Here is a 57,094-nt window from a genome sequence, read left to right as displayed (position 1 = left end):
CTGGATGATTGTCCTGAAGACCTTTACCTGATTGAAGGTGATGTAGACGCATTCGATGACAGTTCATTTAACGCTGAAGAACTTGATGGTGCTGTTTGCGTTCAGTTTAACGATCGCCAGATTCGTTATTCACGTCTGCCGGCAATCCCATTGTTTGGTCGGGCTGCACGTGAACAGCGTTTGGAACTATTACGTTCTGAACGTGAAGAAGTGGTGGAACAACACGCGAAAGCCGCTTTTGATTCGCAAAAGCTACAACGACTGTTCAGCAGCTTTAATGAGTTTGTGGCTAAGCACTTACAGGTCGCATTCGATGCAGATCCTGAGCAAGCAATTCAAGTCGCTCGCGAAAAGCGTAATCAGATTGCGCGTACTCTGGCTGAACTGGATAGCCAAGACCAGCAGCAGCGCAGCCAAGTTCAGTTAAGCAAGCAGGCAATTTCTGCGCTCGAGAAAATTGCGCCAAATATGCTGTTGATTGAAGACGATTCTTTAGCGGAACGAGCGGAAGAAATCACGCAAAAGATTGCTCAATTGAGCGAATCGAAAAGCTTTATTTCGGCTCATGGGAAAACCATCACAGAGCTTGAAAAAGTGGCAAATGCATTGGATGCAGATCCAGAGCAGTTTGATGCACTGGAAGAGCAATACCAGCAAGCAGATGCGCAACTACAACAACTGAAAGCGCAGATCTTTGCGTTGTCTGATTTGGTTGAACGCCGTCATCACTTCGCTTATTCCGATTCAGTAGACATGCTGAGTCAGAGTAGTGAACTGAGCGAACAGTTGAAAGCGAAACTGGTGCAAGCTGAAAGTGCGCGTAACCGTACTCGTGAAGAGCTGAAGCAATCTCAAGCTCAAATTAGCCAATACAATCAGGTGTTGGCGTCGCTAAAGAGTTCTCATCAGGCAAAACTTGAAACGGTTCAAGAGTTTAAGCAAGAGTTGCAAGAATTTGGCGTTCACGCGGATGAAGGTGCACTAGAGCGTGCAGAGCGTCGCCGTGATGAACTCTACGAACGCTTACATACGTCTCGAGCACGTAAGAGTGAATACGAACGTACTATCACTTCAACGGACCTTGAGATGAAAGCGCTAGTGAAGCGTCTGAAGAAAGTTGAAAAAGATTATCGCGACCTGCGCACGTTTGTTGTAAATGCAAAAGCGGGTTGGTGTTCAGTGCTGCGTTTAGCGCGTGAAAATGATGTTGAACGTCGTCTGCACAAACGTGAGCTTGCGTACTTGTCTGCGGATGAGCTGCGTTCAATGTCCGATAAATCGTTGGGTGCTCTGCGTCTTGCTGTAGCAAACAATGAAGACCTGCGTGATTCATTACGTCAGTCAGAAGATAACTCACGTCCAGAGCGTAAGGTATTGTTTTATATTGCAGTTTATCAGCATCTTCGCGAGCGTATTCGCCAAGACATTATCCGTACCGACGACCCAGTAGAAGCTATCGAAGAGATGGAAGTTGAGCTGGCGCGTTTAACAGAAGAGCTGACTCAACGTGAAAATCGTCTTGCGATAAGCTCTGAATCGGTGGCGAGCATTATTCGTAAAACCATTCAACGTGAACAGAACCGCATCCGTATGCTTAACCAAGGCTTGTCAAACATCGCCTTCGGTCAGGTGAAAGGTGTACGTCTAAACGTTAAAGTGCGTGAAAGCCATGAGATCTTGTTGACGGGTCTTTCCGATAATCACGAACAGCACAGAGATCTGTTTGAAAGCTCTCGCTATACCTTCTCAGAAGCAATGGCGAAGCTATTCCAGCGTGTGAACCCACATATCGATATGGGGCAGCGTTCAGCTCAGGTTCTGGGTGAAGAGATGCTGGATTACCGTAACTACTTAGAGCTGAGTGTTGAGGTAAGTCGTGGCTCAGACGGTTGGTTACAAGCGGAATCTGGCGCATTGTCTACTGGTGAGGCGATTGGTACTGGACAGTCAATTCTGTTGATGGTGGTCCAAAGCTGGGAAGAAGAGTCTCGTCGTTTACGCAGTAAAGACATCGTTCCATGTCGTCTGCTGTTCTTGGATGAGGCTGCGCGTCTTGACTCTAAGTCAATTGCAACGCTGTTCGAGCTGTGTGACCGTCTTGATATGCAGCTTCTGATTGCTGCGCCTGAAAACATCAGCCCAGAGAAGGGGACAACCTATAAACTGGTGCGTAAAGTGTTTAAAGACCATGAACATGTACACGTTGTTGGTTTGAGAGGCTTCGGACAAACGGAAAAACCGAAGTCGGAAGAACAGCTATTCGCTGAAGAGCTAAGCTGATAGTCCAAAATAACGAAACGCCTTCACATCTATGAAGGCGTTTTTGTATGTGCTAATTTTTGTTTCAAAGAGTTCTACACTTTGTTCTCAACTTGAAGGACGCCTCACAACAAGGTCTATTTCCACAAGGGCATCATAGGCAAGTCCTGTAACACCAACACAAGTGCGAGCGGGTAAGCGACCTTCGTCAAAATAGGTTTTGTATACCGAATTGAATGTGGCGTAGTCTTCTTTAAAGCGTGTGAGAAATACGCGACTCATAACAACGTCATGGAGGCTCAGTCCCAAACCTTTTAAAACAATACTCAAATTAGCCATAACATTGGCCGTTTGAGCTTCAATGCCTTCAGGCAAAACTCCAGGTGAATCGGGTTGGTCTGGCATTTGACCGGTGACGAAAACAAATCCATCGCATTCTGTTGCATGGCTAAATGGTGCAACTGGTGTTGGTCCACCTTCAATCATGTGAAAAGTAATATTGTTGTTCGACAAAGTGTTACTCCTAGTAAAGAAATTGCACATTGTGCAGAGCAATCGCCGTACCAGAATAAATCTCGGCAGACTTTCCTTGTTTATTGGGGTGAACGTTGGTAGCGCGGCATTTGCTATGCGTTCTGCACATCTTTGGAAACAACTCGCCCTGCTTTGGTGATTAAGCATATAAGGGACAGCAGATAAACTGCATTGGGTGGTTGATGAATTAGATGGCTCTTTCAGATCGTTTATCACCAATCCCAGCGTATCGAGCCATAGACAATAGTCGTTGTCGACATGCCAAATAAACTCGATTTTGGTCCGTCAAAGTGTTGAATGCTGGTGGTCAATTGCCAATTATCGGCAAGTGAGTATTGATTGCTATAAATCAGATAGATGGAATCATCCTGATAATAAATAACCGAAAGAGTACTTCGATTAAGTGGTGTTAGGTCAAATCCGGCTTCTGCGTATCCAGTATAGCGGGTAAAACTTAACGTTCGGGTGGTGAGCGGTTGAGTGAAATAGTTTAATGAGCTGTCGGGTGTTTGTGGGCTGGATGTATGCAACAGTCCGAGTTTTATTGTCCAGTTACGTTGGCTAGCAAAACTGTAATCCGTTTCGACACTTGATATCACAGTATCACTCAATGGCTTATCTTGAGCGTCATCCTCTGGATTGAAATAACTGCTTTCACCACGAATTCCAGCGCCACTGATGTCCCCGCTAAAACCGAAACCAACAAATCGATCGTATTCTGATTTACCTGCAATGAGCTGACCATCCCAACCCGAACGGTTGAAATAGTATCGCGTTGCGTAGCGTTGTTGGTCGGATTGTTGGGCAGGAGTGAATGCTACTTCAATGCTACTGGCAAAACCGAGTTGTCGGCGAATTAAAGCCCCATCAGTGCCCGGACGTTCAATGTAGTCGGTGTCATAGACAGAGTAGGTATTAAAAATATCGTTTGGATTCCATATGGTTGTCATGCCCCAGTTTATTCGAAAGCGCCCTCCTTGTAATAACCAGTTCGCGTCTTGCCAAGTCATGTAGGCTCGGTCAATCTGGCTGTTCGCAACGAGTTGCTCTTCTTCCAACCAGTTATGTGAGAGATCCATGTAACCAGAATCTCGACCAAACCATTGTGCGTAGCCTTGTGCTTTGACGGTTTCACCATAAGTAATACGGTTGCGTAAAGCAGAGTTAAACCACAAGTTTTCAGACGGACGATATTCGTAGTTAAACCTTTGCTGTATGGATTGTTCAAAGGCGTTTTCTGAATTTTCTATCCAGTAGTGGCTCATTCGATAATCGATGTAACCAGTTAAATCCCAGTTATTCTGTGGAGCTAATCCTGGCACTTGCGCATAACTGATGCTCGGCAAAAGTCCTGATAGCAATAAGCTGAACCACCATGTTTTTTTGTTAAACGATAGCTTTTTGCTAAATCGCTTGGCGATGTTCATAGCACTTCTGCACGCACTAAACATTAAGACTATCCGAGGTTAATCGTCCGTCTTCAAATACGATGACTCTTTTGGCGCGAGTGATCACGCGTGGGTCATGAGTCGAAAAAATAAAGGTGGTTCCTTCTTTTTCGTTCAGCTGTTGCATGATGTTGAGTAGCTCTGCTGTGCTGTCTGCATCCAGATTAGCTGTGGGTTCATCAGCCATGATAAATCGAGGACGAGACGCCAACGCACGAGCAACCGCCACTCTTTGTTGTTGACCACCTGATAATTTTGTTGGTCGCTTATGCATTTGCTTCTCCAACCCCACCTGTTTGAGAAGCTCTGTTGCTCTTTGTCGGCACTCGGCTTCTGATTTTCCTTGCAATTGCATAATGAATTCAACGTTTTCCAAGGCAGTAAGGACGGGGAGTAAACTGTAATCCTGAAAGATAAAACCAATATGGTCGCGGCGAAACGCAATTTGCTCTTTTTCTGATAAAGTGCAGATATCGCAGCCATCGATATTTACGACACCGGACGTTGGTTTATCGATTCCCCCAAGCATATTCAACAACGTGGTCTTTCCAGAGCCGGAAGGTCCCATAATGGCGATAAACTCTCCTTGTTCAATGCTCAGATCTAATTCGCGTACAGCGTGAACAGGAAAGTCAGATTTTTCATTGTAGATTTTGCATAGCTTACGAATCTCAATGCTCATTAATGTTTCTCCGCCATAGCTTGCGCTGGTTTCTTTTTCAATATTTGCCTTGCTGGATATAACGCGGCTACCAGAGCAGAAAAGGCTACCGTGATAAATATGGTCATGTATTCATAAGCGGAGACTCGGGGATAAAGTATGGTATCGACACCATAGGCGCCAAGCCCCTCAGCCATACTGCCCAAAGGCAATCCAGTTATTTGCAGACACTGAATTAAACCAAAGCAGCTAATCAAACCGAGCGTTGCGCCACAAACACCCATCCACAAGCTTTCGAGTAAAATTAGACCGAATACCTTGTGTTTTTGCATACCTACCGCCATCAACACTCTAAATTCCTGAGTGCGCTCAAATACGGACATCAGCATCACATTGATGATTCCAAAGCCCATCGCCAACATGAATATGCCGAGCATGATGGCGCTGCTAAATCCCATTGTTGCAAGCATGGAAGCAAGAAGAGGTTGTATTTGTGTCCAATCTCTAGCGACGCTCGATGGAGTTAGATACCCAGAAATATGCTGGCGAAAATCAACGACGGGTTGCCTGTCATCGGCGTTTTGTTTTCCCTTCATAAGTAATGCAATTTCGTGTACTCCACCGACGGAAGCGATTTTGCGTAAGTCATCTAAAGGAACGTAAACGTTCATGTCGTCGAAGTTTGTCGAGGGGGATTTAAATATGCCTTTTACACGAAAGGCAGCGCCAGTGACCTCGCCATTGCCATCTGTAAAAGTCAGTACTGCTTTTGAGCCTACGCGAAGTTTTAGTCTATGTGCGGTTTTCTGAGATATCAGTAATGGCTTTTTGTCCTGTGTTGAAAACCATTCACCTTGCTCAATGTGCGATGCCAAAGGTGTTTGAATTGCTTCACTATCTGCATCAACACCGTTTATTCGCACGCCTTTATTGCTGTGCGCTGAGCCTATCATGCCGTCCACAAGGAATCGGGCGGAAAAGGAGAGTACTTGCGGATCAGTAGATAAGCGTTGTATCAGTGACTCTGAGTCGTCGATGGTGGCATTAATGTCTGGATTATCCAGATAACGTTTGTTGTGAATTTGAACATGGCTGATTTGCCAAGAAATGGCGTTATTGACCATGTTATCGACCATGCCCGACATAAAGCCTAGCATGACGACGACTCCCATTAAGCCAAAAACTATCGCACCCAGCATGATTCCAGTTCGAAGCTTATTTCGCCAAAGGTTGCGCCAAGCGAGTTTAATCAGCATGTGCACCCCCTTTGAGGCTTGTTGCAAGATTTAATCGCGTAACCCTGATAATCGGATAAATCAGACTAAGTAGAAGCAAGAGCAACACAGCAATGATTTGATTGGTAATCATTGATAGGCGGATCTGTACTGGGAGAATAGGTTCGAATCCCGACTCCAACATCATTTGTGCGGCGTCACCTGTCATTTGGATTGGATTGAAATACAAGTAAGTCAGCAAAGGGAATGAGAGCAGAAGTCCTATAGTGATGCCTAAGAGTGCGATAAAAGCAGATTCAGCAACCACTAGGTGAATGAGCTTTGTCCGCAACATTCCTGTTGCCAGCATAACGGCGAACTCTCTTTGTCGCTCGAGCGTCATCATGGTGATAGTGGCGAATAAGCCAAAGCCAACCACGCCATATAAAATGTATAACATGAAGATGCCGCTTATCTTATCCATCATGATTTGCTGTGCCAGTTCAGGCGCTAATTGTTGCCATCTGCGAACATTCACTTCGTTTTTATAGCTTTGTTGCAACATTTGGGCAGTAGCTTCGACTTGGTTTAGATCATAGGTATGCAAAACCCAAGCAGTTACTTGCTCTCCGGTTGAATAGAGTTCTTGCGCCAATGAGAGGGGCATATATATCAATTGGCTATCGAGTTGAGGGAGGGGAAAACGGAGTATGCCCTTAACAGGATACAATCCTGCGGCTGTCTGACCGTGATAGCCCTGTCCATAAAGGATAATCTCATCGCCAACGGTTAAGTGAAAATAGTTTGCGAGCCTTTCACCCACTAATACTTGACGGTCTGTGTTAGTAAGGAAATTGCCTTTAATTAATTTGTTGCTGAGGTGGGAGTATTTATCTTCATCAGTTGGGATTGCACCAATGATCATTACGCCTTTGGAACGCTCGCCAGAGGCGGCAAGAGCAAAGGATTCTATACGAGGCAGGTGAAATGAGAGCGCTTTGTTGGTGATAACGGATTTAAGAAAGTCGTCATTCATCGGCAGCAGGTCGTTAATACTTTGGCTTTCTTGATAATCGGGATGTTGGAGTTGGATTAATCCGGTGTAAAAACGTGCAGCATTATCAATGCTAATCGCGTAACTGCCTTCTTGCATAGCGCGCATGGTAAGAGACAAAAATAGCGCAAGGGCAAGCGCCGCTGCGGTGACTAGGGTTCGCCGCTTTTGTCTCCAGATATTGCGCCATGCTAAAGTCACTAACATTGGTCAGTCCCTGAGCTGTTTCATTTGTTGTTGAGAAAAAAAGGATTCCTCAATATCAAAATCAAACTGTGCTTCATGAGTTATAAACTCGGTTTTATATCCCATTTTATTGGCAGGAATCATCTCGAGTCGTGTGGCTAATACACGTCCTCCCATAGGCTTAATGTCGAACGTCTGCATAGTGTTGACCAATTCACCGAACTCATCATAAAACTCGGCCTTACGCTGCAAATAAGTCTGTTTTGAAATCCATAATCTCACGTGACTCCAAACAACAGGCGCATCTGGCTTGGCTGATGCGTCTATGACATAGGTAAGTTCATTGTCGAAGGGCTCTTCTTTCACCAACTCATGAGAATAATCGACAACAATGGAAGACTGATTAATCAAATCATCGTTGGTAAAGTCAGAGCCCATCCAAGACTGGCTTAACATGGATGGGGCTATTTTGATGACACGCTCAATTGATGGAACCCAATTCCACATTTCTCGAAAGCGTTTAAGTGACACCGTGCCTTTGTCTTTTGCTGGAGCAGTAACCAGAACCAAAGAATAGTCTCGTCCCTTTGTCCAACTTTTCATACTCATACTGCGTGTCCAGTCAGGACGCACAATGTTCATCGTCGCCACACTGTAACTGGACTCGCCACGCATTTGTTTGTCTGACTTATCGACGATATCAGTGGCACTTTCAGCCTGAGCAAAGGGTAGGTAGCTTAAGCTAAGTAGTAAAACTAGGTAGTGGAATGCACGCATCAAATATCCTCAGATATCAATTAGTCACGTACAGTTAACCTTAGATGCTTATCGCAGATTTTTTTCCGTGTTGGGTCTCAAAACTGTATTGGGTTTCAAAGCGACAGCCCAAAAATAACAGAACGAATAGTAAGGCTAAAGTGACTGATGCCTTTCAGCTATTGGTGTCGATTCTATAGTGACAAAAAAGCCAGAGAATCAATCTCTGGCTTTTACGGATTAAATAGCAGCGTATCTCTTATTTGACGCCAAAGTGTCTTGCGGCGTAAGCAACGCGCTGTTCGGCTGATGGGTAAATCATCGGAGTGCCGAGGTTTTCGATATGTTGTAAACGTGGCAGTAGACCTGCGCCGTTTGCTATCTGTATTGCAAGACCCGGACGAGCATTGAGTTCCAGTACCATTGGTCCTTCTTCTTTATCGAGAACCATATCTGTACCCATGTAACCTAATCCTGTCATCTCCCAAGCGCTGGCTGCCAGCGTCAATAAGCGCTCCCAATGCGGAACCTCAAGAGTTTTGAGTTCTTTGCCTGTATCTGGATGAAGCGTCACAGGGCGGTTGAACTGTACCGCTCGTACAGCTTTACCCGTCGCTATATCAATGCCAACACCAACCGCACCTTGGTGCAGGTTGGCTTTACCATCGGACGCGGATGTAGATAGACGCATCATTGCCATTACTGGGTAGCCTTTAAATACGATGATGCGCACATCTGGCACACCTTCGTAACTGAAGCCATCAAAGCAGTCATCAAACTTAATCAGGTTTTCAACCACAGCCACGTCATTCTTACCACCCAAAGAGAACAAGCCCGCTAGTGCATTACTCACATGGCGTTCTACATCTTCCTTGTTGATGGTTGCGCCTGAAGGCTTGGTATACACACCATCTTTGTGAGAGGTGATAACCAAAATACCTTTGCCGCCACTTCCGCGAGCAGGCTTGATTACAAAGCCGGGCCAGTCTTTAACCATCTCGTGGATGTGTTTAACGTCACCTTGGTTACTGACGACACCAATCAGCTTTGGTACCGTTGCGCCTGCCTGTTGTGCAATCAGCTTGGTCTTTAACTTGTCATCTACCAATGGGTATTTTGAACGGTCATTATAGCGACCAATGTAAGCGTGATTACGCTTGTTCATTCCCATTATCCCTTTACGTTTTAGCTTAAAGGGCGATGTGTATTCGGAGAGATTTAAAAACATATCAGTCTCCGTCTACAAGAGGCTTAAATCGACGCAACTCAGTAATGCGGTAACCTGTGTATGTACCTAGTAGCAAGATAATACCTAGAACAATCAGTTGTAGACCGATGAAGTTAAAGGTCAGATGCTGTACATATGAGTTAGTCATTGCCAAGTAAATCAATACCGCTGTAAGAAGTGAGCCACCACCTTGCAGTAGAACCTCTTTCGCACCTTCTTCTTCCCAAAGAATGGACATACGTTCGATTGTCCAAGACAGGATAATCATCGGGAAGAATGTAATGGTTAAGCCTTCAGTTAAGCCAATCTTGAAAGCCACAACAGTGAAGATAGAAATAATCAGTATTACTGCGATGATGACCGCAGAGATCCTCGCTACCAACAGCAAGTTAAGTTTTGACAGGTAACTTCGGATAATCAGACCTGTGCCGACAATCAATAGAAAGCCAACGATACCCGTTGTCAATTGTGTCTGAACGAATGCAACAGCGATAAGTACAGGCATGAACGTGCCTGATGTCTTCAAACCAATAATGACGCGAAGGAACACAACAATCAGAGCGCCGATCGGAATCAACATAATGGTTTTAAACATGGCTTGCTCTTCTAATGGCAAGCTGTGAATTGACAGGTTTAATAGGCCGTCAGCTTCAACTTTGTTGTTGGTTGCCTGTTGTGGTGACACTTCTTGAGCAATCATGCTGAAGTGAACTTGGCTGTTACGACCACCAATGACATCAAGCAAAGATACGTTGGATTCATCCCAAACAAGCAAGTTTGGATGAGATGGCTGCGTGCCCGTTTCTGGGTTAAACAGCACCCATTTTTTACCATCCCACACTTGGTTCATGTGCTGAATAGTCTGGCGACGACGGCCATCTTCAAGATGAATTACGCCAACCACTTTGTTTGGGATCTGCGCGTAAGAAAGCAGTTTTTCCGCCGCTTCTACTTTGCTCATTTTATTGGTCAGTAGGGCAGCGTTCTGGCTTTCCGAGTCGTTAAGGTTTTTGATGAGTTCTCGTGCGAAAGAGATATCGTCAGCAGAGCGTTCAGTGGCACGATTAATCAAAGCGACAGCGGCAGTTTCTACAGGACCTTCAAAAGTTGGTTTTACCACTTCTTGCATCGGTGGAACCATAGTGACTTTAGCTTGTGGGTCTACTAAGAATTGCGTTTTGTAGTAAATCGTTTGAGGGCCTTGTGCTTGGCGAATGGACCATTCTGCGCGTCGACCGGACTGGTCACTGACATAGGAAACACCATAACCGGGAGAGGAGGCTGTTTCGCCTATAAGGGTGTATCCATTTTGAGTGTGGGGTGCGGCTAGGGAAACTTTAGCTTCATTTCCCAGCGCGTTAAATTCAATCCTAGCTTCAATATCCCAAATTTGTCGGGTTTCACCTGGTGTCCAGGGTACTCCATAGTTTTGATGACGGAGTACGCTTAGAGCAATCCCAGCCGCAATCAGCAAAAATACTGATAGATAAAACGGAACTCTTGACGTCATAAGTTACCTTTATTTTTGTTATTAATTTGTCTCTGTATGAATGTATTTGCGACTCACATCCACCACAGCTATGTCGCGAATAAATTCACGCCCAAGGAGAATAGGATGGCTCATTTGAGAACGGTCTGCCAGCGTAAATTCTGTTTTTTCATTGATACTACCAATTTTAACCCATAGCTGAACAACTGCACGTCTTTCAGTCTCTTCATTGGTTGATTGGCGGATGCGTACGTAACGAATAATTGGAGATTCTATCCAGTTAGAATCATCGGGTTTGTTGGCTCCATCCGATAAATGAAAACGAACCCACTGTTTACCGTTACGTTCAAATTCTGAAATATCAATCGCATTAAGTGATGAAGTCGCTGCGCCAGTATCGACACGAGCATCAAAGATTTGGTCTAACGCTTTGATCTCTACGTGTTCTATCTCACCCAGTACCAGCTTATGTTGGGATTGTGGTTTAGAAACAAGAGGTTTTTTTGAAGAAGGCTTTTTGACGACTTTTGGCTCAGGCTTTTCTGCTGCGATAGTTTTTAGCTCTTTAACATCATCAGCTAGGGTCAAAACCTTGCTTTCTAGGCTATCGATATAATCACTTTGGTTACTCAGTTGAAGCTGTAAATTGCTTATTTCGTTAGTGATTTGAGAATTTGACTGCTGAATCGCGGTAAGAGTGGCTTGGTGATATTCATCCCCATTCATTAGGGTGCAACCAGAAAGCATGCTTAGAGCTACGATTGGTACTATGTGCTTAAACATTTACGGCCTTATATATTTGTTTTTTCAGTGATAATTGTTGAAACAAGGATGACTATTTCATCCGTGAGATAGAATAGCGGTGAAAGTAAAGAAGAGAGTTAAAACTGTGTCAAAAAATCCTTTATTTGCTTTGGCTGCAGAGGATTTTTGAGCTTTTGAGCAACTTAGAGAGGCAAGGCTGCCACCCTAAGTTGTTTCAGCAAATTGGTTGCAATGATTATGGATTCTTCGCAACCAGAATTGCACGTCTTGGCGCAGGGTAACCTTCGACCGTTTTGGTCGGATCATTTGGGTCGATGTAATCTGGTAGAGAGTTGTGCGTCATCCATTCGGTGCTACGTTGTTCACCCAGTGATGTGACGTTTTCATCAACGATTCTTACATCTACAAAGCCCACTTTTTCTAACCATGCTTTTAATGCTAAAGCCGATGGGAAGAAGTAGACATTGCGCATTTGCGCGTAGCGGTCAAATGGAACTAATACTGCGTTTTCATCGCCTTCGATGACTAAAGTCTCTAACACCAGTTCACCACCAGACACCAACTGGTTTTTTAGTTGGATTAGATGATCGATTGGCGAACGACGATGATAGAGAACGCCCATGCTAAACACAGTATCAAAGGCTTTTAATTCAGGAAGTTGCTCAATACCTAGTGGTAATAGGTGAACTTTTTGGTTGTCGCCCATCAACTTACGCACGGCTTCGAACTGAACAAGGAACAGTTCTGAAGGATCAATGCCTATCACTTGATAAGCCCCTTCACCGAGCATGCGCCACATGTGGTAGCCATTACCACAACCGACATCTAATACTGAACGGTTCTTGAGTGGAGAAATGTGCGGAAGCAAGCGATCCCATTTCCAGTCTGAACGCCATTCTGTATCAATGTGGATACCGTGTAGGTGGTACGGACCCTTACGCCAAGGGTGAAACGTCTTTAAAAGGTTCTCTAGTTTCTTTTGTTCGCCGGTAGAAAGCGGTTCGTTATTGCTCACAGTTACCGACTCTTTTAAGTCGATATTATCCGGCTGTGAGCTAGAGATTTTGTTCAGAGCGCGCAACCAGCGATCTAAATCACCGTGAGGTTGTTGTTGCCAGTCAGTAAGTTGTTGAGGCAAAACATTGAGCCAAGGTTGTAGGCGAGTGTCTTGCGCAAGCAATTGATAGACATTAGCAAAATTCAACATGGAGAATCCTAATCAAAAACAAAGACCCTAATACAAAATGAGTGACTGAAACGAAGGGCGACGCTTCAGCCTCCAAAATCTTATTTGATAGCGAACATTGAGCCAAAGTTAAAGCACTGGAACCAAACTTCGAAACTAGAGAAACCGAGTTTAGCGAAACGCTCTTTGTGCAGTTCAATTGAATCAGGACGCATAACGTTTTCAATCGCACTGCGTTTTTGGCTGATTTCCAGTTCGCTGTAGCCATTTGCACGTTTGAAATCATGGTGCAGATCGATCAGCAACTCATGGGCGCTTTCGTTATTGAATACGAACTTTTCTGAGACAATCAAAATGCCGCCCGGACGCAAACCTTTATAGATTTTTTCTAGCAGAGCATAGCGATCTTCCGGCGAAAGAAATTGCAGAGTGAAGTTCAAAACCACCATAGATGCATTAGTGATCTCGATATCACGAATATCCGCTTCAATGACTTCTACGGGAGTGTCAGAGCGGTAAGCATTCACATGTAGCTTACAACGTTCAATCATGGCGTGTGAGTTGTCTACCGCGATGATATTGCAGCCTTCCTGCTGAATGTGTCGGCGCATAGAAAGCGTCGCAGCACCAAGGGAACAACCTAAGTCGTACACTTGAGTGTTTGGTTTTACAAATCGTTCAGCCAGCATACCAATGGCAGAAATAATGTTGCTGTATCCCGGAACCGAGCGTTGAATCATGTCTGGAAAGACTTCAACCACACGCTCATCGAACGTGAAATCGCCAATCTTATCGATTGGGGCAGAAAAGATAGTGTCTTTTGGGTTCATTGTTGACCTCACGACGATGCAATGCCTACTTAAACAGTAGATGGTTCAAGAAAAGGCGCGTATTTTATGAAAAAATGTGCCGTCTGTCATTAAATGCAGCTTATGTATTTCTTTCTAAAACGCCGAAATACTTTTTACTAAAACATAGTTAGTTGATTTGTATCGTTTTGAGCAGGGAATGGAGCCAAATCTGGCAAAGTGACCACACTTTGTAAGCGTTGATAGATTGCCAACGCTAATTCAGGCGCATAATTGTTGTCTGGCGTGTGGATCATAACGTATGGCTGTTTACCCTCATCTATCCATGCGGGCAATTTTTGAATCCAAGGTTCGAAGAAGGGCATATTGGCATCTAAATCAGGATGACCGATGAAGCGAATCATAGGTTTGTTTCCCGTTGAGATAGCATGGACAGGGACTCTAGGTTTTTTCTGCTGCGCATCAATGATTGCTTCAGAAGTGCGTTCAGCCGAGAAGAGGGGGCGACTATCCATAATAATGCGGTCGATGTTTTCTTCGTTTAGCCATTGATTCAATGCAAGCTCAGCATCTCCTTTAGCAAAAAAACTTGGGTGTCTTACTTCAACACCTAGTGGAAATTGTTGTGGGAAATAGCGTCGAAACTTTTTCAATTGTTCTAGATGAGTTGGACCGAATGCCGCGGGTAGTTGAATGGTCCACATACCCACTTTGCTATGTAACGGTTCCATCAGGCTCATAAAGGCTTTCAGTTCGTCCTGACAACCATTCAACATGTTCTGGTGAGTAATGGATTTCGGCAGTTTAAACGTAAATCGGAATGACTCTGGTGTTGCTGCTTTCCAATTGTTGACTGTTGCAGGTGACGGAGAGGCGTAAAAGGTGGTGTTACCTTCTACCGTATGAAATACCTGAGCGTATTTTTCGAGTCGCTGAGATGCTTGAGTGCCACTTCCGTAGAAATGCTGCTGCCAGAAAGGGTGAGACCACATCGTCAGTCCGAGTCGAAGAGGGTATTCCATTGCATCCATAGCCAGTGTTGTTTGCTCTTTTTTGTTGTTTATCGTCACGAGAGTTTTGAAGAATACGATCATTTAGCGCTATAATCAGCGCCAATTTTTTATCTTGCAGACACTATTTTCGCTAAAACGGCGCTTTATTGTACTAAATGTCAGCAACGATAGATAAAACACAACAAATTGTATTCTGGAAGGTCGATTTTATACGTCTTTCAGCGTATAAATGGAACTTTTCCGCGGCAGAGTCATTTTTAAAGAAACGTCGTTCTTAAGAACCGCTTTCAAAGTCTAGACTGTGTCGCATAGAATTTGATGACTTATATAGAGATTGGGAATTTCATTATGCGTAGCCATTATTGTGGTCACCTGAACAAGTCCCTTGCAGGACAAACTGTGGAACTGTGCGGTTGGGTTAACCGTCGTCGTGATTTAGGCGGTCTTATCTTCATTGATATGCGAGATCGTGAAGGTATCGTTCAGGTAGTTGTTGATCCGGATATGGCAGACGTTTTTGAAGTTGCAAACCAACTTCGTAATGAATTCTGTATCAAGTTAACGGGTGAAGTTCGCGCTCGTCCAGAAAGCCAAATCAACAAAGATATGGCAACCGGTGAAGTAGAAATCCTAGCAACAGGTCTTTCTATCATTAACCGCAGTGACGTTCTGCCACTAGACTTCAACCAAAAGAACTCTGAAGAGCAACGTCTGAAATACCGTTACTTGGACCTACGTCGTCCAGAAATGAGTGACCGTATTAAACTGCGTGCGAAAGCGTCAAGCTTTGTTCGTCGTTTCCTAGACAGCAATAACTTCTTAGATATCGAAACGCCAGTACTGACTAAAGCGACTCCAGAAGGCGCTCGTGACTACTTAGTACCAAGCCGTGTTCACAAAGGCAGCTTCTACGCTCTTCCTCAATCACCACAGCTATTCAAACAGCTGCTGATGATGTCTGGTTTTGACCGTTACTACCAAATCGTTAAGTGTTTCCGTGATGAAGACTTACGTGCTGACCGTCAACCTGAATTCACTCAGATCGATATCGAAACTTCATTCATGAGCGCAGAACAAGTTCGCGCTGTGACTGAAAAGATGATCCGTGAAATGTGGTTAGAGCTGAAAGGTGTAGACTTGGGTGAGTTCCCAATCATGCCTTACTCAGAAGCATTACGCCGCTTCGGTAGCGACAAGCCAGACCTACGTAACCCGCTAGAGTTGGTTGATGTTGCTGATCTGCTTAAAGACGTAGACTTCAAAGTATTCTCTGGTCCGGCTAACGACGAAAATGGTCGTGTTGCTGCTTTACGCGTACCTGGTGGCGCTGCGCTGAGCCGTAAGCAAATCGATGAGTACACTGCATTCGTAGCAATTTACGGTGCGAAAGGTTTGGCATGGATGAAGGTGAATGACCTAGCAGCAGGCGCTGAAGGTATTCAATCTCCAGTTGCGAAATTCCTAACAGAAGAGATCATTGCTTCAATCATCGAACGTACTGGTGCTCAAGCTGGTGATATCATCCTGTTCGGCGCAGACAAAGCAAACATCGTTGCTGAAGCAATTGGTGCGCTACGTTTGAAAGTCGGTAAAGATCTAGAGCTAACAGATACTTCTGCATGGGCTCCACTATGGGTTATCGACTTCCCAATGTTTGAAAGCGACAGTGAAGGTAACGTTGCAGCAATGCACCACCCATTCACGTCTCCTCTGAACATGACTCCGGAAGAGTTGAAAGCAAACCCAACTTCTGCGCTATCTAACGCATACGACATGGTACTAAACGGCTACGAAGTAGGTGGTGGTTCTGTTCGTATTCACGATGCGAAAATGCAAGCAGCGGTATTCGATATCCTAGGTATTGAAGCTGATGAACAACAACTTAAGTTCGGCTTCCTACTGGACGCGCTGAAGTTTGGTACGCCTCCACACGCAGGTCTTGCATTCGGTCTTGACCGTCTAGTCATGCTGCTATGTGGTACAGATAACATCCGTGATGTTATTGCGTTCCCTAAAACAACGGCTGCAGCGTGTCTAATGACTGATGCGCCAAGTTTGGCAAACCCTGCCGCTCTTGCAGAGCTGGCGATTGCGGTAACCGTTGCCAAAGAAAAAGCAGAGTAATAACTGCGAAATCTTTAGGGTGGCTAATTAGCCACCCTTTTTATTATTTATAGGTTAGATCAAGGCATGCAAAGTCTTCGCTTTGTATACTGCCGTGCGATTTTACGAATATTTAGATAGGAAATTTGTCCCTTGGCTCAGATGTATTTTTATTACTCTGCAATGAATGCAGGTAAGTCAACCACACTGCTGCAATCGTCTTTTAACTACCAAGAACGTGGCATGACGCCAGTTATCTTTACAGCAGCGATTGATGACCGTTATGGCATTGGCAAAGTAAGCTCTCGTATTGGATTGGAAGCTGAGGCGCACCTATTTCAAGCTGAAACAAACCTTTTTGATGTGATCAAAAGTCTCAATGAAGATGAAAAACGTCACTGCGTACTGGTTGATGAATGCCAGTTCCTATCTAAAGAGCAGGTTTATCACTTGACGGAAGTGGTTGATAAACTTCATATCCCAGTACTATGTTATGGCTTGCGTACAGACTTCCTTGGTGAATTGTTTGAAGGCAGTAAATATCTGCTTTCATGGGCGGATAAGCTGGTGGAACTCAAAACCATTTGCCATTGTGGACGTAAAGCGAACATGGTTATCCGTACTGATGAACACGGCAACGCGATTTCGGAAGGTGATCAGGTTTCTATCGGTGGTAATGATAAATATGTATCTGTCTGCCGAATGCACTACAAAGAAGCGTTAGGTAAATAGCGTTTAGAAATGGAAAAGGATGGCTGAGCCATCCTTTTTTGTTCATCAAACTTATTCTTATTCGCCAGATTTTTTACTTAATAGGCAGGGTGCTTGATTAAGCTGCTAAGGGCTTCAATGCTAAATAGGCTTGCAACACTTCTTCGGGTATTTCCTGTTCTATTTGGAAGCCTTTAGCTGGGTAATTCTGAATACGTTCAAAATCACCAATAAGTGCTTCGACGACAAAATCCAGCGTCAGATCTTCCGTTAAATAGTCAAAGAAGCTGTTGGCTTGGGAAGTCACTTGCAACGATTCTAACTCTTCAGGCCATTGCTGCATAAATGTCGCGTAGGCTCTTCTTTCCATATAAGGCTTTTGCACCAATAAAATTCGTTTGGCAGTAATGCCTTTTTTCTTTAGAAGTTCGTAGGTAAAGCGGACATTCTCACCACTGTTAGTTGAACGAGGCTCTAGTAATATCGCTTCACTTGGTAAGCCGCAATCTTTAGCGACTTGAGCAAATGTCACCGCTTCACTGCGCTCAAATAAGCCTTCAGTAAAGCGTCCATGACCACCGGAAAAAACCAGCAGAGGTGCTAAACCTTGATGGTATAGAGATGTCGCCACTTCAGCTACGCGAGTATCGTTGCTGCCAAGAACAATGATGACATCTGCTTTGTTTAACTGATGTCCCATTTGCATGTATTGCCAAAGCGTTTCTAAATGCTGATAAATTCGTTTACTCATCGCCGTTCAAGGCCTCCAGAGTGTGAGAATAGTGAAACGTGTATCCCGCGTTCATGAGCTTGTCGCTAACAATTCGCTTGTCTGCGATATCAACAATGGGAGGGAGAGCATCGTCTAAATTTGCGGCGTTAAGAGCGGCTTGGTAAAACTCGGCTTTGCTTACCGTCGATGGAGTCGTAGCGTTCACAATCGTATGGTCGAGATGTTCGATAGCGAAGATTGCCGCTCCAATGGCGTCAGTTAAATGCAGCATGTTTGCAGGGGCTAATCGACTCACTTGTTTGAGCTTAGAAGCGAAGCGGGCTGGGTGACGATTTGGACCAATCAAACCACTGCATCGAACAATGACATAATTCAAGCCAGAGTCTATTACAGTTTGTTCCGCCTGCAACATCCTCTTCGCATTGGCTGAGAATTCATCGTTATTTGTTGCGAGTTGAAGTGTAGCATCAAGTTCAGACATATCTTCGGCACGGTCAGGATAGACGGTGGTTGAGCTGATCATGATGATTTTGGCAATGCCCGCTGCTTTAGATTGCTCACAGAGGGCTTCCCACTGGCTGATGTATTCATCCCCCTGTCCACGACGAAACCCCGGAGGAAAACTACCCACTAATGTATCGATGTTGAATTGAGATAAGGTGTCAGCAAGAGCTTGTGGATTATTGAGGTCACAAATGAATCCGGATATGCGGTTCTCGGCTAACTCTAAAACCCCTGATTGAGACGTTCTACTGGCGAAAACCGTATGCCCAAGTTGCTGTAACTGTTTTGCTAACGGCAAACCTAACCAGCCAGCTCCGATAATAGCGATTCGTTTCATTGTGTTACCTCTAACGATGACTTTAGCTAGATACTATAGTTAGTCACCGACAATTACTATTTGTTCTCTAATACCAGTTGTTTATTCAATTGTTGTACAGGAAATATCTACGTTTAGCTGCGAGTTACTAAAAATCATTAACACCATTTTCAGCATTAAAGAACTGATCAGAAGAGTTTTAACTCACAAATAACATTACATGTCTCATGGATAATAAATTCATCGACACCAAGCTTGCGAATATAAATGAGGTAGGTGTTGGATAGTTTCCAATAACAATAATAGGAATTTCCATGAACATGAATCTTAAAAGTGTAATGATTGGTACCGCCTTAGCTTCTGTGGCATTTATGCCGTTAAGTAACGCAGTTGCTAAAGATTACCCACCTAAAACTATGTCATTTGTTGCTCCAGCAGGTGCAGGCGGCGGTTGGGATTTAACCATTCGAACTGTGGCTAAAACTCTAAAAGATGCCAAATTAGTTGATACTAATATGCCAATTACTAACCGACCAGGTGGCGGTGGTGCAGTAAACCTTGCATATATGCAAACTCAAGTTGGTAAAGACAATTTAATATCAGTTTACTCCCCACCAATTCTGCTTACTCATTTAACGGGAGCAAGTAAATATAGCTATCAAGATACTACACCTCTCGCTCGATTAATTACCGACTATGCTGCTTTCGTTGTGTCTAAAGGTTCCAAATATACCTCTATCACGGAAGTAATGGAGGCACTTAAAAAAGATCCTAAGTCAGTAAAAATAGGCGGCACTTCTTCAGCTGGTAGTATGGATCATATTCAATTCCTGATGGTTGCTAAAGCTGCGGGTGTACCTAAGCTAAATGAGATTGACTATATCTCATTTCAGGATGGTGGCGCTGTTGCACAGGTATTGGGTGGTCACGTAGACCTTATTTCTACTGGTCTTGGTGACGTTGTTCAGCTAGTTAAAAGTGGTGATTTGCGTGCTTTAGCGCAAACGGCAGACAAACGTATTGGTGAAGGTGTTATTGCTGACATTCCAACAGTAAAAGAACAAGGCATTGATACAACGTTTGAAAACTGGCGTGGATTATTTGGTCCAAAAGATATGCCTGATTACGCTGTCACATATTGGGGGACTGCACTTAAGAACATGGTTGAAACACCTGAATGGGCAGAAGCGCGTAAACGGAATGGCTGGGATAATGCGTATCAAAACGGTGAAGACTTCACTAAGTTCCTAGCAAAAACCAATGACCAATATAAAGAAATTTTAGACGAAATTTTTGCTAAAAAATAATATTTGGTTCTTACAATATAAGAGGGGAATATTCCCTCTTATTCTTGATTTAAAAATAATTAAATCTAGTAATAAGGTCTTGTTCCTATGAAAAAAAATGATGTCAGTCCGAATTGGGACGCATTTACGGGATTATTCGCAATTGGTTTTGGCGTTATTTATGGATATATGTCCTATTCAATGCCTAAAGCCGCATTCGGAAATCCCATGGATCCAATTTATTTCCCTCTTGGTATATCAGTAATTTCCGTTTTAATCGGTGTTCTAATATTGGTGAAAAGTAATTTTTCAGCGTCAGTTCAAGCATATAAAAACTTGAACAATGAAGATGAAACTAAGAAAAATGACCGTCGCCGTATTTTGTATACCTGTATTCTTTCCGTTGGATATGCATTGGTATTTGAGCACTTAGGTTACGTTATTAGCACATTTTTATTTATGGTTGTCATGATGACAATTACCAGTGGAATCGCATCTTGGAAAAAGAGTGCCATTGTTTCTCTATTATTTTCCCTAGGTGTCTATTTCATTTTTAATACGCTATTAAGTATTAGCCTTCCACCATTACCATTCGGACAATAAGGTGAATTATTATGATGGATATTTTATCTAATTTAATGAATGGATTTGGCGTTGCTTTACAGCCTTACCATTTATTACTCGTAACCCTAGGCGGTGTATTGGGTACTATCGTGGGCATGTTACCAGGCTTAGGCCCTGCAACGGGTGTAGCTGTGTTATTGCCAATGACATTTGCTATGGGACCAACAGCTGCATTGATCACAATGACTGGTGTTTATATCGGTGCGATGTTTGGTGGCTCTCGTAGCTCAATTTTAATTAACACTCCAGGGGATGGCGCTGCTCTTGCTGCAACTTTTGACGGCTATCCTATGGCGATGAAAGGTCGCGCAGAATCGGCGTTAGCCATCTCAGCAATTGCATCACTAGTTGGCGGTACTATCGCAGCTGTCCTAATGACATTGTTGGCTGAACCTGTGGCAAGTTTTGCGTTGAAATTTGGTCCTGCTGAATACTTCTTGCTGATGGTTGCTGCATTATCTATGACGGCATCTATGTCGAAAGGGAATATGCTTAAAGGCTTCTTTTCGATGGTGATTGGTTTAGCTATTGCTACGATAGGTATTGATGCTCAGTCTGGTGTTGAACGTTTTACCTTTGGCAACTTAGAGTTACAAACGGGAGTTGACTTCCTAGTTGTAATCATTGGTATCTATGCTCTGGGTGAAGTGTTTAAGAGCTTCCGTTCACTTAGTGAAGGAACGAAAAAAGCTCAAACTGAATTTAAACGAATTTGGATTAGTGGCGACGACTGGTCACGTTCAAAATGGCCGATTTTACGTAGTGCTCCAGTAGGTTTTATCATCGGTGCGTTACCTGGCGCGGGTGGTACTATGGCGTCGCTAATGTGCTACAACAATGAAAAGCAAATATCTAAAAATAGCGAAGAGTTCGGTAAAGGAGCTATTGAGGGCTTGGCTGCACCAGAATCAGCGAACAATGCGGCGTCTATCGGCGCGATGATTCCAATGTTGTCATTGGGCGTTCCAGGATCGGGTACAACTGCGGTAATGATGGGTGCACTTTTGATGTTAGGTATTCAACCTGGGCCTCTACTATTTACTCAGTATCCAGAAACTGCTTGGGGATTGATTGCAAGTATGTTCGTTGCCAACATTATCTTGGCGGTGGTGAATATTCCACTGGCTGGTGCATTGGTTCGAGTATTAGCAATTCCACCTAAGATGTTATACCCAATTGTATTAGGTCTTGCGTTTATCGGTTGCTATGCAATTAGTAATTCAGTAATCGACTTCTACATCCTAGCGATTTTGGGTGTTGCAGGTGTTGTGATGAAACGAGCTCATGTGCCGACAGCACCAATGATTCTGGCGTGTATTGTTGGTGGTACGATGGAGCAATCATTCCGTCAGGCATTTAGAATTTCAAACCAAGAGTTGTCGATTTTCACTCAATCAACTGTAGCTCAAGTACTGATTGCCATTACTTTGCTGTCAATTGCTTTGCCATTGATAGGTATGCTACGTAATCGTAAACACCAAGCTCAAGTAGCTTAATTGGTGTCGTATTAATGAAGTATGAAGTCAGCTTGGATATTACCGGGCTGACTCTTTTTGTTTATGAATATGTTTTTCAATACATGAGATCTACGTGTTACGGAGAATAAATTCATAAACACCATAAACTGTTTTAACGCTGCTTTATAGATTGCTTAAGAGTCATTAATTTATAAGTGGAATTAAGATAATTCGTTATCCGTTTTGTTGTTGAGAGAACGCTGTGTTTGATACATACCAATTCCAAAAGATTAACACTCAAAATAGCAGCCAAATGGAAAAAGTGCGGCAGTTTTTGCTGGGCATGGGGTTAGGTATAGACGCAGATGTTGAATTTTTTGTTATCGCCACAAACTCTGAACGTATTGTTGGTTGTGCAGGCTTAGCTGGCAACACACTGAAATCAATAGCGGTTTCCGCCAATTTGCAAGGGCATGGACTATCTACTCGTTTACTGACAGAGGTGGTAACCCATGCTTATGATTTAGGTCGATACAATTTATTTATTTATACCAAACCTGATAACTATTTAATGTTCCACGATGCTGGGTTTCATCTGCTTACAGCGGTTAAAGACAGGGTAATATTGCTAGAAAACAGTAAGTTAAGATTGAAGCAATACTGCGAACAGCTCCATAACTCATTCCATCAAGGCAGCAAAATTGGCAGCATTGTTATGAATGCGAATCCGTTTACAAATGGGCATCGCTATCTTGTTCAACATGCTTCTGAAAACTGCGACTGGGTGCATCTGTTTGTTGTTAAAGAAGATCGTTCCTTTTTCTCCTACTCAGACCGCTTAAATATGATTAAGGCCGGTGTAAAAGAATTCAAAAATGTCACAGTACATGCAGGTTCTGATTACATCATTTCAAGAGCTACCTTCCCGAGCTATTTTTTAAAAGATGAAGGGGTGATCAATTACTGTCATACCGCGGTTGATTTGCAGCTTTTTCGTCAATACATCGCACCTGCGCTTGGCATAACTCATCGTTATGTAGGAACCGAGCCAATATGTAAGGTGACGCGTTTTTATAACCAACAGATGCATCAGTGGCTCTCAACACCGACGATCGATAGCCCAAAAGTAACACTGGTAGAGCTACCTCGCTGTGAGCAAGGTGAATCACCGATATCCGCTTCGTTGGTTAGAAAACTCCTATTTGATAATGATTGGGCAGCGATTGAAAAAATTGTACCTGAAACAACGTATGCTTACTTGAATGAGCTGTTTAGCGAAGATACGTCTGCCTATCACGCTAAAAGACGGCAGGCAGCATTGAGATTAGCAAAAGCAGAGCAGTTGAGTGTTGGATAACATGCTATAAGCAGAATAGGAACTGAACAAACTTAATTGCTCAGTTCTCAACATGTGGAGGCATGATTTTCGAAAAGACCAACTCGAGAATGCTAATACTGTCCAAGCATTAATGCGATTTTTTCTTTCAACTCTTGAACCGAATGGCGATGGTTCGTGGCGCAGTAGCTAGCAGGGCTGTTGCAAAGAATGCATTTCCTTGATTCCATCTGTGCACCACGTCTTGATACAGCATATCCCTGTGGGTCTATAACATCGATGTTAAAAAGGCTACCTAAGAAATGGTTGTTCTCAATTTTAACCATGGCTCGTTTTAAGTTTGATGTAGTCATACCTCTTACAACGTAGATCGATTCGAGATTAGCGTCATTCTTTGCGTCATCGTGTTCAATAACCGTTACATTTAAAGCTGCAATTGTTTTCTGCACTTCGTCCGATGCTAATTTATAAACATAGTTAGCATGATCATTTTCGTTTAACTCACTCACAATGTTGGTTTTAACGATTATTAATGGCAGTTCATACTTTCTCGTTAAATGTGTTTGGCGCTTTAGGTTATATAACGAAATTTGATGAACATCATATAAAGACATTGTGCTCCCCATTAGAAAGTTTCCTCTTTTGCTCAATATTTCAATCAGGGTAATTATTGAAGTCGATTGCATCTGAGTGTTGAAAAGCAAATTGGTGTAAATCTTGTGTTCTTAATGCCTTAAATGACTTTATTTATTTGGGATAAATAACATGTCTACGGGTATGGACGATGTCACAGATAATTAAATTTATTTACGCCATTTAATACGTTTAATGGTGCTAATTGAATGATGTGCTTCACGAAGTCCATTCCCCTAATTTCGTTAGACTAATTGCACTTTCAATATCCAAAGGTTCACCAAATGAACGAAGGTCCAATTATTCTTGAAGGCGTTAATCTCATGTTTCTTGGCATGGGGTTTGTGTTTTGTTTTTTAGCCCTTTTAGTTGGCGCTACACGTCTGCTGTCCACTTTATCTATTAAATTTTCTCCTCCAGAGAAAGCGTCACAGGCATCGAAAAAGACGCCTGTTGCTAGCGCACAAGATGACAACTTAATAGCCGCTATTTCCGCAGTACTACACCACCACAAACAGAAAACAAATAAGCAAGTCGAAGCTTGAGGTTAGAGGAATTCATAATGTCTAAATTAGTAAAACCACTCGGTATCACTGACGTTGCGTTGCGTGATGCTCATCAATCCCTTCTCGCAACTCGCATGCGACTCGATGATATGTTGCCTATAGCTTCTAAACTGGATGAAGTTGGTTATTGGTCTTTGGAATCATGGGGTGGAGCAACGTTTGACTCTTGTATTCGCTTTTTGGGTGAAGATCCATGGGCTCGTTTGAGAGAGCTAAAAAAGGCAATGCCAAACACCAAACAACAGATGTTGCTCCGTGGGCAAAACATTTTGGGCTATCGCCATTATGCGGACGACGTTGTCGACAAGTTTGTTGAACGAGCAGTCTTCAATGGTATGGATGTGTTCCGCATATTTGATGCATTGAATGACACCCGCAATATGAAGCGCGCAATTGAGGCTGTAAACAAACAAGGTGCTCATGCGCAAGGAACGATCTGTTATACCACAAGCCCTGTTCACACAATGCAATCGTGGGTCGATGTGGCTGAACAACTATTGGAGTGCGGCGTTAGTTCGATTGCTATCAAGGATATGTCTGGTGTTATGTCTCCATATGAAGCTTACGAACTGGTAACCAATTTGAAAAAGCTAGTTGATGTAGAGCTTCATCTACACTGCCACTCTACCGCTGGCATGGCGGATATGACGTTACTTAAAGCTATCGAAGCGGGTGTTGATCGTGTTGATACCGCTATTTCTTCGATGAGCGGAACCTATGGACATCCTTCTACCGAATCGATTGTGGCTGCTCTGAAAGGCACTGAGCGTGATACCGGTTTAGATATCGAAAAACTTGAAAACATTGCCGCTTACTTCAGAGAGGTACGTAAGAAATATCATGCTTTCGAAGGCCAACTTAAAGGTTCTGATTCGCGTATTCTCGTCGCTCAAGTGCCTGGTGGCATGTTAACGAACATGGAAGGTCAGTTGAAGCAACAAAATGCACTTGACCGTATAGATGAAGTGTTAACTGAAATACCTCGAGTGAGGAAAGACCTTGGCTACATTCCTTTGGTTACGCCGACTTCTCAAATCGTCGGCACACAGGCGGTTATCAATGTGATGATGGGTGAGCGTTATAAAACAATCACTAAAGAAACGGCTGGGGTATTGAAGGGTGAATATGGAAAAACACCTGCTCCTGTTGATAAAGATCTTCAGCAACGAGTTCTTAATGGTGCCGACGTGATTACTTGTCGTCCAGCGGATCTTATTGAACCTGAAATTGACCAATTAACAGCGTCAGTTATTAATCAGGCTCAGGAAAAAGGTATCGAACTCGCTGAAAACAGCATTGACGATGTGTTAACGGTTGCCCTGTTTGACCAAGTTGCTTGGAAGTTTTTGGCTAATCGCAATAATCCATCGGCTTTCGAACCTGTACCTACGGTTGCAGAGGTGGCTAAACCTACAAAAGCAACGACATCTTCTGATAAAGCGGTGTACACCGTAAATGTCAATAATCAGGCCTATGTGGTTCAAATTAATGAGGGTGCTGATCCTGAAGTATTGGCTGCCTCAACAACCACTCCTCAAGTACCCGCTCGACCTGTTGCTTCATCAGCAAATGCAGAGCCTGTATCAGCGCCATTAGCTGGTAACATCTGGAAAATACAGAAAAAAATCGGCGATATGGTGAAAGAAGGTGAAACCTTGCTAATTCTCGAAGCCATGAAAATGGAAACCGAAATTAAAGCCTTCCGCGATGGACGCGTTGAATCCATGGCTGTATCTGAAGGTGATGCGGTTCAGGTTGGTGATGAACTATTTGCATTGGCATAAGGATTAGAAATGGACAGTGTAATCAGCTTAATCAGCGATTTTGGCTTTCTGCATATGCAGTGGGGCCAACTTCTGATGATTATCATTGGTATGGTCTTGCTCTATCTGGCGATCGTCAAAGGGTTTGAACCTTTGTTACTAGTGCCAATTGGGTTAGGAGGAATACTTTCAAACTTACCAGATGCCAATCTGGCAATTAACGCTGTGGATGCGGCAATACATGCGGGGAAAGCTGAAGTCATGTTGGCATTTTCACACGTGTTAAATGTGGTTGAAACTACGCCTGATGCCATCAAGCATGCGATAGAGATGGCGACACCTGAGCAAAAAATGCATTTGAGTTTGCTTGCAGAGCAATACCAATATTCAGATGGCATGCTGTATACGTTTTATAGCGTTGCAATTGCTTCAGGTGTTGGGCCGCTGGTTATCTTCATGGGTGTCGGTGCAATGACAGATTTTGGACCTTTGCTCGCAAACCCGAAAACCTTGCTTCTCGGAGCTGCTGCTCAGTTTGGTATTTTTGCCACTGTGCTAGGTGCTCTTGGGCTCAGCCAACTTGGTATCATGGACTTTACTGTTTCCCAAGCAGCGGCAATTGGCATCATTGGTGGTGCTGACGGGCCTACAGCCATTTACGTTTCAAGTATGCTGGCTCCTGAATTGTTAGGTGCGATTGCTGTAGCGGCATACTCATATATGGCATTGGTTCCGATGATCCAGCCTCCAATTATGCGTGCGCTTACTACTGAAGCAGAACGCAAAATTGAAATGAGACAACTGCGCAAAATTGGCAAGATAGAAAAAATATGTTTCCCACTGATGCTGCTGGTTCTTATTGCAATGCTTCTACCGTCAGCAACTCCGCTTATGGGTATGTTTTGCTTTGGTAACTTAATGCGTGAATGTGGCGTTGTAGAGCGACTTTCAGATACTGCGCAGAATGCCTTGATCAACATTGTGACCATATTCCTAGGGTTATCGGTTGGTTCAAAACTAATGGCTGATAAGTTCTTACAGCCACAGACGCTTGGCATTTTGGCGTTAGGTATCGTTGCGTTTTGTGTGGGAACTGCTGCTGGTTTGCTCATGGCAAAACTGATGAACAGAGTATGTGTTGAAAAAGTGAATCCGCTGATCGGTTCTGCAGGTGTGTCTGCTGTGCCAATGGCTGCAAGGGTTTCTAACAAGCTAGGCTTAGAAGCGAACTCTCAAAATTTTTTACTAATGCATGCAATGGGGCCAAATGTAGCGGGTGTTATCGGCTCGGCAGTAGCTGCAGGTGTAATGATCAAATATGTACTTGGCTAACAGCTTGGCAAATTAATCATATAGAGGGAGACACTGTTCTCCCTTTCTGCGTTTTAGTCGTCTTTTGATACACCTAACTAACTTAGCTAATGAAACACGCTAACATCCGTTTCTGTATCGAGTGTCGTAAGAGTTGATATAACTTAGTAATAAGGAAATAAAAAATATGAATATGGTGGAAAAGATGAAAACTGGAGCTTCTTTTCGCGTCAAAGTTTTTCTTCTTATTTTTGCTCTGATGAGTCTTCAAATGATATTCATGGGGGTGAACTTTCACCAATCCTTACTCGATACTCTTGAACATCAAGTTGGCACAAGGGCATTAGTTCAAGCTAAGGAAATAGCCAGTGATCCGAATCTAATTCAAGAAGTTAGGATCAAAAACCTTGCTGCAATAGAGCGAATTATCAACCGATTAACCAAAATATCGGACGCGAGTTTTATTGTTATTGGTGACGAAGATGGGACACGATTGTCACATCCAGTTAAAGAAAATATTGGGCTGCCAATGCAGGGTGGAGATAATGCCGGAGCCTTAGAAAGAGGGGAGTCTTATATTTCCTTTAGCAAAGGAACTTTGGGATATGGCGTTAGAGGTAAAAGTGCCATTGTCGATTTCGACGGGCAAATAATCGGTGTTGTTTCTGTCGGGTATCTGTTTAGTCGATTTGACGAGTGGCTAGTGTTCTATGCTAAACCCGTTTCTTATGAGTTAGGCGTTATTTTATTTTTGACCTTGATTGGCGCTTGGCTGTTCTCTAGCCACATCAAAAAGAAAATGAATGGAATGGAGCCATCAGAAATTGCGTTGGCACTGTACTTACAACGTTCAATCCTTCAATCGGTCTATGAAGGGATTATTGCTATCGACAAGACAGGCAAAATTTTAGCGGTGAACAAAAGTGCGATAGATCTCTTAGGTACAGATAAAAATGTGGCTGAAATAAAAAATAGAAGCATATTAGAATATTTGAACCATACCCAATTTTTCTTTCAAACACCCTATGAAGAAAATATTAAAGATGAAATAGTTTCTATTAATGGTAAGACATTGATCGCTAATAGAGTGGCGATATTTGATCGAGAAATGTTAATCGGATGGGTGATCAGTTTTAGGCATAAAAATGATATTAATTCATTAACTGCAGAATTGACCCAAATCAAACAATATACAGATAATTTAAGAGTCATGAGGCATGAGCATGCTAACAAATTATCAACGATTTCAGGTTTGATTGAAATTGGTGAATATGATTCTGCACTGTCACTCATAAACAATGAAAATATTAAGAAACAACAACTAATAGATTTCATTCGCTCAAGAATAAAATGCAAACAAGTTGCCGGTTTATTGTTAGGTAAATATGCTCGATCTCAAGAACTGGGACTTCAGTTACAGTTTGATCCTACCTGTCAGTTATATAATTTGCCAAACAATATTGATGATGATGAATTATCTGCAATTATAGGTAACTTAATCGACAATGCATTTGAAGCAACGCTGAAAAATCCAGAGAGCGATAAAGTAATTACATTACTTATTACTGATGCAGGTAAAGAATTAGTTATTGAAATTGGAGATAATGGTTGCGGTATCGATCCTGAAATAGCAGGAACCATTTTTAACCGAGGTGTAACAAGTAAAAATGACGATAAAGGTCATGGCATTGGTTTGTATCTGATTAACCGATACGTAACTAATGCTGGTGGCGTCATCTTGGTTGACAACGCAGAGCCCAAGGGCACAATTTTTTCTATTTTTATTCCTAAGAACGGTAACAGATAATGGACTCTATAGATGTTTTAATCGTTGAAGATGAAGTTGGAATTGCTGAATTACATGCTCAATTTTTAAGGCAGATGATGCGTTTTAGACCGGTTGGTATTGCCAACAACATTAGCATGGCTAAAACAATGCTAAAGGTTAATAAGCCAAACCTAATAATATTGGACAACTTTCTACCTGATGGATTAGGCATCGACCTATTACGAAGCATCGTGGCTGATAAATCAGATTCAAAACCTGACGTTATATTGATCACTGCCTCCAGCGAAATGGAAACAGTTAAAGAAGCGATGCACTGTGGATGTTTCGATTATTTATTGAAACCAGTTTCTTATGTTAGATTAAAAGACACATTAAACAGGTACGTACAATATCATAGTGCCATTAATGCCTATGATAATATTAGCCAGCGCCACGTGGATGATCTTTTCAATATTCAAGCTAGAGAAAAATCAGCAAATACATTACCAAAAGGTATTGGTGAATTGACGCTAGATAAAATCAAGCAGACGTTCATCGATAATACAGGTATTAAATATACAGCTGAACGACTAGGGGAACAGGTCGGTATAAGTAAAACAACAGCTAGACGTTATTTAGAGTATTGTTCTGCTAATGGATTTCTTGAAGCAGAAAATGAACATGGAAGGGTTGGTCGTCCAGAACGAGTTTACGTTAAACTCAATTAGAATCACTTTGAATAAAAAACGGCTAAAGATATCTTTAGCCGTTTTTTATTGCGTTATATCAAAATAATTAATTTAAATCATTTAAGTCATTAATGGTTTTTAACTTGCAACTAAACATGATTAGCATCGCCAAAAACATTACAGATAGCAAAGAAAATAGGTGTTAGATATTTGGTAGTAAAACATCACTACACAAATTTAATTTTCTGCTATCCGAAATGGGATTCATGAGGTGCATACATGATAATTAATCAGCGATCATACGCTGGAACGTTGGAGTCTAGTGACTTATTAGTCGAGATATTCCCTACAGCCACAAACAATCTAGATATAGAAATTACCAGCTCCGTTGAAAAACAATTTGGTGATCTCATTCGTACTACAGTATCCAGCACCTTGGCTGAAATGGGGGTTGTATCTGCGTTGGTCAAAGTCAATGACAAAGGGGCGCTCGACTGTGTCATTAGAGCAAGAGTTCAAGCCGCGGTAATTCGCGCGACAGCAGCCAACGATATAGTGTGGGAGAACCTAAAATGAGCAAGTTACGTAGAAGTATGTTGTTTGTGCCCGGTTCAAACGCCGCAATGTTGAGTAACTCTTTTATCTATAACCCTGATGCCATCATGTTTGATTTGGAAGACTCGGTATCTATACGTGAAAAAGATACTGCAAGAATGTTGGTGTTTAATGCTCTTCAACATCCGATGTACCAAAACATTGAGACTATAGTTCGAGTTAATGGATTGGATACCGATTTTGGCGCGTTAGATGTAAGAGCAGTTGTTAAAGCGGGTGTGAACGCTGTTCGTCTGGCAAAAACGGACTGCGCTGAGGATGTTCACAACATGGAAGCTTTGATCGCTGAAGCTGAGCGAGAATTTGGTAGAGAAGTAGGCAGTACCAAAATGCTCGCAGCTATCGAATCTGCTATGGGAATCAATAACGCAGTGGAAATTGCCACAGCATCAAAACGTCTCATTGGTATTGCTTTAGGTGCTGAAGATTATGTGCGTGATCTAAGAACGCAACGTACTGCGGAAGGTGTTGAACTTTTATTTGCTCGATGTTCAATTCTCCAAGCTGCTAGAGCCGCTGGGATTATGGCATTTGATACTGTTTATTCTGATGCAAATAATGAGCAAGGCTTTACCCACGAAGCGGAGCACATTAAATCCCTCGGCTTCGATGGTAAATCGCTAATTAACCCTCGCCAAATCGAAATCATCCATAACATTTTTGCTCCTTCTCAAAAAGAAGTGGATTACGCCAATGCAGTTATCGAAGTGGCTGCTGAAGCTGAAGCACAAGGCTCTGGTGTGGTGTCGCTAAACGGAAAAATGGTAGACGCCCCAATTATTGAGCGTGCTCGTTGGACTTTAAAACGTGCGCAATCCGGAATCAGACAGTAGGGCAAAATCATGACAACAATAACTAATGCAATAAACCGTGAAATAGAGATCGATTTAGAAAAATATCCCCAAATGAGTGCCTTCACAGGTGCTCATCAATTGACTCCGTATCTTTTGAACCGAGAGACAAAGAGGAGTCGTAAGCTTTTTGAAACACTAGAGCAAGCCATCCAAAATGTCGGGCTTGAAGATGGAATGACTATATCTTTTCATCATTCATTTAGGGGAGGAGACAAGACGATCAATATGGTGATGAGCGTAATAGCTTCAATGGGTTATAAAAATCTCACATTGGCATCAAGTTCATTGTCTGACGTGCATTCTCCTATCGTTGAACATATTAAAAATGGTGTGGTTAAACAGATTTATACTTCTGGTATGCGTGGACAACTGGCCGAAGAAATATCCCGTGGTTTACTAAAAGAGCCTGTTCATATTCATTCTCATGGTGGACGTGTCCATCTAGTTCAAAGTGGTGAACTTAGCATTGATGTTGCCTTTGTTGGTGTATCAAGCTGTGATGAATATGGTAATGCTAATGCTGTTAAAGGGCAGTCTCGTTGTGGTTCACTTGGATATGCTCAAATTGATGCCCAGTATGCTCGAAAAACGGTTGTACTGACTGAGACAATTGTTGATTTCCCAAATACTCCAGCATCAATCGCGCAAGATCAGGTGGATGCAATAGTTAAAGTTGCTGAAGTTGGTGACCCTTCAAAAATCGGTGGTGATGCAACACGTATGACAACCAATCCGCGAGAGTTACTGATCGCAAGAAAAGCAGCAGACGTTATCGAGCATTCTGGTTATTTCAAAGATGGCTTTAACCTACAGACGGGTTCAGGCGGTGCTTCATTAGCTGTTACTCGTTTCCTTGAAGATAAGATGGTAAGACGTAATATCGCCGCCAATTTTGGGTTAGGTGGTATTACCGCCTCTATGGTTGCTTTACATGAGAAAGGTCTCATCAAAACGTTACTTGATGTGCAGTCTTTTGACTCGGTCGCTGCAGATTCGCTAGCAAAAAACCCTAATCACCTTGAAATTTCGGCAAATCAATATGCTAACCCGTCCTCCAAAGGTGCGATGGTGGACCGTTTGGATGTTGTTATTCTCAGCGCATTAGAGATTGATACGGGTTTCAACGTCAATGTGATTACAGGCTCAGATGGCGTTATCAGAGGCGCTTCTGGTGGCCATAGTGACACTGCCGCAGCTGCGAATTTGACCATCGTTGTTGCTCCACTGGTTAGAGGACGAATTCCAACTGTGGTGAAAACCGTACTTAACGTTGTAACTCCTGGGACTCAAATTGATGTTTTAGTCACAGATCATGGTGTTGCCATAAATCCAAACAGAACCGAAATTAAATCACGTCTAACAGCAGCAGGTATTCAAACTCTGGATATTCATGAACTGCAGCAACGCGCTGAGTTTTTGACTGGTACGCCAAAGGCAATTGAGTACTTAGATAACATCGTTGGCTACATCCGATACCGCGATGGCTCTGTGATTGATGTTATTCGTCAGGTTAAGGAGTAAATCGTGTATCGAGGGCCAGCAATAACATTAGAGCAGGTCTTAGATAATCGAGAAGTTCGAGCTGCGCGTCAAAGAGAATGGGTTTCAGCCCATTCTCTGCCGATTGTGAGCTTTACGATTAATATGCCTGGTGATGTAAAACTGAATAAGATTTCTCAAATAGGATTTGAGGCGGGGCTGCGTGAAATCTATCAGATTTGTGTTCAAGCGGGTTGCTCTGTCGTTTCTCAATCGTTTATCAACGATTGTGGATGCGAATCAATCAGTGCGGTAAGTGATATCTCCGCGGAAAAGTTAAAGTACCTCATGGTAGATTTAGAAGACAGTCACCCACTTGGCCGCTTATTTGATATCGATGTTTTTGACGCCGATGGCTCGATCTTATCTCGGGACCAGCTAGGTTACCCTAGAAGACGATGTTTCATATGTGGTAGGGATGCAAAGATTTGTGCGAGAAATCGCGTTCATCCTTTACCTGCTCTTATCGACAAGCTGAGTGAGATTGTACATGAATACAACTAATTCTTTACGTTGGCTTCTGGATGATTGCTGCTTGTTCCAGAAAACGGATGTAGGTACGTTTGAGCTCAACATCTGTGAGCTGGTAGGTAACTTGGCTTATCACGCAATGATGTTGGAAGTTCACTTAACGCCTAAACCGGGTTTGGTCGATTGTGTTTCCAACGGTTCACATAGTGACATGACTATTGAAACATTTGTCACCAGCGCGAATTGTCTACGTCCATATATGCTGATGTTTGTTCAATCGGGATTTGAAAATGGTCACAACTCGCCAGCGGATTTGCTACCTAAATTAAGAAAAATTGGTATAGAAGCTGAAAAGGCCATGTTTGCAGCAACACGAGGAGTAAACACCCACAAGGGAATGATTTTTACGCTTGGTTTGATATGTGGTGCCGTGGGCTGGTTGTACAAAAGAGAAACCAGTTTTAATTCATCGAGAATCCAATGGGTCATAAAAGAGTGCTGCGCTAATCTAGTTATAGAAGATCTGGAACGATCGAATAAAATTCCGGTGACCGCCGGAGAGAGGATATATCGACGTTATGGATTAACAGGTATCCGAGGGGAAGCCTCCAACGGGTACCCCATAATTTTTAGTAGCGCGTTACCGACATTTGAACAATCGATAAATCGAGGTCTCTCCGAAGAACAAGCGATGTTTAAAACGTTACTCACCATAATGATGTGTAATGATGATTCGAATTTGGTGCATCGCGGGGGAATTAGAGGGCTTCAATATGTGAAGTTGTATTCGAAATCGCTTATAGAGAGCTGCCTAGTTAGTGATGAGGATTTTGAACAGCGCATGTTAGATTTCGACAAAAATCTTGTTGAACGGAATTTAAGTCCAGGGGGGAGCGCTGATTTGCTTGCTGCGACTTGGCTTATTGCACAATTAAACCATTTAAGCCGATGAGCAAAAAAACTGTTTTTTAGATATGAAAAAAGGCAATGGGAAAGGATGACCATTGCCTACCAACAAATCCCTACAATCAAATTAGTTTTGATCAAATCCTGTTGGAATAACTTGAATATCATTTTCCAGTTCAATTGGATTATGAAAATTTTCATAGTGATGTTGGCAAAGGGGTATTTGAAAAATATTTTCATTGCATTCGTTGGTATTATTACTTTTCACCATCACTTGTCTTGTATATTTATTCGTGCAATTTACTTCCGCGCAAAAGGTATTCTTTAATTTTGTTTGTGAAATAGAAAGTTTGCTGGAAATTTTTGATTCACTTTCTACTAGATTGTTAACAAGCATATCGTAGTCCTTTGGAATACTTATTTTAGTGGTGTATTTCGTAGATGTTATAAGGTAAACCCGATAGGGATGAGCTCTACGTTGTCTAGAATTTCTAGTTGGCTTCCTTCGTTATCGCTGTGCTCCTTGCAAAGAGGGATGACATAAATTGAGTCTTTGTTCTCTTTGGGATTTGCGACAAAAATGGCTTGGTCGTGGTTTTTACAGCAGTGTGGTACTGCGCATTTATCATGGTTACTTTGACTAAAGTATTTCCAATATGACAACCAGTTTTCTTTTGCTTTTTGAGTTATGAATTCTTCTGATAACCTCGAAACTAACATGATTTTATCCTCTAGGACTAATAATCTGTATTTGGTTATTAAACTGATTTATTGGAATTCAGTTTTTAATTAAATTCATAAATTTTTGTGGTTTTAAAAGAATATTTAAAATTTTATGGCGGTAATTTATTTTAAAAATCAATTCTGGCGAATATGACGGCAGTATTCGACCGTAAGGTGAAAAGTCGTTGATGTAGATGTTGATGAAAGCTCAGTGTGTTAGATGTATGTTCTGCAGAAAGTGCGCCGACGTTGGTGTGCAATCATGTATCTACGCTAATTTGCCTATGGAAGACAAGATATACCTGTAATCTATGTTTATGAAAAGTTTGTGTTTTATTATTTTTATCTATGAATTAAAGTGCAAATGCACACTATGCCTTCTTTAAGATAGTGAAGCTGGTTGGCACTATTCAGTTGTAAAAAAATAATAAGGTCTATTCAATGACAAATCTTAGGACGACGCTACTAGCTTCAGTAGTCGTTTTTGCGCTTGCTGGATGTCAAAGCACATCCGAACCTGTTTCTCTAACCCAAGAAACAAACCATGTTGAACAGTCGGTAGAATCTCAATTCTCTGAAGTAAACCAGTCTTACCAAGATTGGTTTGAGATCCTCAAAGAGAGTGACAACCTCTCGCTCTATTCACCTACTCACTTTCGCGAGTTAGCCGAAGCTTGGGCTACAGCGTCAGATGTTTACAAGCAAATGGAAGCCGAACCGGCTTTAGTTAGTAATGACTATTCACTGTTTTCAAGTAAGACTTACAAACAAGTGTTTGATGAAAACATGACGAAAGTCGATGCTTCCTACCGTGTACTGCAAGCGTTCAAAACCAAAGCTGATAGTGCATTGGCTGATTCAATTTCACAGATGGCTTATCTTGATAGCATCGCTACAGTTACCTATTTTCCATCTGACTATAAAAAAGTGGATACGGAGTATAGAACGTTGTTCATCGATGTACGTGATGACAAACTAGAATCCGCACAAGAAAAACAAGTTAAGTTCTTGGCAAAAGCTAAAGTGCTAGAAGTGAAAGTAAATCACAAGATTTATATTGAACCTCTGGAAAAGCAAACAGCAGTACTTAAGAAAGAGGGCTTGTCTCGCGTAGCACCATTAACGTTTGCTCGTGTAGAGGGTGAAATCACCTTAGCAACCAATGTGGTGTCTACGAATACCAGAGATACTGTAAGCATTCAAAAAGCCGTAAAACGTGTTGAATTTGAGTTGAAACACGTTGCTCAAGTAGCCCATCAGGTGAAATTGTTAGCGGCAATTGAAGATGACAAATTTGAACCTACTGTGCTTGAAATGGAAAACAACTTGTTTGCTATTTCTCAGAAAATAGATGGTGCAGATTATCGAGACAACATGTTGCGTGAACAGGCAGAACGTATTCTGGCTAGCGTTGATAGTTTGGTAGCTGCGGATAAAACCAATGCGCTAAAAGAGCAGTTGGGCACGTTAACTCTCAAACTAGAACAGCTAGAAGCTGAGAATAAGTTACAGGCTGAGCAAATTGCACAAGCCAGTCAAAGAGAGCAGCGACTCCAACAGCAAAAGATCCGTGATGAGCAGTACATTCATCGCATGGACGAGTTAGTTGCTTCATTAAAGCAGTTGCAAACTTTACCTACCGAAAACGTGGTTGATGATGCTGAGAGTGCGGTTTCACCTACTAAGCTGGAAGAGAGTTCCCCAGTGATTGAAGAACCAGCGGTGCAATCAGAAACTGCAGTTCAAACCGATGCAAGCTAATTTGCAGATACAGAAAGAGCGCCGATGGCGCTCTTTTCTTATGAGATGTTTAAGCCGTTAACACTCTTAAAATACGATCAGCTTTTTCTGCCATTTCAATACCTTCATCAGTGAGGTATCCACCATCGGGAAGAGTACAAAGGCCTTTATCATGTAGTCGTTTCGCTGCGGATTGCATTGCTTCACCCGCTTCGCTGTGCACTTTAATACCGGTAGCTGCACTGCTGATATCAAATTGAACAAGGAGATTTAGTTCATCTAAGTGTTGCTGGGAAAATTTCATGACACACCCTTATTACTCGTTAAGTTAACTTCACAATAGGCGCAGCAATACAAAGACGCAATCATCGAAAAACAGAAGTGTTATCTAGAACCAATATGGGCGTTTTTTATGCATAACAAAATCTTCACAACCTATATGGAGTAAGGCTTTGCTAAATTACTTAGCGTTATTAAAAGCCAGTCTTTTATTATTAAACTGTATTTGATTTGTTGCTCAATTAGATCGAATTAATCTCGAAATAAACATTTTTGGTGAACATGAAAATAGCCCTTGAATAATCGTGGATTTGGAGCGATTATCGCGCACTCTCTTTGTATCAAAATGTAAATTTTTAATTATGGAACATAGTCAATTCGATTCGTTGCTTCCACCGCAGATGGCTGAACGTGCGGCTGAAACTGGGGTAGGTAAAGCAACCAAGGCCGCATATAAATCTTTTCTCCTAGCCATTTCTGCGGGTATTCATATTGGTATTGCATTTGTGTTTTACACCGTAGTGACAACAGGAGCTCACGACTTACCCTATGGCGTGACGAAACTTTTAGGCGGTATAGCGTTTAGTTTAGGTCTTATTCTTGTAGTAATAACAGGAGGTGAACTATTTACCAGTACAGTGCTTACTCTGGTCGCTAAGGCGAGCGGAAAAATTTCTTGGCAACAGCTGATGAAAAACTGGATGGTTGTCTACTTAGGTAACCTGACAGGGTCATTTATGCTCGTGGCAATCATGTTGGCTACACGTCAGTACATGGAAGATGGCGGCCAACTGGGTCTTAATGCGATGGCCATTTCACAACACAAACTCCACCATACTTTTTTACAAGCATTTTCTTTGGGTTTGATGTGTAACATTCTGGTTTGTTTAGCTGTATGGATGACATTTAGTGCTCGTTCACTAACAGACAAAGTAATGGTTCTAGTATTGCCAGTTGCTATGTTCGTATCCTCTGGTTTTGAGCACTGCATAGCGAATATGTTCCAAGTACCTATGGCTATAGGGATTAAGACATTCGCACCAGAAGCGTTTTGGCAAATGACGGGCGCAAATATCGCTGATTATGCCGACTTAAACATGATGGAATTTATTGTTAACAACTTAATTCCAGTAACACTGGGCAACGTTGTTGGTGGTGGCGTGTTTGTTGGTATGTGGTATTGGTTGATCTATCTAAAAGATTAACTTGTCTTACCCACATAAACAGTTATTTCAATAAGAAAAGCGGCAAAAATGCCGCTTTTTTCATAATTTCCACTTAAAGCGTTTGTTGCGCAACAAAAGCGGTTATTCACCTTATCCACAATTTCTGTGGATAACCTGTTTTAAATGCCGTGAGTAAACGCAACTGAATGATTTTTTCCATAATTGCGCACAAATTACGTGCGACAAGTGCACTATTTTAGGTTGTAAAATATTGGTGACCATTTGTACTGAATTGCAATTTTTAATCACGAAATTTCACGTTTATTCGACCTTCTTTAGTAAAAGTGGCCTTTAACGTTAAATGAAGAGATAAAGTGAGTGAAATCGTCATCATTACAAAGATTGCAATCATAATCATCAACTGATATTTGATTGCGACAAGAGGGGACGCTCCTCCTAATATTTGTCCTGTCATCATCCCTGGAAGCGTCACCAAACCTATGGTTGCCATTGAAGCAAGCAGTGGCGCATTGGCTTTGCGCAGCGCGTTTCTTACAAAATCTCTCGAAGCGTATTGGGGAGATGCCCCTAGTGATATTGCAGCTTCATACTCGCTTTTTCGTTCTTCAAAAGCAGTGAATAAGTTTTGCAACGCAACAATGTTTCCACTGAGGCTATTTCCCAACAGCATGCCAGCAAGTGGTATCAAGTATTGAGCACTGTACCAAGGTGAAGGCTGAACAATACCTAAACAGAGAATAGTCACGATAGGAAATAGCCCAGCAGCTAAACCCAACGTAATGGGCAAAAGAAGGGCTTTTCTGGGAAGACGAGTTTTAGACACAATAGAACTGGCGCCAATAACTAGCATTAACATGAGCCAAATGAGATTGACCCATATGCTGTTGAGCTTGAACAGGTATTCTAAATACATCCCAACAAGCAGCAGTTGTAGCGTCATTCTACCAACTGAGATTAGAATCTCGTTGCCAATACCGAGTTGATAAACTCTGCTCACCATCAGAGGGATGATGAGAACAAAGCTAAAAACAGCCAGTTGCCACCATGCAATATCAATTGTGCTGCTCACTCTATCTCCTAGTTCAAACGACTCTAGTATCTGAAAAGTCTTAGCTAATTATTACTGAACTCGAGATTCCAACAAGCAAAAAATAGCTCGGTTAGTCACTCTTTATTGATTTAGCTCCATAAAGAGTTCTTCAAAATAAGTACAGTACTCATCTTTATGTGTTGTTTACCCTCAAGGGTCAGAATAATAGGAACAGTGATGATTTTAGTAGTCGGTCATAAGAATCCAGACAGTGACAGTATTTGTAGTGCTTTGGTTGCTGCAGAGTTGTTGAAAGCTCGCGGTCTTGAAGCGAAGGCAGTGCGCCAAGGCGAGATTAATCGCGAAACACAACATATCTTGACAACAGCAGGTGCAGAGCAACCTGAGTTACGCACAAGTGTTGCAGGTGAAAAAGTATGGTTAGTGGACTATACCGACTTAGCACAAGCTCCAGATGACTTAAATGATGCAGAAATTCTGGGTATTGTTGACCACCACCGTTTAGGTGATGTGATGACAGTAAACCCGCTAGAAGCTTGGATTTGGCCAGTTGGTTGTACCAGCACCATTCTTTTTAATCTGTTCAAGATGGAAAGTGCACCAATTACTAAGCAGACTGCAACGCTTATGATTTCTGCGATTCTTTCAGATACAGTGGGCTTTGCTTCACCAACATGTACGCAAAAAGATAAAGATGCAGTCGCTGAACTGGCTGTTTTAGCTGAAATCACAGATTTAGATGCCTTTATCCAAGCGCTTCTGATTGCCAAAACAGATATTGAAGGTCTGTCTGCTGCGCAATTGGTTGAGAAAGATCTAAAAGCATATCCTTTCAATGGTCGTGATGTTGTCGTTGGACAAATTGAATTAGCGACATTAGACCAAGTAGCAACTATGATTGATGCGCTAGAAGCGGATTTAGAGCGTCGTTGCGAAGAAGATAAACTTGCGTTCGCAGCTCTAATGCTGACTGATATCACCACTGCGCAAACTCGTTTGCTGTTCAAAGGTGAGTGGTCAGAGAAACTGGCGAAGCATCTAACTGATGGAGTATTGATGATGGAAAATACTCTGAGCCGTAAGAAGCAAGGTTGGCCTTGGTTACAGACTGAGCTAGCTTAATCGCTGATTTCGGGTATGATGCCCAGCCTATAAAGGTTTTAACGCCCATAGCTTACAAACTGCTGTGGGCGTTTTATTTGGAGGCCAATATGTCCAATGCGTTAACCGCGGAACAAATCGCGACAATCAATCAGTACGATCAAGAGCAGCGTTTTAAATACTGCATTAAAGAAATTGTAGCGAATCAACAAGTGTGGATTCTAAAAGATGAACACGGTTGTGTGATGTTGAACACCGAAGATGACGATTGTGTGCCAGTTTGGCCTAATCGTGAGTTTGCTGAAGCCTGGGCAACAGGTGAATGGAGTTCGTGCGAAGCGGAAGCTATCTCGTACAACAAATGGCGCAGTCGTTGGACAAGTGGCTTAGAGCAGGATGACCTGTCAGTTGTCGTTTTTCCAAATGACAATGAAGAAGGTGTTGTGCTATTTCCGGATGAATTTGATTTCGAACTCGATAAGCAAAACGCTCGTCGTTAATCAACGAAACCACTGATAAAGTGGTGAAGACTGAGAATCTTTAAGGGCCTGCGCAAGCTGGCCTTTTTGTTGATACTGCATAATCAGCTTCTTAATAATCGGGCGAGCTTGTGCTTCTGTCATTCCTGTCTTTAACTCAGGTTCGTAAAGCAGCTTCAATAAAACGACATCCAGAGGCGAAAGCAGGTCTTCAGGAGTTTTGTCGTTGAAAATGGACGGGTAGGCAAATTCAGAATCGTTTGGCAAACCAAGCGTTTGAGTGATTTCTTCGACGATGCAGGCGACCAGTTTACCGTGGCTGCGAGCTTGATCGACAGGGATAACGACAGTAGCAGAGATAATCTCGTGGGTTTTAGGATTCGTCTTGTAGCCAGCTTGGCATACCGCGCCAAACATATGTTTGGCTGACTCTTTTCCCATCTCTTTCTTTATATCGTCACCCCAGTCTTTTTGCTGAGTGAAAATCCACACCACATTCGCTTCTTCGCGAGTGTTCACTCTGTAAATAGGATGACCGATGATTTCGTTGAGGTGTTTGATGTGCGCGTTTACGAGCTCATCATGCAGGTCTTGATCACCGACCTTATGTTGAACCCAAATTTTGACTGGTTGTTGCCATTTCACTAATGGTTTTTTACCCGCAGAGTATTCGTTTCTTAGCGCCACGTGGATAAATGCACGTTCAACGAAACCTGTGTCCTGCCAGTTGTCTTTAGCGGCAACTTTGGCGCTGCTGGCTAGCAGCACCAAAAAGCAACATTTGAGTAATTGAAGGCGAGCTATTTGAAGCATGGTGCCTTGTTGAAATGACTCTCAATCATGCGTTGAGTGATAGGGTGTTGTGGATCAGATAGAACCTCTAGCGTATTCCCAGACTCAACCACCACGCCATCATGCATGACCATCACTTTGTCTGTGATGTGTTTAATCACACCAATGTGCTGGGATACATAGATGAACGATACGCCCATCTCTTCTTGCAGTTCTAAGAACAGGTTAAGGATCTGAGAGCGCATCGCCATGTCCAAACCATTTAGAGCCTCATCAGCGATGATGATCGAAGGTTGCAAAATCAATGCGCGAGCAAGACAGACGCGTTGCTTTTGGCCTGTAGCCAGCATTTGTGGGTAGAAGTAAGCATGCTCTGGTAACAAACCGACACGTTGCAATGTTTCTTTAACGCGTTTCTCTCGCGCTTCTGGCGACATATTGGTATTTCGTTTTAGTGGACCTTCCAATATTCGACCAATTTGAATTCGAGGGTTGAGCGAGGTATTCGGGTCTTGAAAGATCATTCGAATCAGCTTGCAGCGGGTCGCATAGTCTTTGTGTGCTAGCAGCTCACCATTTACACGAATTTCTCCGCCAGTTGGCTCAATCATCCCGGCCAACATACGTGCGAGAGTAGATTTACCCGAACCGTTTTGACCAATAAAACCGATAGTTTGACCAGCTTCGAGAGTAAAGCTCATCGGTTTAACTGCCTCTTGTACTTTCTTACGGAAAAGTCCTGAGCGCGTTACAAAATTCTTTTTTAAGTCAATGACTTCTAGTAATGAAACGCTCATGATTTTTGCTCTACGTTAAGCGGAAAGTGGCAAGCGAACTTATGGTTTTTAATAATCTGACTTCTCGGTACTTCAACACACTGCTTCTTAGCATAAGGACAACGAGGGCCTAAACGACAACCGATCGGTAGATGTTGAAGCGGAGGAATAGAACCCGGAAGTGAATGCAGTTTCTGCTTATGAGGTATCCAGTCACTAAAATCAGGCATCGCTTTTAGCAATGCAGAAGTATAGGGATGTTTAGGTTCCGTCAGAATCTTATTGGTGTCAGCGGATTCAACAGATTGACCGCAATACATTACGGTAATGCGATTCGCCCACTGAGTGATAGTGGTTAAGTCATGGCCAACAAGCAAAATCGAAGTATTGTTTACCTGATTCATCCGGCTCAGCAAACGTAGAATCTGCGACTGTGTAATTGGGTCTAAGTCGTTTGTTGGCTCATCGGCGATCAGCAATTTTGGTTTGGCGGCAATCGCCATCGCAATCATTACTTTTTGACATTCACCGTCAGTAAGCTCATACGGATAGCTGCGCATAAGACGTTTGTGATCTTTAATACCGACTTTATGCAGCAGAGCAACGGCTTGTTTATGACGCCATGTGAATCGCTCCCACCATTTGCCTTCGAAAGTCCGTGTTGGGATTGACTCAATCAACTGTTTACCAACCTCTTCTGAAGGGTCTAAACACGTTGATGGCTCCTGGAAAATCATTGCAATATCACGAGCAATAACACGGCGTCTTTCTCTAGGCGTCAGTTGCAGCAGATCGATGTTACCCAGACGCATTCGGTCTGCGGTAATGCGCCAATTGTCTTTACCAACGCCGACAATGGCTTTTGCAACCAAGCTCTTACCTGAACCTGATTCACCTACAAGGCCTCGAATTTCCCCTTCGTTAAGGGTCAGACTCATGCGGTCTACGGCTTTCACCAGACCTTGAGGGGTATCGATTTCAATTGTCAGATGACGAATATCTAATAATGGCATTATTCGACTCCTGCATTTAATGCTTGGCGTGCACCTTCACCAACAAGGTTGATCATTACTACTGTGTACATGATTGCAAGGCCAGGCAGAGTAACGGTCCAAGGTGCAAGATAGATAAGCTCTACTGAGTCACCCAAAATTGCGCCCCATTCGGTACTTGGCGCTTGAGCGCCAAGACCTAAAAAGCCAAGTGCTGTGATATCTAAAATAGCGATAGATAACGCCATGGTGAATTCTTGCGCCAACATCGGTAACGTATTTGGCAAAATCGAATGCCATAGAAGATAGAAATCACTCGCACCGTCAAGTCGTGCTGCCATGATGTAATCTTTTTCTACTTCGTTGTGCACAGCGATATAAACCGAGCGAACAAACCGTGGGATTAATGCTAAGCAGATAGCAAGCAGTACGTTAAATTCCCCAAATCCTAAGAAAGCGACGAATATGATAGCTAGTAGGAGTGAGGGAATAGACATAACCGTGTCTAACAGGTGGTTTAAAGTACTTGATAGCAGACCTCGCGTCATACCTGCAAGAATACCGATAAGGCAACCGATGAACGCGGCGATCACAGTAATAACCACCGATGCTCCAAATGTTAGCTGAGAGCCATCAATAAGGCGTGACAATATATCGCGTCCTAAGTCATCAGTGCCAAGGAAGAAATCGACCGAACCGGATGGATCCCATGACGGTGGCATCAAAAGATGTCCAGTCTGACCATGTGGGTCATGAGGCATTAGCCAAGGAGAGGCGAGCGTAATGACGATGATTAAGGTGAGACTCCAAAGGCCGAACATGGCAAGGCTGTTGGCTCGATAGCTGCGCCAAAAACGTTCGAACTGGGTTGGAATGCGCTCTTCCTGATAAATGTTATTTGTTAGCATACCATTCCTTTCTCACCAGAGGGTTGATCATCGCGCCGATCAAATCCGATAGGATGTTCGCGGTTAATACTAGCGAACCCACAGCAATCACACCTGCCTGAATAGACATATAGTCTTTGTTCGATAACGCATCAAGCAACCAGCGACCAATACCCGGCCAGTTAAAGATGGACTCAGTGATGATGGCAAGAGTCAGCATACTGGACAACTGAACGCCAAACTTTGGAATGATAGGTGGAATGGCGTTACGCAATACGTGTTGAGTAATGATTTTGTAGTAGGACAAGCCTTTTATACGCGCAGCACGAACATAGTTTTGCGACATAACGTCCGCAACTGAAGCACGCATCAAACGAATAACCTGTGTGGTTGGGGCTAATGCTAATACCAAACATGGCAGTATCATGTGTTCGAACACACTGTGCAGAATATTGGCGCTATTGACACCTTTTGCGAAGAACGCGTCAATCAGAACAAAACCAGTTACAGGTTCTACTTCGTAAAGCAAGTCATAACGTCCGGATACTGGGAACATGCCATAGTGCAGTGAGAAGATCATAATCATCATCAGTGCGACCCAATAAAGCGGCGCAGAGTACCCTGACATAGACGTAAACGAAATGATGGTATCAATCCATTTACCTTGTTTCATGCCAGCAACAGTACCAATCGGAAGACCAATAAACAGGGAAACCAAGAATGCGATGAAGCAAAGTTCCAGCGTTGCTGGAAACACTTTGACAAGTTCATCTGCAATCTCAACGCCATTTTTATTCACGCCAAAATTGAACTGCGATAGTTCACTAAGATACATCCACCAACCCTGCCAAAATTCCTGAATAGCCCACGGAGACTGAGGTTCAAGACGAAGTAGGCTATATCCAACAAGAGTTAGGATAAGTAGGGTGATGATGAAGAGGTTAAATCTACGTACCGCATAGATAAACATTATTCGGCAACCCTCTTCACTTCATTGAACGGCTCTACACTAAATGGGCTTAGACGGAAACCAGTCAGTGTTTTGTTGTACGCTTTAAACTGCATTCCATGTGCGATAGGAATGACAGGAAACTCTTGATTCAAAATGGTCTGTGCCTGTTTGTAAAGATTGAGGCGATAACGAGGTTTATCTACTTCTAGAGCCAAATCAAGCAAGAAATCGAAATCACTGTTACACCACATAGAAGCGTTTAGCCCTGCACGGTTCGCTCCACATGAAAGTAGTGGCCGTAGGAAATTATCAGGGTCACCAGTATCACCCGTCCAGCCTCTTAAAAACAGGTCTATGTGGCTCTTTTCTGCAAGTTGTGAGCGGTTCACATTACTTTCAGGAATCAGATTGAGTGTTACACCTATGTCAGCAAGGTTGGCCTGAATCATTTCTGCCATTTTACGAGGACTAGGGTTGTAAGAACGAGGCTCAATAGGCACTGACATCGTCATTTCCAAACCACTCGCGTAGCCAGCATCGCGCAACAAACCCAGCGCGTAATTACGATCGTAGCGAATCTGGATATCGTCTTTCTGATACGCCCAAGAGCTAGGTGGCAGAATGTTATAAGCAATACTACCTGTGCCGTAATAAACGGAATCGAGAATGTTTTGACGGTTGATGGCAAAGTTCAGAGCTTTACGTACTCGCACATCGTTCAACGCAGGATGTGAAGTATTGACCGCAATGAAAGCGACGTTCATTGCAGGTTTTATTGATAGGTCAATATTGTCCTGCTTCTGAATTACTGGAATTTGGCTGGAAATTGGGAAGCTCAACACGTCGCATTCGTTACGCAGCAGCTTCGCTAATGTTCCTGTTCCACGTTGAGAAATATCGAATACAACCTGCTTCATAATCGCAGGACTATTCCAGTAACTGTCATGACGGCGCAGACGCACCAAGTCGTTGACCTTAAATTCTTCCAAATAGAATGGCCCTGTTCCTACGGGAAGAGCATCGATATTGTGTTTTTCGTCTTTGATCTGAATTTGTTGACCATACTCTTCTGACAAAATAACCGCATGCGTGGTTGAAATGTTAGATAAAAAGCTGTTGTCAGGGCGTCTAAGCGTAAACTTCACCGTTTGGTCATCTATAGCGGTAACATCTTTCAACAGGCTCGGGAAATTAATGCCTGCAAACCACGGATAGTTCCCATTACTAACATAGTGAAATGGGTGAGTAGGATCGATAATGCGCTTAAAGCTGAACACGACATCTTTGGCATTCAGTGGTCGAGTCGGCGTAAACCACGCAGTAGTATGGAAAGTCACACCGGAGCGAAGGTCAAAAGTATATTCTGTGCCGTCTTCGCTTACTTGCCATTGTGTTGCGATATTTGGAATTGGCGTATGTGTATCCGGATCAAGCTTCAACAGAGTATCGTACAACTGAGGGCTCAATGCTTCAGAAGTAATGCCACTATCAACTAACTGAGGATTAAAGGTACTAGGGCTGCCTTGACCACAATACACAAAGCCGCTTTGGCGAATTTTAGTATGATCAATCTCTTCTCCACAGCCAGCAAGAAGGCTTAGTCCGCATAATCCGAGCGTGATTCGTAATAAAGAGTTCATATAGAAAAACAGTATGGGAAACGAAGCAAAGTAATTATTCCGTCATAGTCATGAGCGATATGTCTTCGATTAGCGTTTAAAGTAACAATCACGTTTGCCTCAAAATCCTGCTAATTTATCATTCTTTAACGTGTTAAACCAAGAAAAAGGTTAGGGTATATAGGGTTATTCATTTTTTGAGAGTTGATATTTTCTCATCAGCCCTCGAAATTGATGATAGCTTAATCCGAGCGACTTCGCGGCTTGCCTTTGATTAAACTTGGCAAATTTAAGCGATTCATTAATCACGTATTTGTCTTGTTGTTCTTGCCATTGCTTAAAATCCATCGGGAATGCCAATTCGACATGGGTAGCATCATCAATACTGGCTTTATCTTCTGGCCTGCTTTCTTCAGTTTTCCAATTGGTTTGGAATGGATTGAAGATCAGAATATCGATTGGAACATCGGCTGTGCCGTGTTGATAGACAGCTCGTTCGACTACGTTCTTCAGTTCACGAATATTACCCGGCCAAGGGTATTGAGTGAGGTCGCTCATTGCTCTTGAAGTAAAGCCTGCAAAGAAAGGCAGTTGCAATTCTCGACACATTCGAATGGCAAAATACTCTGCTAGTAGCCCAATATCTTCTGTGCGTTCTCGCAATGGTGGAAGGTGAATAACATCAAATGCCAAGCGGTCGAGTAAGTCGGCACGAAAGTCTCCTATTTGGGCGAGTTCGGGTAAGTTTGCGTTGGTCGCACACACCAAGCGTACATTGGCATTAAGCGCTTGGTTACCACCTACTCGTTCGTATTGCCCATATTCAATAACGCGAAGCAGTTTTTCTTGTACGCTTAAAGGTGCCGTGGCGAGCTCATCCAAGAAAAGAGTACCACCTTCAGCACGCTCGAAACGCCCTTGGTGTCTACCTTTAGAACCAGTGAAAGAACCGGACTCATGACCAAAGAGTTCCGAATCGATCAATCCCTCACTCAGTGTCGAGCAGTTAAGCGAAATTAAAGGCTGATCCCAGCGTTTTGATAGATAGTGAAGACGTTGAGCGATGAGTTCTTTACCTGTACCTCGTTCACCAACAATCAGTACCGGACGGTCAATAGGAGCAAGGCGAGATACCTTATCCAGTACCGCGTGAAAAGCAGGGGATTCCCCAATTAAATTCTGCTGCACAGTTTATCTCCTTCCTTAAACTAGATCTGATTAGCTTAAGCGTGCTATTGATGAAGTATGAGATTAATCAGTTGGCGAAATTAACCAACTGTTGGTGAAAATGTTTATAGCATAGTCTTGGTATTCGTATGTTTCAATGTAAGTATATGAAAAATATAGCGTGAAAAGATGGCATGGAACTTGGTAATAAACTAGGCGTAGGTTTAGATGTGTTAGGCCTAAACAGTTAAATAGTGATTACAGCTTGATTATGTATAGGGAGTCAAACATGGGTATTTTTTCTCGTTTTGCAGACATTGTTAATTCCAATATCAGCGCATTACTCGATAAGGCGGAAGATCCTGAAAAAATGATCCGTCTTATCATCCAAGAGATGGAAGATACGTTAGTGGAAGTTCGCACCAACTCTGCTAAAGCCATCGCAGACAAAAAAGAGCTAGCTCGTAAAGTTGCCAGTATTGATGAGCAAATTGAAGATTGGCAAAGCAAAGCAACGTTAGCGTTAAACAAACAGCGTGAAGATTTGGCGCGCGCAGCTTTGATTGAAAAGCAAAAGCTTCAATCAGTTTTGAAGAGTTTGCACACTGAGCAGACACTGGTAGAAGAAACTATCGATAAGCTCACTGGTGAAATTACTAAATTGGAAAGCAAAATCACCGAGACTCGCGCAAAACAGCAGGCTCTGGCTATTCGCTCTCAAACAGCGGTAAATCGTCGAAATGTGCAGCGTCATCTTCATACCAATCGTACTGATGAAGCGATGGCGAAGTTTGAGCAGTATTCACGTAAAGTAGACGAACTTGAAGCAGAAGCTGATCTTTATGCACAATCAGCTCAAGGCAAATCTTTAGACCAAGAATTTGCTGAGCTTCAAGCGCAAGACGAGATTGAACAAGAACTTGCAAAGTTAAAACAACAAATGCAACAACATCAGCAATAGTCTAAACACGTAATTTATAGGAGCAGTCTATGGCCTCAGTATTTTTCACTGGACCTCTTATCGTCTTCCTGATTTTTGTCGCGCCTTTGTGGTTGTTTCTCCACTATCGAAGTAAACGAAAAGTAGGTAGCGGTCTTTCTTCAGAAGACTATGAAATGTTGCAACAGATCTCAGACAAAGCGAGTGGCTTACAGTCTCGCGTAGAAACTCTAGAACGAATTCTTGATGCTGAATCTCCAAACTGGAGAAGAAACTATGAATAGCCGTGAACTGTACAGAGATCCTGTCAACGGTAAGATAGGCGGTGTATGTGCTGGCCTTGCGAACTATTTTGGTTTGGAAGTATGGGTTGTCCGCATACTTGTTATCTCAGCAGGTCTATTGGGTGGTGGATTTCTGATTGTATTGGCTTATGCTGCCTTAATGCTGATGTTAGAAAAGCAGCCATATCAGTACCAGCAAACGGTCAAGTCACAACGTGAGCATACTTTAAAGAGCAAGCCTTGGGAGCAAGGACAAACCGCTGATGCACTTCTAAATACCTTAAACGAAGATTTAACTAAGGTTGAGAAGCGAGTGCGAAACATGGAAGCTTATGTCACTTCGGAAGCTTTTAAAGTGAATCGAGAATTTAGCAAATTATAAAAAGAAACCTTCATATAAAGGAAAAGAACGGTATGGCTAACAACGTGGATAACACTTGTGCATGGGCAATGAAACATCCTTTAGAGCGAGAATATCATGATGCAGAGTGGGGTGTTCCTGTTCACGATGACACCAAGTTGTTTGAATTTATTACGCTAGAAGGTGCACAGGCTGGATTAAGTTGGATAACCATCTTGAAAAAGCGGGAAGGTTATCGTCAAGCGTTTGAACATTACGACATTAACAAGCTAGCTCAATACGAAGAAGATCATGTTCAATCAATCATCGACAATTTCGATGTGGTAAAGCACAAAGGGAAAATCGCTTCTGTGTTTTCCAATGCTCGAGCAGCGATTGAACTCAAGAAAGAATTTGGGTCGATTGATAAAGCCTTATGGCAATTCGTAGGCGGTCAACCTAAGGTAAACCAGTGGCAGGACATGAGCCAAGTTCCCGTATCAACCGAAGAATCAAAAGCCATGAGCAAGTTTCTGAAAAAGAGAGGCTTCAAGTTTGTTGGTGAGACTATCTGCTACTCGTTGATGCAGGCTGTTGGAATGGTGAATGACCATCTGGAACATTGCCCAAAGAAATAGCTAATATTCATCAAAAAGAGCACCTTAGAGTGCTCTTTTCGTTTGTTTAACCTAGTTAATATGATGAATTTTCGCTCAACATCTGTGGCTGATTAAGCGGTAACGGCTTGTTCCAAAATCACCGAGTTGTAACGAGCTAAGCCCGCTTCCAGATCCGCAATCAAATCATTCACATCTTCCAAACCAATATGTAGACGAATAAGTGTGCCTTCGAAATGTGGGTTTGCCACTGTGCGTAGGCTGTTAAAGCTATTAGGCTCATTAGCCAGAATAAGGCTTTCAAACCCACCCCATGAATAACCCATGCTGAAATGTTTCATTCCATCAAGCAGAGCTGTGGTGGCTTTAGGGCAAGTGGTTTTAAGAACAAATGAGAACAGGCCATTACCGCCGGTAAAGTCGCGTTTGAAAAATTCATGACCAGGGCAAGATGGCAGACCCGGATGGCGAACATGGTCCACCTCTGGACGTTTAGCCAACCACTCAGCAACTTTCATACTGTTTTCAGCATGCTGGCGAAGGCGAACATCAAGCGTACGCAAGCCGCGTAAACCTAAATACGCATCGTCAGGTGATACACATTGACCCATCAAATAGCTTTGTTCACGCAGTTGTGGCCAGTATTTTTCCACTGATACTGCGGTACCGAGCATCACATCTGAGTGTCCAACTATGTATTTCGTTGCAGCTTGAACCGAAATATCTACGCCGTGATCGAATGGAGAAAAGTTAACGCCTGCACCCCATGTATTATCGAGAACCACAATGATGTCAGTTTCATGAGCAATGCTTGATAGCAGAGGAACGTCCTGGACTTCCATGGTAATTGAACCTGGAGATTCCAAGAATAGTAACTTGGTGTTTGATTTGATCAGTGAGCGAATGTCTTCGCCAATCATTGGGTCGAAGTAAGTGGTTTCTACGCCTAGTTTCGCTAGGATCTTGTCACAAAAGTCACGGGTCGGTTCATAACAGGTATCCACCATTAATATATGGTCACCTGTTTCTACAAACGACAGAATGGTGTTGCTAATTGCCGCTGTACCACAAGGATAAAGTGCACAACCTGCGCCACCTTCGACTTCGTTCATTGCTTCTTGGAAAGCGAAATGGGTGGTTGTGCCACGGCGTCCGTAGAAGAGTGTCTTATTAGTGCGGTTCGCTGCTGCGTGATTTTTTTCCGCTACACTGTTAAACACAATTGTTGAAGCTCGTTGAACGGGCGGGTTAACTACGCCGTTGGTCCATTTCTTATTACGACCAGCGGTAACTAGTGTAGTTTTTTTTCCTTCTGCCATGGTTTGTCCTTGTTAAATACATCGTTTGCCTATTTAAACCATGGAGCTATGTTTGAATGCAACCCTGCAACGGCAAAAAGATCAAAGAAGTGGGTTAAACAAATAGAACACTCGCTCAAGGAAACGATGCCCTAATGGGCGTTTTTCCCATCGTTCGTACTCAACTTCTTTTGACTGTTCAATATAGCTTTGCTGTAACCAGTGCATTTCTTCGGTAAATTCTTGGTCATCCACGGCCAGTGTTACTTCAAAATTTAGCCATAGGCTGCGCATATCAAGGTTTACTGTTCCAACCAAACAGAACTTTCTATCAATCACTACCGATTTTGTGTGCAGCAGGCCGCCGTAGAACTTATGGATCGTCACTCCCGCTTCGAGCAATTCGCCATAAAACGATCTAGAAGCCCATTGAACCATCAGTGAGTCGTTCTTTAATGGGATGATCAAATCTACTTTAATTCCTCGTTGCGCCGTCATCTTTAATGTTGCCAACAAGTCAGCGCTTGGTACGAAATACGGCGTCGTAATACACACTGATTCGTTAGCCTGATTAATAGCCAGTGTTAGAACTTGTGAAATTAAGTTCTCTGGCATACCGGGGCCAGATGGAACAACCTGAATAGGGTGCTGAGGTAGATTGGGGTTTATTTGGCATTCTGGCTGTGGCGGAAGTTCTCGTTTACCTGTCTCAACCTCCCAGTCCCAGCAATGAATGGCAGAAAGCACGTTGACCGTTGGGCCAGTAACTCGAACCATGATATCTATCCATTGTCCCACGCCAGAATTTTGCTTGAAGTAGGCTGGGTCAACCATGTTCATTGAGCCTGTATAAGCGACTTTGTTGTCGATAACGATGATTTTTCGGTGTTGGCGAAGGTCAAGACGACGCAAAAAGATACGCCAAGGACTCACTTCTAGAGCTTGAATTAGCTCAATGCCTTCGTCTCGCATCATCTTTTCCCAATGGCTTCGGAAAAAGCGTGGGCTTCCTGCTGAGTCCAACAGCACTTTTACATCAACGCCGCGTTTTGCTGCTTGAATCAAGGCTGAAGCGACAGAATCTGCTAATCCACCTGGGTGCCATATGTAGAACACAATACGAATGGTTGACTGAGCTTGCTCTATATCATCGATGATAGAGTGGAGAATTTCGTTCGGAGAGTTCAATAACGACAAGGTATTTCCGGAGAGGGCGGGAATGCCCATGCGGTAATTACACAGCTCGTCTATTTTGTAGATATGTGCGCCCATAGTTTCAGGCATGTGAGCCTGACACTCATTTAAAGACTGAAACCACTCACCAAATGGAGTGAACATCTCTTTGGCTCTGTCTGCGCGTTTACGCCCCAAATTGAGCTCGCCAAACAGGAAGTAACAAATTACACCAAGGATGGGAAGGATATAGATAACCATTAACCAAGCGAGAGAGACACTGACAGCATTGCGCTTAAGTACAACGCGTAAGGTGACGCCGGCGACAAGGAACCAGTAGAGAGCAATGCCTGCAAGCGTTAGAAAATGATAAACCTTATCCATGAGTCACTTATATCTGAAATACCTAGTGTTGATATTAAATCTAAAGCATAAGTGAAGAAAGAAATTAGCGTAAACGAATGTCAAAGAGTGCTAGAGGGATAGTTTTGATTGGTTTTGGAATGTAGGAATAAATTCTTACAAATAGAGTAAAAAAGCATCGTTTAATCTACATAATAGATCTAAATGCCATAAATTAGTCTGTTCGGGCTTCCAATTTTATTCTCAAACTGTTTTACTTGCCACCACTTCGATATCTATTGATATTTTTGTTTGTGTAAAAATAAATGTACACACTGAGAATAGATATCGACAAACATATAACGCAAACACACTTTAATATGAAAAACAGATTGGTATAAAAATTATGGCAAGTAGTTCTAGAGGACAGTTCACCTCTCGATTTGGCTTCATCATGGCAGCAGCGGGTTCCGCTGTAGGCTTAGGAAACGTTTGGGGCTTCCCAACTCAAGCAGCAAGTAATGGCGGCGCGGTATTTCTTTTCGTTTATTTGGCTATGGTTTTCCTACTTGCATTTCCGATGTTAGTAGCGGAGTTAACCATTGGTCGTTATGGTCAATCTAACCCGATCAGTTCATTTAAGTCTGTGTGGCCTAAAGGCAGAGCTGGCGCAATTCTGCTTGGTGTTGTCGGCCTGATTGTTGTTTCTTTGATTCTGGCTTTCTACGCTATCGTTGCTGGCTGGTTAATTGGTTCATTCTTTGGCAGTGGTCTAACTCTTATCGGAATGGACAGCGCGAGTCATTGGCTAACCAGTTTTGGCACAGAACGTAACTTAGTTTTGATGGTTGCTTTCATGGCAATCACTATGTACGTCGTTCGCAGTGGCGTTGCAGACGGTATCGAAAAGTGGTCAACCCGTTTAATGCCGCTTTTATTTGTATTGTTTGCTCTGCTAACGGTTTACATCTTCACTCAAGAAGGCTCACTTGAAGGCTTGAAGATGTACCTGATCCCTGACTTTTCTCACTTCACGCCATCTTTGATTGTAGGTGCGATGGGGCAGGCGTTCTTCTCACTATCTTTAGGTGTGTGTGTAATGACGACATACGGTTCATACCTAAAGAAAGACACCAACATTCCGAAGACTGCGGCTCAAGTAGCTTTAATCGATACTGGCGTTGCGTTTATTGCAGGTCTAGTGATTCTGCCTGCGATGTTTGTAGCGAAAAATCACGGAGTAGAAATTTTCTCTGACTCTGGAGAGCTTTTAAATTCTGATACATTAGTATTCACTGTTCTGCCAGCAATGTTCGATACGATGGGCTCTGTTGGTGCAATTGTCGGTGTGGTGTTCTTCCTACTAATGATTATCGCGGCTCTTACTTCTTCAATTTCAATGCTAGAAGTTCCAGTGTCTTGCGCAACTGAAGAGCTTAACCAGAACCGTAAAACAGCGGTTCTATGGATTGGTGGTTTGGTTACTATTGCCTCTGGTGTGATTGTTATGAACTTCTCAAGCCTGTTCGGTTTGGTTATTCAGTTCACAACGGTTTACTCTCAACCAATCATTGCACTGCTGATCACGCTTCTTGCAGGTTGGATATGGAACCGTAACCAAGTGTTGAATGAGCTTAAAGAAGGTTATCCAGAAATTGAAAGCGGCTTGTTCTGGAAAATCTGGCCGACATACGTTCGTTTTGTATGTCCAGTGCTAATGCTTCTAGTGTTCTTTGCATAAGATTGCTGCTCGAATATTAAAGGTCGCTTTTTAGCGACCTTTTTCGTTTTGATGTTCTCGAATCGTTCAACCGTAATGTTTTACTGACCTTTACTCACAGTTGAGTATAATGGCCGTCCATTATTGAGGGACAAAATGTTCGATATTCTATTTACTCATGCTGATTTTCTTGTCATCAACAAATATCCGAATGTTTCGGTGCACAAAGATGACGGCGACACCATGCTTCTGCAAGAAGTAGGTAAGGTCAGTGGTGATTCTCAGCTCTATTTAGTTCATCGATTGGATAAGATGACATCGGGTATCTTGTTGCTGGCTCGAAATGCTCAAGCGGCAAGTGAGTTATCCCAGGCGTTTGCTCATCGCGATGTTGAAAAATTCTATTTGGCTCTTGGCAGCAAAAAACCGAAAAAGAAACAGGGTTTAATCAGTGGTGATATGGAACGTTCACGTCGTTCTTCTTGGAAATTGATCGCTAGCCAACAGAACCCAGCTGTTACTCAGTTTTTCTCGGCATCTGCACAACCTGGAGAGAGGTTGTTTCTTTGTAAACCTCATACTGGTAAAACGCATCAGATTCGTGTGGCACTCAAGTCGATTGGTTCAGCAATTGTGGGCGATCCTATTTACAATACTTCGAATGAATCCGATCGCGGCTACTTACATGCGTTCGCTCTGAAATTTGTATATTCAGGTGAAGCTTTCCAATTTGTCTGTGACCCAAGAGGTAAAGAATACCTCGGTCTTAAGTGGAATGATGATGTTGTTAGCCAAAACATCGAATTATGGTTAGAACCTTGGTCACTCAGCTGGCCATCAGTGAAAAAGTAATATTATGCAAATTTCTGCTTTACCCGTTTTTTTTGAAGAGCTCAATGCTCAGCTAGCACAAGCTCCTAATGAGGTTCGTCGACTGTTTCATGGTCGTGGCCAACGTTGGGAAGGTCTGGAGCAAATCACTTGTGACTGGTTGCAAGGGCAACTGGTGATAAATTTGTTTAAAGAAGTTGAAGATGACTTTCTACATGCTCTTGAACAAGGCTTGCAAACATTGTCTCAAGCTAGTCTTTGGCAACAGCGAAACGGAAGCTGTATTTTGCTTCAACACCGTTACGCTGAAGGAGCGCCTTCTCAAGTATTGTGGGGAGAGCTGGATGCAAAGCCGATTGTGGTTGAAAGTGGTCTGAAATATCAGCTTGATATCGGCAGAAACCAAAACTTTGGTTTGTTCCTCGATATGCGTTTAGGCCGTGACTGGGTTCGTGAGCACGCAAGGCATAAAACCGTTCTCAATTTGTTTGCTTATACCTGTGGATTTTCTGTAGCTGCGATTGCTGGCGGAGCAGACAAGGTGGTGAACGTTGATATGGCGAAAGGTTCTTTATCTAAAGGACGTGAGAATCATCTGGCGAATGAGCATAACCTGAACAAAGTGAGCTTTCTTGGTCACGATATCTTTAAATCATGGGGCAAAATTAAAAAGTCTGGTCCGTATGATCTTATCATTATCGACCCGCCATCATTTCAAAAGGGCAGTTTTGCGCTGACTAAAGATTACCAACGTATACTCCGTCGTTTGCCTGAGTTATTGAACGAAAGTGGTGAAGTGCTTGCTTGTGTCAATTCACCAATGGTGAGCAGTGATTTTCTGATTGAAGGGATGAAGGTAGAAGCGCCAAGTTTAACTTACCAATATCGTTTGGATAATCCACCAGAATTTGAAGATATTAATTCGGAGTCAGCGCTAAAAGCGTTGGTGTTTAGCTGAGTTAATCTTTGTATCTTGAATATAAAAATAGCAGCCAGAGGCTGCTATTTTTATGTTTG

Annotated in this window: 56 protein-coding genes (1 of these 56 cut by a window edge); 28 read left to right on the top strand and 28 right to left on the bottom strand. The window is 42.8% G+C overall.

The genetic code is table 11. The features are described 5' to 3' along the window. Nucleotides 1–2,280, top strand: partial view of a chromosome partition protein MukB gene (mukB, locus tag ACOSVQ_RS19325; RefSeq protein ID WP_491984074.1) — the 3' portion only. 2,181 nt of this gene lie to the left of the window's left edge; only the last 2,280 of its 4,461 coding nucleotides appear in the window; the start codon falls outside the window, past its left edge; the stop codon is at nt 2,278–2,280. Nucleotides 2,281–2,367: 87 nt separating this feature from the next. Here the strand turns inward: mukB and ACOSVQ_RS19320 are convergent, their stop codons facing one another. From ACOSVQ_RS19320 to ACOSVQ_RS19265, 12 genes are all read right to left on the bottom strand, one after another. Beyond that, nucleotides 2,368–2,772: a RidA family protein gene (locus ACOSVQ_RS19320; protein ID WP_491984073.1), complete on the bottom strand. Its 405-nt coding sequence runs from the start codon at nt 2,770–2,772 to the stop codon at nt 2,368–2,370. 233 nt (nt 2,773–3,005) lie between these two features. Continuing rightward, complete coding sequence (locus tag ACOSVQ_RS19315) at nt 3,006–4,220, bottom strand: hypothetical protein (RefSeq protein WP_491984072.1); 1,215 nt, start codon at nt 4,218–4,220, stop codon at nt 3,006–3,008. Between the two features lie 16 nt (nt 4,221–4,236). Beyond that, nucleotides 4,237–4,923 (bottom strand): ABC transporter ATP-binding protein, encoded by a 687-nt coding sequence (locus ACOSVQ_RS19310; RefSeq protein ID WP_491984071.1) that lies wholly within the window; start codon nt 4,921–4,923, stop codon nt 4,237–4,239. Next, entirely contained in the window at nt 4,923–6,158 is a 1,236-nt protein-coding gene (locus ACOSVQ_RS19305) for an ABC transporter permease (RefSeq protein WP_491984070.1), read from the bottom strand. Before ACOSVQ_RS19305 ends, ACOSVQ_RS19310 begins: the two co-directional genes overlap by 1 nt. Then, nucleotides 6,148–7,377: an ABC transporter permease gene (locus ACOSVQ_RS19300; protein WP_491984069.1), complete on the bottom strand. Its 1,230-nt coding sequence runs from the start codon at nt 7,375–7,377 to the stop codon at nt 6,148–6,150. The genes ACOSVQ_RS19305 and ACOSVQ_RS19300 overlap by 11 nt, the downstream gene beginning before the upstream one ends. Nucleotides 7,378–7,380: 3 nt before the next feature. Beyond that, nucleotides 7,381–8,133 (bottom strand): outer membrane lipoprotein-sorting protein, encoded by a 753-nt coding sequence (locus tag ACOSVQ_RS19295; RefSeq protein WP_491984068.1) that lies wholly within the window; start codon nt 8,131–8,133, stop codon nt 7,381–7,383. A gap of 238 nt (nt 8,134–8,371) precedes the next feature. Further along, on the bottom strand, nt 8,372–9,340 hold the full coding sequence (locus ACOSVQ_RS19290; RefSeq protein WP_491984067.1) for an alpha-L-glutamate ligase-like protein: 969 nt from the start codon (nt 9,338–9,340) through the stop codon (nt 8,372–8,374). Nucleotide 9,341: 1 nt separating this feature from the next. Beyond that, nucleotides 9,342–10,850 carry an inactive transglutaminase family protein gene (locus tag ACOSVQ_RS19285; protein ID WP_491984066.1) on the bottom strand — a complete coding sequence of 503 codons (1,509 nt, stop codon included), beginning with the start codon at nt 10,848–10,850 and terminating at the stop codon, nt 9,342–9,344. 21 nt (nt 10,851–10,871) lie between these two features. Then, nucleotides 10,872–11,612: an ATP-dependent zinc protease family protein gene (locus tag ACOSVQ_RS19280; RefSeq protein WP_491984065.1), complete on the bottom strand. Its 741-nt coding sequence runs from the start codon at nt 11,610–11,612 to the stop codon at nt 10,872–10,874. Nucleotides 11,613–11,829: 217 nt separating this feature from the next. Then, nucleotides 11,830–12,801, bottom strand: a complete 972-nt coding sequence (gene cmoB / locus ACOSVQ_RS19275) for a tRNA 5-methoxyuridine(34)/uridine 5-oxyacetic acid(34) synthase CmoB (RefSeq protein WP_491984064.1) — start codon at nt 12,799–12,801, stop codon at nt 11,830–11,832. 80 nt (nt 12,802–12,881) lie between these two features. Beyond that, nucleotides 12,882–13,610 (bottom strand): carboxy-S-adenosyl-L-methionine synthase CmoA, encoded by a 729-nt coding sequence (gene cmoA, locus ACOSVQ_RS19270; RefSeq protein WP_491984063.1) that lies wholly within the window; start codon nt 13,608–13,610, stop codon nt 12,882–12,884. A gap of 137 nt (nt 13,611–13,747) precedes the next feature. Then, nucleotides 13,748–14,611, bottom strand: a complete 864-nt coding sequence (locus ACOSVQ_RS19265) for a DUF72 domain-containing protein (protein ID WP_491984084.1) — start codon at nt 14,609–14,611, stop codon at nt 13,748–13,750. Between the two features lie 339 nt (nt 14,612–14,950). Between ACOSVQ_RS19265 and aspS the strand changes: the two genes are divergently transcribed. Beyond that, nucleotides 14,951–16,726 carry an aspartate--tRNA ligase gene (gene aspS / locus ACOSVQ_RS19260; protein ID WP_491984062.1) on the top strand — a complete coding sequence of 592 codons (1,776 nt, stop codon included), beginning with the start codon at nt 14,951–14,953 and terminating at the stop codon, nt 16,724–16,726. Between the two features lie 132 nt (nt 16,727–16,858). Next, nucleotides 16,859–17,437, top strand: a complete 579-nt coding sequence (locus tag ACOSVQ_RS19255; RefSeq protein WP_491984061.1) for a thymidine kinase — start codon at nt 16,859–16,861, stop codon at nt 17,435–17,437. A 97-nt stretch (nt 17,438–17,534) separates the two neighbouring features. On the opposite strand, the gene ACOSVQ_RS19250 is transcribed toward ACOSVQ_RS19255, so the two are convergent. Together ACOSVQ_RS19250 and ACOSVQ_RS19245 are read right to left on the bottom strand one after the other, a co-directional pair. Then, complete coding sequence (locus tag ACOSVQ_RS19250; RefSeq protein ID WP_491984060.1) at nt 17,535–18,167, bottom strand: YdcF family protein; 633 nt, start codon at nt 18,165–18,167, stop codon at nt 17,535–17,537. Next, complete coding sequence (locus tag ACOSVQ_RS19245; protein WP_491984059.1) at nt 18,160–18,990, bottom strand: NAD(P)H-binding protein; 831 nt, start codon at nt 18,988–18,990, stop codon at nt 18,160–18,162. Before ACOSVQ_RS19245 ends, ACOSVQ_RS19250 begins: the two co-directional genes overlap by 8 nt. Before the next feature lie 293 nt (nt 18,991–19,283). On the opposite strand from ACOSVQ_RS19245, the gene ACOSVQ_RS19240 reads away from it, so the two are divergent. The 4 genes from ACOSVQ_RS19240 to citC all read left to right on the top strand — a co-directional run bounded on the left by ACOSVQ_RS19240 (nt 19,284) and on the right by citC (nt 23,693). After that, nucleotides 19,284–20,276, top strand: coding sequence for a Bug family tripartite tricarboxylate transporter substrate binding protein (locus ACOSVQ_RS19240; protein WP_491984058.1), 993 nt, complete (start codon nt 19,284–19,286; stop codon nt 20,274–20,276). Between the two features lie 87 nt (nt 20,277–20,363). After that, the gene (locus tag ACOSVQ_RS19235; RefSeq protein ID WP_491984057.1) at nt 20,364–20,858 is read left to right on the top strand and encodes a tripartite tricarboxylate transporter TctB family protein; all 495 of its coding nucleotides are present in this window, start codon (nt 20,364–20,366) and stop codon (nt 20,856–20,858) included. An 11-nt stretch (nt 20,859–20,869) separates the two neighbouring features. Next, nucleotides 20,870–22,375: a tripartite tricarboxylate transporter permease gene (locus ACOSVQ_RS19230; protein WP_491984056.1), complete on the top strand. Its 1,506-nt coding sequence runs from the start codon at nt 20,870–20,872 to the stop codon at nt 22,373–22,375. A gap of 223 nt (nt 22,376–22,598) precedes the next feature. Continuing rightward, nucleotides 22,599–23,693, top strand: coding sequence for a [citrate (pro-3S)-lyase] ligase (citC, locus tag ACOSVQ_RS19225; RefSeq protein ID WP_491984055.1), 1,095 nt, complete (start codon nt 22,599–22,601; stop codon nt 23,691–23,693). A gap of 92 nt (nt 23,694–23,785) precedes the next feature. Here citC and citX (ACOSVQ_RS19220) read toward each other — a convergent pair whose 3' ends face one another. Then, complete coding sequence (gene citX / locus ACOSVQ_RS19220) at nt 23,786–24,286, bottom strand: citrate lyase holo-[acyl-carrier protein] synthase (RefSeq protein WP_491984054.1); 501 nt, start codon at nt 24,284–24,286, stop codon at nt 23,786–23,788. A 303-nt stretch (nt 24,287–24,589) separates the two neighbouring features. Here citX (ACOSVQ_RS19220) and ACOSVQ_RS19215 point away from each other — a divergent pair, with 303 nt between their 5' ends. The 10 genes from ACOSVQ_RS19215 to citG all read left to right on the top strand — a co-directional run bounded on the left by ACOSVQ_RS19215 (nt 24,590) and on the right by citG (nt 34,833). Then, a complete protein-coding gene (locus tag ACOSVQ_RS19215; RefSeq protein WP_491984053.1) occupies nt 24,590–24,850 on the top strand; it encodes an OadG family protein in 261 nt (86 codons plus the stop codon). Between the two features lie 17 nt (nt 24,851–24,867). After that, a complete protein-coding gene (gene oadA / locus ACOSVQ_RS19210) occupies nt 24,868–26,655 on the top strand; it encodes a sodium-extruding oxaloacetate decarboxylase subunit alpha (protein WP_491984052.1) in 1,788 nt (595 codons plus the stop codon). A 9-nt stretch (nt 26,656–26,664) separates the two neighbouring features. Further along, the gene (locus tag ACOSVQ_RS19205) at nt 26,665–27,966 is read left to right on the top strand and encodes a sodium ion-translocating decarboxylase subunit beta (RefSeq protein ID WP_491984051.1); all 1,302 of its coding nucleotides are present in this window, start codon (nt 26,665–26,667) and stop codon (nt 27,964–27,966) included. A gap of 166 nt (nt 27,967–28,132) precedes the next feature. After that, complete coding sequence (locus ACOSVQ_RS19200; protein ID WP_491984050.1) at nt 28,133–29,752, top strand: ATP-binding protein; 1,620 nt, start codon at nt 28,133–28,135, stop codon at nt 29,750–29,752. Beyond that, nucleotides 29,749–30,441, top strand: coding sequence for a response regulator (locus tag ACOSVQ_RS19195; protein WP_491984083.1), 693 nt, complete (start codon nt 29,749–29,751; stop codon nt 30,439–30,441). The genes ACOSVQ_RS19200 and ACOSVQ_RS19195 overlap by 4 nt, the downstream gene beginning before the upstream one ends. Before the next feature lie 240 nt (nt 30,442–30,681). Then, the gene (citD, locus tag ACOSVQ_RS19190; protein ID WP_491984049.1) at nt 30,682–30,978 is read left to right on the top strand and encodes a citrate lyase acyl carrier protein; all 297 of its coding nucleotides are present in this window, start codon (nt 30,682–30,684) and stop codon (nt 30,976–30,978) included. After that, nucleotides 30,975–31,850: a citrate (pro-3S)-lyase subunit beta gene (gene citE / locus ACOSVQ_RS19185; RefSeq protein ID WP_491984048.1), complete on the top strand. Its 876-nt coding sequence runs from the start codon at nt 30,975–30,977 to the stop codon at nt 31,848–31,850. Before citD ends, citE begins: the two co-directional genes overlap by 4 nt. A gap of 72 nt (nt 31,851–31,922) precedes the next feature. After that, nucleotides 31,923–33,392 (top strand): citrate lyase subunit alpha, encoded by a 1,470-nt coding sequence (citF, locus tag ACOSVQ_RS19180; protein ID WP_491984082.1) that lies wholly within the window; start codon nt 31,923–31,925, stop codon nt 33,390–33,392. A gap of 3 nt (nt 33,393–33,395) precedes the next feature. After that, complete coding sequence (gene citX, locus ACOSVQ_RS19175) at nt 33,396–33,914, top strand: citrate lyase holo-[acyl-carrier protein] synthase (protein ID WP_491984047.1); 519 nt, start codon at nt 33,396–33,398, stop codon at nt 33,912–33,914. Then, nucleotides 33,901–34,833, top strand: a complete 933-nt coding sequence (gene citG / locus ACOSVQ_RS19170) for a triphosphoribosyl-dephospho-CoA synthase CitG (protein ID WP_491984046.1) — start codon at nt 33,901–33,903, stop codon at nt 34,831–34,833. Before citX (ACOSVQ_RS19175) ends, citG begins: the two co-directional genes overlap by 14 nt. Before the next feature lie 81 nt (nt 34,834–34,914). Here citG and ACOSVQ_RS19165 read toward each other — a convergent pair whose 3' ends face one another. Continuing rightward, a complete protein-coding gene (locus ACOSVQ_RS19165; RefSeq protein WP_491984045.1) occupies nt 34,915–35,184 on the bottom strand; it encodes a hypothetical protein in 270 nt (89 codons plus the stop codon). 47 nt (nt 35,185–35,231) lie between these two features. Then, entirely contained in the window at nt 35,232–35,507 is a 276-nt protein-coding gene (locus ACOSVQ_RS19160) for a hypothetical protein (protein ID WP_491984044.1), read from the bottom strand. A 444-nt stretch (nt 35,508–35,951) separates the two neighbouring features. On the opposite strand from ACOSVQ_RS19160, the gene ACOSVQ_RS19155 reads away from it, so the two are divergent. After that, nucleotides 35,952–37,271 carry a DNA repair protein gene (locus ACOSVQ_RS19155; protein WP_491984043.1) on the top strand — a complete coding sequence of 440 codons (1,320 nt, stop codon included), beginning with the start codon at nt 35,952–35,954 and terminating at the stop codon, nt 37,269–37,271. 49 nt (nt 37,272–37,320) lie between these two features. Here the strand turns inward: ACOSVQ_RS19155 and ACOSVQ_RS19150 are convergent, their stop codons facing one another. Next, complete coding sequence (locus tag ACOSVQ_RS19150) at nt 37,321–37,554, bottom strand: TIGR02647 family protein (protein WP_491984042.1); 234 nt, start codon at nt 37,552–37,554, stop codon at nt 37,321–37,323. A gap of 337 nt (nt 37,555–37,891) precedes the next feature. On the opposite strand from ACOSVQ_RS19150, the gene focA reads away from it, so the two are divergent. Continuing rightward, nucleotides 37,892–38,734, top strand: a complete 843-nt coding sequence (gene focA / locus ACOSVQ_RS19145) for a formate transporter FocA (RefSeq protein ID WP_491984041.1) — start codon at nt 37,892–37,894, stop codon at nt 38,732–38,734. Between the two features lie 262 nt (nt 38,735–38,996). Here focA and ACOSVQ_RS19140 read toward each other — a convergent pair whose 3' ends face one another. Next, nucleotides 38,997–39,785: an ABC transporter permease gene (locus tag ACOSVQ_RS19140; protein ID WP_491984040.1), complete on the bottom strand. Its 789-nt coding sequence runs from the start codon at nt 39,783–39,785 to the stop codon at nt 38,997–38,999. A gap of 198 nt (nt 39,786–39,983) precedes the next feature. Here ACOSVQ_RS19140 and ACOSVQ_RS19135 point away from each other — a divergent pair, with 198 nt between their 5' ends. Beyond that, a complete protein-coding gene (locus ACOSVQ_RS19135) occupies nt 39,984–40,889 on the top strand; it encodes a manganese-dependent inorganic pyrophosphatase (RefSeq protein WP_491984039.1) in 906 nt (301 codons plus the stop codon). Between the two features lie 89 nt (nt 40,890–40,978). Further along, on the top strand, nt 40,979–41,368 hold the full coding sequence (locus ACOSVQ_RS19130) for a DUF2750 domain-containing protein (RefSeq protein ID WP_491984038.1): 390 nt from the start codon (nt 40,979–40,981) through the stop codon (nt 41,366–41,368). Here ACOSVQ_RS19130 and ACOSVQ_RS19125 read toward each other — a convergent pair whose 3' ends face one another. From ACOSVQ_RS19125 to pspF, 7 genes are all read right to left on the bottom strand, one after another. Then, the gene (locus ACOSVQ_RS19125; RefSeq protein ID WP_491984037.1) at nt 41,369–42,160 is read right to left on the bottom strand and encodes a DUF2927 domain-containing protein; all 792 of its coding nucleotides are present in this window, start codon (nt 42,158–42,160) and stop codon (nt 41,369–41,371) included. After that, the gene (locus ACOSVQ_RS19120; protein ID WP_491984036.1) at nt 42,148–42,936 is read right to left on the bottom strand and encodes a peptide ABC transporter ATP-binding protein; all 789 of its coding nucleotides are present in this window, start codon (nt 42,934–42,936) and stop codon (nt 42,148–42,150) included. Before ACOSVQ_RS19120 ends, ACOSVQ_RS19125 begins: the two co-directional genes overlap by 13 nt. Then, on the bottom strand, nt 42,933–43,928 hold the full coding sequence (locus ACOSVQ_RS19115) for a peptide ABC transporter ATP-binding protein (RefSeq protein ID WP_491984035.1): 996 nt from the start codon (nt 43,926–43,928) through the stop codon (nt 42,933–42,935). Before ACOSVQ_RS19115 ends, ACOSVQ_RS19120 begins: the two co-directional genes overlap by 4 nt. Next, entirely contained in the window at nt 43,928–44,815 is an 888-nt protein-coding gene (gene sapC / locus ACOSVQ_RS19110) for a putrescine export ABC transporter permease SapC (RefSeq protein WP_491984034.1), read from the bottom strand. The genes ACOSVQ_RS19115 and sapC overlap by 1 nt, the downstream gene beginning before the upstream one ends. Next, nucleotides 44,802–45,764, bottom strand: a complete 963-nt coding sequence (locus ACOSVQ_RS19105) for an ABC transporter permease (RefSeq protein ID WP_491984033.1) — start codon at nt 45,762–45,764, stop codon at nt 44,802–44,804. Before ACOSVQ_RS19105 ends, sapC begins: the two co-directional genes overlap by 14 nt. Further along, nucleotides 45,764–47,386 carry an ABC transporter substrate-binding protein SapA gene (gene sapA, locus ACOSVQ_RS19100; protein ID WP_491984032.1) on the bottom strand — a complete coding sequence of 541 codons (1,623 nt, stop codon included), beginning with the start codon at nt 47,384–47,386 and terminating at the stop codon, nt 45,764–45,766. Before sapA ends, ACOSVQ_RS19105 begins: the two co-directional genes overlap by 1 nt. 165 nt (nt 47,387–47,551) lie before the next feature. Next, nucleotides 47,552–48,553, bottom strand: a complete 1,002-nt coding sequence (pspF, locus tag ACOSVQ_RS19095) for a phage shock protein operon transcriptional activator (RefSeq protein ID WP_491984031.1) — start codon at nt 48,551–48,553, stop codon at nt 47,552–47,554. A 268-nt stretch (nt 48,554–48,821) separates the two neighbouring features. Here pspF and pspA point away from each other — a divergent pair, with 268 nt between their 5' ends. From pspA to ACOSVQ_RS19075, 4 genes are read left to right on the top strand one after another with little or no spacing between them, the layout of a single operon-like run. Continuing rightward, entirely contained in the window at nt 48,822–49,493 is a 672-nt protein-coding gene (pspA, locus tag ACOSVQ_RS19090; RefSeq protein ID WP_416918978.1) for a phage shock protein PspA, read from the top strand. A 29-nt stretch (nt 49,494–49,522) separates the two neighbouring features. Continuing rightward, nucleotides 49,523–49,756 (top strand): envelope stress response membrane protein PspB, encoded by a 234-nt coding sequence (pspB, locus tag ACOSVQ_RS19085; protein ID WP_491984030.1) that lies wholly within the window; start codon nt 49,523–49,525, stop codon nt 49,754–49,756. Continuing rightward, nucleotides 49,749–50,138: an envelope stress response membrane protein PspC gene (gene pspC / locus ACOSVQ_RS19080; protein ID WP_491984029.1), complete on the top strand. Its 390-nt coding sequence runs from the start codon at nt 49,749–49,751 to the stop codon at nt 50,136–50,138. The genes pspB and pspC overlap by 8 nt, the downstream gene beginning before the upstream one ends. A gap of 32 nt (nt 50,139–50,170) precedes the next feature. Beyond that, nucleotides 50,171–50,734, top strand: a complete 564-nt coding sequence (locus ACOSVQ_RS19075) for a DNA-3-methyladenine glycosylase I (RefSeq protein ID WP_491984028.1) — start codon at nt 50,171–50,173, stop codon at nt 50,732–50,734. A 92-nt stretch (nt 50,735–50,826) separates the two neighbouring features. Here the strand turns inward: ACOSVQ_RS19075 and ACOSVQ_RS19070 are convergent, their stop codons facing one another. Together ACOSVQ_RS19070 and cls are read right to left on the bottom strand one after the other, a co-directional pair. Beyond that, complete coding sequence (locus ACOSVQ_RS19070) at nt 50,827–52,032, bottom strand: cystathionine beta-lyase (RefSeq protein WP_491984027.1); 1,206 nt, start codon at nt 52,030–52,032, stop codon at nt 50,827–50,829. Nucleotides 52,033–52,113: 81 nt separating this feature from the next. Then, complete coding sequence (cls, locus tag ACOSVQ_RS19065; protein ID WP_491984026.1) at nt 52,114–53,568, bottom strand: cardiolipin synthase; 1,455 nt, start codon at nt 53,566–53,568, stop codon at nt 52,114–52,116. A gap of 364 nt (nt 53,569–53,932) precedes the next feature. On the opposite strand from cls, the gene ACOSVQ_RS19060 reads away from it, so the two are divergent. From ACOSVQ_RS19060 to ACOSVQ_RS19050, 3 genes are all read left to right on the top strand, one after another. Next, a complete protein-coding gene (locus ACOSVQ_RS19060) occupies nt 53,933–55,267 on the top strand; it encodes a sodium-dependent transporter (RefSeq protein ID WP_491984024.1) in 1,335 nt (444 codons plus the stop codon). 135 nt (nt 55,268–55,402) lie between these two features. After that, nucleotides 55,403–56,098, top strand: coding sequence for a TIGR01621 family pseudouridine synthase (locus tag ACOSVQ_RS19055; protein WP_491984023.1), 696 nt, complete (start codon nt 55,403–55,405; stop codon nt 56,096–56,098). A 4-nt stretch (nt 56,099–56,102) separates the two neighbouring features. Beyond that, nucleotides 56,103–57,035: a class I SAM-dependent methyltransferase gene (locus ACOSVQ_RS19050; RefSeq protein WP_491984021.1), complete on the top strand. Its 933-nt coding sequence runs from the start codon at nt 56,103–56,105 to the stop codon at nt 57,033–57,035. Nucleotides 57,036–57,094: the final 59 nt, after the last annotated feature.

The sequence above is a fragment of the Vibrio sp. HM8-C genome (assembly GCF_058630515.1).
Note: the sequence above shows the minus strand (reverse complement) of the source record. Positions and strands in the feature narration are given on the sequence as shown.

What these genes read in the sequence shown, in the direction of transcription:
- ACOSVQ_RS19315 (WP_491984072.1), bottom strand. Translation starts at nt 4,220, where the DNA reads ATGAACATCGCCAAGCGATTTAGCAAAAAGCTATCGTTTAACAAAAAA.
- ACOSVQ_RS19310 (WP_491984071.1), bottom strand. Translation starts at nt 4,923, where the DNA reads ATGAGCATTGAGATTCGTAAGCTATGCAAAATCTACAATGAAAAATCT.
- ACOSVQ_RS19305 (WP_491984070.1), bottom strand. Translation starts at nt 6,158, where the DNA reads ATGCTGATTAAACTCGCTTGGCGCAACCTTTGGCGAAATAAGCTTCGA.
- ACOSVQ_RS19300 (WP_491984069.1), bottom strand. Translation starts at nt 7,377, where the DNA reads ATGTTAGTGACTTTAGCATGGCGCAATATCTGGAGACAAAAGCGGCGA.
- ACOSVQ_RS19295 (WP_491984068.1), bottom strand. Translation starts at nt 8,133, where the DNA reads ATGCGTGCATTCCACTACCTAGTTTTACTACTTAGCTTAAGCTACCTA.
- ACOSVQ_RS19290 (WP_491984067.1), bottom strand. Translation starts at nt 9,340, where the DNA reads ATGTTTTTAAATCTCTCCGAATACACATCGCCCTTTAAGCTAAAACGT.
- ACOSVQ_RS19285 (WP_491984066.1), bottom strand. Translation starts at nt 10,850, where the DNA reads ATGACGTCAAGAGTTCCGTTTTATCTATCAGTATTTTTGCTGATTGCG.
- ACOSVQ_RS19280 (WP_491984065.1), bottom strand. Translation starts at nt 11,612, where the DNA reads ATGTTTAAGCACATAGTACCAATCGTAGCTCTAAGCATGCTTTCTGGT.
- cmoB (WP_491984064.1), bottom strand. Translation starts at nt 12,801, where the DNA reads ATGTTGAATTTTGCTAATGTCTATCAATTGCTTGCGCAAGACACTCGC.
- cmoA (WP_491984063.1), bottom strand. Translation starts at nt 13,610, where the DNA reads ATGAACCCAAAAGACACTATCTTTTCTGCCCCAATCGATAAGATTGGC.
- ACOSVQ_RS19265 (WP_491984084.1), bottom strand. Translation starts at nt 14,611, where the DNA reads ATGGAATACCCTCTTCGACTCGGACTGACGATGTGGTCTCACCCTTTC.
- aspS (WP_491984062.1), top strand. Translation starts at nt 14,951, where the DNA reads ATGCGTAGCCATTATTGTGGTCACCTGAACAAGTCCCTTGCAGGACAA.
- ACOSVQ_RS19250 (WP_491984060.1), bottom strand. Translation starts at nt 18,167, where the DNA reads ATGAGTAAACGAATTTATCAGCATTTAGAAACGCTTTGGCAATACATG.
- ACOSVQ_RS19245 (WP_491984059.1), bottom strand. Translation starts at nt 18,990, where the DNA reads ATGAAACGAATCGCTATTATCGGAGCTGGCTGGTTAGGTTTGCCGTTA.
- ACOSVQ_RS19240 (WP_491984058.1), top strand. Translation starts at nt 19,284, where the DNA reads ATGAACATGAATCTTAAAAGTGTAATGATTGGTACCGCCTTAGCTTCT.
- ACOSVQ_RS19235 (WP_491984057.1), top strand. Translation starts at nt 20,364, where the DNA reads ATGAAAAAAAATGATGTCAGTCCGAATTGGGACGCATTTACGGGATTA.
- ACOSVQ_RS19230 (WP_491984056.1), top strand. Translation starts at nt 20,870, where the DNA reads ATGATGGATATTTTATCTAATTTAATGAATGGATTTGGCGTTGCTTTA.
- citX (WP_491984054.1), bottom strand. Translation starts at nt 24,286, where the DNA reads ATGTCTTTATATGATGTTCATCAAATTTCGTTATATAACCTAAAGCGC.
- ACOSVQ_RS19215 (WP_491984053.1), top strand. Translation starts at nt 24,590, where the DNA reads ATGAACGAAGGTCCAATTATTCTTGAAGGCGTTAATCTCATGTTTCTT.
- oadA (WP_491984052.1), top strand. Translation starts at nt 24,868, where the DNA reads ATGTCTAAATTAGTAAAACCACTCGGTATCACTGACGTTGCGTTGCGT.
- ACOSVQ_RS19205 (WP_491984051.1), top strand. Translation starts at nt 26,665, where the DNA reads ATGGACAGTGTAATCAGCTTAATCAGCGATTTTGGCTTTCTGCATATG.
- ACOSVQ_RS19200 (WP_491984050.1), top strand. Translation starts at nt 28,133, where the DNA reads ATGAATATGGTGGAAAAGATGAAAACTGGAGCTTCTTTTCGCGTCAAA.
- citD (WP_491984049.1), top strand. Translation starts at nt 30,682, where the DNA reads ATGATAATTAATCAGCGATCATACGCTGGAACGTTGGAGTCTAGTGAC.
- citE (WP_491984048.1), top strand. Translation starts at nt 30,975, where the DNA reads ATGAGCAAGTTACGTAGAAGTATGTTGTTTGTGCCCGGTTCAAACGCC.
- citF (WP_491984082.1), top strand. Translation starts at nt 31,923, where the DNA reads ATGAGTGCCTTCACAGGTGCTCATCAATTGACTCCGTATCTTTTGAAC.
- citG (WP_491984046.1), top strand. Translation starts at nt 33,901, where the DNA reads ATGAATACAACTAATTCTTTACGTTGGCTTCTGGATGATTGCTGCTTG.
- ACOSVQ_RS19165 (WP_491984045.1), bottom strand. Translation starts at nt 35,184, where the DNA reads ATGCTTGTTAACAATCTAGTAGAAAGTGAATCAAAAATTTCCAGCAAA.
- ACOSVQ_RS19160 (WP_491984044.1), bottom strand. Translation starts at nt 35,507, where the DNA reads ATGTTAGTTTCGAGGTTATCAGAAGAATTCATAACTCAAAAAGCAAAA.
- ACOSVQ_RS19155 (WP_491984043.1), top strand. Translation starts at nt 35,952, where the DNA reads ATGACAAATCTTAGGACGACGCTACTAGCTTCAGTAGTCGTTTTTGCG.
- ACOSVQ_RS19150 (WP_491984042.1), bottom strand. Translation starts at nt 37,554, where the DNA reads ATGAAATTTTCCCAGCAACACTTAGATGAACTAAATCTCCTTGTTCAA.
- focA (WP_491984041.1), top strand. Translation starts at nt 37,892, where the DNA reads ATGGAACATAGTCAATTCGATTCGTTGCTTCCACCGCAGATGGCTGAA.
- ACOSVQ_RS19135 (WP_491984039.1), top strand. Translation starts at nt 39,984, where the DNA reads ATGATTTTAGTAGTCGGTCATAAGAATCCAGACAGTGACAGTATTTGT.
- ACOSVQ_RS19130 (WP_491984038.1), top strand. Translation starts at nt 40,979, where the DNA reads ATGTCCAATGCGTTAACCGCGGAACAAATCGCGACAATCAATCAGTAC.
- ACOSVQ_RS19125 (WP_491984037.1), bottom strand. Translation starts at nt 42,160, where the DNA reads ATGCTTCAAATAGCTCGCCTTCAATTACTCAAATGTTGCTTTTTGGTG.
- ACOSVQ_RS19120 (WP_491984036.1), bottom strand. Translation starts at nt 42,936, where the DNA reads ATGAGCGTTTCATTACTAGAAGTCATTGACTTAAAAAAGAATTTTGTA.
- ACOSVQ_RS19115 (WP_491984035.1), bottom strand. Translation starts at nt 43,928, where the DNA reads ATGCCATTATTAGATATTCGTCATCTGACAATTGAAATCGATACCCCT.
- sapC (WP_491984034.1), bottom strand. Translation starts at nt 44,815, where the DNA reads ATGCTAACAAATAACATTTATCAGGAAGAGCGCATTCCAACCCAGTTC.
- ACOSVQ_RS19105 (WP_491984033.1), bottom strand. Translation starts at nt 45,764, where the DNA reads ATGTTTATCTATGCGGTACGTAGATTTAACCTCTTCATCATCACCCTA.
- sapA (WP_491984032.1), bottom strand. Translation starts at nt 47,386, where the DNA reads ATGAACTCTTTATTACGAATCACGCTCGGATTATGCGGACTAAGCCTT.
- pspA (WP_416918978.1), top strand. Translation starts at nt 48,822, where the DNA reads ATGGGTATTTTTTCTCGTTTTGCAGACATTGTTAATTCCAATATCAGC.
- pspB (WP_491984030.1), top strand. Translation starts at nt 49,523, where the DNA reads ATGGCCTCAGTATTTTTCACTGGACCTCTTATCGTCTTCCTGATTTTT.
- pspC (WP_491984029.1), top strand. Translation starts at nt 49,749, where the DNA reads ATGAATAGCCGTGAACTGTACAGAGATCCTGTCAACGGTAAGATAGGC.
- ACOSVQ_RS19075 (WP_491984028.1), top strand. Translation starts at nt 50,171, where the DNA reads ATGGCTAACAACGTGGATAACACTTGTGCATGGGCAATGAAACATCCT.
- ACOSVQ_RS19070 (WP_491984027.1), bottom strand. Translation starts at nt 52,032, where the DNA reads ATGGCAGAAGGAAAAAAAACTACACTAGTTACCGCTGGTCGTAATAAG.
- cls (WP_491984026.1), bottom strand. Translation starts at nt 53,568, where the DNA reads ATGGATAAGGTTTATCATTTTCTAACGCTTGCAGGCATTGCTCTCTAC.
- ACOSVQ_RS19060 (WP_491984024.1), top strand. Translation starts at nt 53,933, where the DNA reads ATGGCAAGTAGTTCTAGAGGACAGTTCACCTCTCGATTTGGCTTCATC.
- ACOSVQ_RS19055 (WP_491984023.1), top strand. Translation starts at nt 55,403, where the DNA reads ATGTTCGATATTCTATTTACTCATGCTGATTTTCTTGTCATCAACAAA.
- ACOSVQ_RS19050 (WP_491984021.1), top strand. Translation starts at nt 56,103, where the DNA reads ATGCAAATTTCTGCTTTACCCGTTTTTTTTGAAGAGCTCAATGCTCAG.